Consider the following 50437-nt stretch of genomic DNA (forward strand, 5'->3'; position numbering starts at 1 on the left):
ATTAAATTTATCCTTGAGGATTTGTACTCGTAGTGTCACAGTAGTATTTATGATGTTTGCTTGCTCGTCTTTTTGAAAGTATTTCATGAACGAGCTTCGCTTTTCCTACCTAAATTTTTTTTGGACAACTCGAACATCTTTGCACTGTCTAGAGTTAGGCACAGTGTAGTTTACCGCCGCAGGCATCCCAACAAGGCGGGCAGTTACGCCGGGAGCAAACTTCATTAGCGATCGCAACACTTCATCAAGAACAATCGCCTGCCTCGTCCCCACACTGTTTAATAGCTTTGAAATCTGTAGCGCTTATCCTGTATAGCTTAGAGCTTTTCTTAGTGCCATTCCGGCAACGATCGCTGAAGTATTGCGAGACTATGGATATAACACAGCGGCCTTTGGCAAATGGCACAATACCCCAGACTATGAAACCAGTGCGGCAGGCCCATTCGATCGCTGGCCGACAGGTTTAGGTTTTGAGTACTTTTATGGATTTCTGGGTGGTGATACCAATCAATGGAGTCCAGCCTTGGTGGAAAATACTCAACATATTCAGAAACCAAGCGTAGGCGCAGCCCGTCGTAGACATCGCCCTGATTATCACCTCACCCCCGATTTAGCAGACCATGCAATTAAGTGGATTCGTACCCAGCAAGCGATCGCTCCTGATAAACCCTTCTTTACCTACTTTGCCACTGGCGCAACCCATGCCCCACACCATGCGCCCAAAGAATGGATCGACAAGTACAAGGGTAAATTTGATCGAGGTTGGGATAAATTACGTGAAGACATCTTTGCTCGTCAGTTAGCTTTGGGTGTAATTCCCGCCGATACGAAGCTGACTCCTCGCCCAGCAGAACTCCCAGCTTGGGATTCCCTCACTCCCACCGAGCAGAAAGTTTATGCGCGTCAGGCGGAAGTATTTGCAGGTTTCCTCAGCCATACCGATGCACAAATTGGTAGAGTCATTGACGCGATCGATCAACTTGGTGAATTGGATAACACCTTAGTCTTTTTTATCGCCGGAGATAATGGTGCGAGTGCTGAAGGCGGCTTAACAGGTAGTATCAATGAATTAAAAGTTTTTAATGGCGTAGCAGAAAATCCTCAAGAAGTTCTCGCGGCTTTAGATGATTTAGGTGGGCCAAAAACCTTCAATCATTTTCATGCAGCTTGGGCTTGGGCAGTGGATAGCCCCTTCCAATGGACAAAACAAATTGCTTCTCACTTCGGCGGAACCCGCAATGGTTTAGTTGTAGCTTGGGGCGATCGCATCAAAAATCGTGGTGGACTGCGGAGCCAATTCCATCATGTAATTGATATTGCACCTACAATTCTGGAAGTTGTGGGGATTGAAGAACCAGAGGTAGTCAACGGTGTAAAACAACAACCCATCGAAGGCACTAGCCTTGTTTATAGCTTTGACGATCCTGCTGTACCATCCCATCACAAAACCCAGTATTTTGAGATGTTTGGCAATCGTGGCATTTACGATCGAGGTTGGGTAGCGGCCGCCCGTCATGGACGCTTACCTTGGGAGCGTGTTTCCAAAACTACCTTCGATGAAGATAATTGGGAACTATACAATATTACCAAAGACTTCAGTGAAGCCAACGATTTAGCCAAGCAGAACCCTGACAAGTTAGCGCAACTACAAAATCTATTTCTGAAGGAAGCAGAGAAATACAAAGTTCTGCCCTTGGACGATCGCTTACTTCAACGGTTTGATGTCAAAATCCGTTCCAACCTAATCACAGGACGCAATAGCTTTACTTATTACACCTCTGTTGCAGGGATTCCCGAAGGCAGCGCTCCCAATATCAAGAATCGCTCCTTTAGTATCACTGCCGATGTGGATGCTGCCAAAGATGGTACTGAAGGCGTTTTAGTTACCCAAGGCGGACGTTTTGCGGGTTGGAGTTTCTTCCTGCAAGAAGGTAAACCCACCTTTGCTTACAACTTGTTAAATAGCGATCGCACAATCATTCAATCTTCTCAACCAATTGCGATCGGTAAATCCCAAATCAAATTTGACTTTACTTATGATGGTGGCGCTCCGGGGGCAGGTGGTACTGGTAAGCTCTCAATCAACGATCAACAGGTTGCCGAAGGTCGCATTGATAAAACTGTAGGCTACCGATTTGGTTTAGATGAAACCTTTGATGTTGGTCAAGATACTGGCACACCTGCGGTAGATACTTACCAAACACCCTTTGCATTCACCGGTAACTTACAGCAAGTCACCCTGGAATTGAAGTAATAGGAATTGGGCATTGGGGAAAGGGGAAGGGTTAAAGGGTAATTTATTCCTCATTCCCCTCTGCCCCCCTGCTCCTCTGCTCCCCTGCTCCCCTGTTCCCCTGCTCCCCTCCGCCCTCCGCATGAGAAAAAAATCATGAACGAAATCTTGTCACTAATCGACAAACTCGCACTTTTCACATTTATCGCGTTCACCATGCTGGGTGCAGGGTTAAGTCTCACCGTACAACAGATTTGGGAACCACTCCGCAACCCTCGCTTAGTCATATCATCGCTGCTGACAAATTTTGTACTAGTGCCAGTTTTTGTATATTTACTATTGCAAGTAGTACATTTAAGCGAACCACTAAGAGATGGCTTACTGATTATGGCAGTAGCATCAGGGCCTCCAGCACTACCGAAACTTGCCCACATAGTCAAAGGCAATATCGCTTTCTCAGTGGGATTAATGATGTTGCTAATGCTGGGCACAATTTTTTATATGCCGATTGTACTGCCCTTAGTGGTAGAAGGTGTGCAAATTAACTCCTGGGACATTGCCAAACCCTTATTGTTAATGATGGTTAGCCCATTGATCATTGGGTTATTCATCAAAGCAAAATTGAGTGCGATCGCCCCCACTATCCAGCCGATTTTGTTCAAATTATCTAATGCTGGATTGCTTTTAGGTCTAGTAGTCAGGCTGATAGTTCACACTAACGATATCATTGGCTTATTACAAACAGGTGCAATTTTAGTTTGTGCTGTTTTCATAGTCTTCTCCTTTACCGTAGGTTATCTTTTGGGCGGCCCCGGTATCGATACCCAACGAGTGCTAGGAGTCGGAACAGCTCAACGCAATTTTGCCGCAGCATTATTAGTCGCTACAAGTAATTTTGAAGATCCCAGCGTCGTGAGCATCATCATGGTGACGAGTATTTTAATGATGATCGTAGTTCTGATCGCCGGGCCAAAGTTCATAGAACTAGACCAAGGAATGGGTGTAAAGATAGAGCAGGTAAACGGTTGAAACTCTCCTGACTGCAAAAATATCTCTGTTGCTCATTTTGACAAAAAGTCAGAAGCTTGTTTAGTACAGCTTTAGTAAATTGTTGATTATGTTATTCATTTGAGGGAAAAATTGAGGATATGACAAATATTGCATTGATTGTTGGGGCTGGTAGTGGACTTAGTGCTTCACTAGCCCGTTTATTGGCAAAAGAAGGCTTTACTATTGCTTTAGCAGCAAGGCAAATTGATAAGCTCAAAGCATTGTCTGATGAAATTGGATCTGTCACTTTTACGGCTGATGCTTCTCAACTAGATGAAGTTGAACAACTATTTACAGATGTCGAACAAAAACTAGGAGTACCAACATTGGTTGTGTATAATCCTAGCTGGCGGGTTCGGGGTTCATTTGTGGAACTTGACCCAGCCGATGTTGCTAAAACACTAGAAATTACTGCGTATGGTGGCTTTTTAGTAGCACAAGCGGCAGCAAAACGTCAGTTAGCTGTGGGTGGGGGAGCAATCTTTTTTACAGGTGCTTCCGCTAGTGTTAAGGGTTATCCTCAATCTGCACCGTTTGCAATGGGTAAATTTGCTTTACGGGGTTTGGCTCAAAGCATTGCCCGTGAATTGGCTCCTCAGAATATCCATGTGGCGCATTTTGTAATTGATGGAGGAATTCGTTCTGCTACCCGGATAGAACCAGACGATCGACCAGATAGTTTACTCGATCCAGATGCGATCGCTCAAACTTATCTGAGCATTCTCCGCCAACCTCGCAATGCTTGGACTTGGGAAGTGGAATTGCGTCCCTGGGTGGAAAAATTTTGATTTTCACTCTGCTCTAGATATACATAGCAAAGTAATCATTGTAAATTTCTGTATTAGTCATGACTGTGAGTTCTATTTGTTTCTGTTCTTCATCTGTTGCCGAACTTGTAGCCTGGTCTAAGCTTTCTTGAGGAATAAAATCACCACAGTATTCATTTGCAGGTACTGTTGCATTCATCTTTTGGGGATAACTCAATTTGAGATTATTCATGATGGTAATGAATTGACTACGACTGCGATCGCTAAATCTGGGATTAAGCCGCTTTTCTTCGCCAATGGTAGAAACTGTGCGTCCTTTATAGTCATGGGCAGGATATACCAAAGTATCATCTGGTAAGGTGAATAAGCGTTGTGTCACGACATCGTATAAAGTTCCAGGATCGCCTCCCTGAAAATCTGTGCGTCCACAACCACGAATAAACAAGGCATCACCAGTTAACAGATGGGTTTTGTTTACCAAATATGCTATATGACTGGCGCTGTGCCCTGGTGTGAAAATCGTTTCGATGATTACCGATCCCACCTCTAGGATTTCGCCACCCACAAGGGAGTGATCGGCTTTTGTCACAGCAGTATTCTGGGGAACGATCGCTTGAGCGCCTGTTTTTTGCCTGAGTTTGCCTGCCCCTGTAATATGATCGGCATGAAGGTGAGTTTCTAGACAGTAGCGTAGCTTTAATCCCAGTTCATCCAAAGATTCCAAATCGCGGTCAACTTGCTCTAATACAGGATCGACTAGAACAGCATCTCCTGTCTGCCGATCGCCAATTAAATAAGTGTAACTACTAGTTGCAGGGTCAAAAAATTGCCGGAATAGGAAAGTTGACTGCGGTATCTCTGCACTGCGTAGGCGTAGCCCGTCGTAGACATCGTTTAACAAAGGCATCGTCGGAATACTCCGCACACGCACTGGTAGCGACTGCAACAACGCCTTAGATAATTCCTGCGCCTGTCCCCGTAATTCTGGTACAGCGATAGTTTCCCACAAGTCGCCCTTGCGCGGAGTTCCCAAGGTATAAAACAGCGTCGAAACGTTACCGTCTGCTGCATATAAAGCACCGTGGGTATCTGTATCTAATCCTAAACCGATGGCATTGGGGCGAATTAATTTCTGCGATCGCAAATCAGTAATCAAAGGATGAGGCGATCGGCGATAATCTGCTGCTACCCCTGTACAATTCACCACCCGACGGACGTGCAAGATATAATTAGTTTGGGTTTTGCGCTGGCATACGGTTACAGCTACACCGTCCGGCAAAGCTTGATATTCTCGAATCCGCCCGGCGGCAATGGTAAGTTGACCAGAATCCAGCATTTCAGTGACAACATCTGCTACCCTTGGGGCAATGCGGTGACGATGCACATCCCAATAAGGTGTCAAATGACGCAAAAAACGTTGCTGTTCCTCGGTTGGTAGTTTTTGCCAGATTTTCTGATTTATGGAGCGCAGAGAATCAATTACTGCCCGCCAGTCATAGCCTTGGGCAGATGCAATTTCCACCTCGGTACGCAGCCGACGTAACCAGTCGCGCACACTTTTTGGTGAATTTTCTAGCGTTAAGAAGCAGGCATAAGGTTGAGCCGCTTGATGTTTGAGCGGAAATAAGCCTCGTCGGGACACAGCATAAATTTTACCCCGATGTTGGCGATCGTTCAGAGATAAAACCATATCTACCATCGTCAGTCCCGTACCAATTAGCAACACAGGTGCATCAGCATCAAGGTCTGCTAAGGCATCGGCTGACCAAGCATTACGCAGATAATCATCATTACTGTTTGGGTTTTGAATAGCGGGGGGTGCAGAAGGTGAGTTCCCCAATGCCAATACAACTCTGTCTGCGGCAAAACAGCGACCACTACGCAGAGAAATCATTACACTTTTTTCTTCAGGCTGTACCCCTACCACTTCATCGGTGAAGCGTTCTAGTCGCACATCACTGGGTGCTGTGGCTTCTGCTTCTGCTAAAACCGATTGAATGTATAAACCATAGACTTTACGAGGTATGAAGGTACTGGCATTTACTTTTTCTGAAAAAAATGCTGTCAACTCATCGCGGTTGTGCTGAAGCCAACGTAACAAATGCCCTGGATCGTGGGCAAATGCACTCATGTTACCTGCCGATACATTCAGCAAATGACAGTTGGTATCTGTACTGTAAGCGATTCCCTTGCCAATTTGATCGCTGCGCTCAATCAGCTTAATGGTGAGGGGTTGGGTGGCAGTTTTCAATAGGTGGGTAGCGACTAGAGAACCACTAAAACCTCCGCCAACAATAGCGATCGTGGTTGAAGTATGGGCAGTTAAAAAACTAGGGTTCATAGCGGTTTTAGTTACAATCAATAGTTATACTGATTTCATCAAGTCTCTTGACTGGCACTCAATGCTTTTCCAACCCAGATGAAAGAATTAAGATTTGATTGCTTATAGATTCTTATAATAGCTGCTTTCAGCTATTAAATACATTTAATTGATAAATTAACCGTTGTTTTGGGTTGCACAGTAGACTTCTTGCAGAAGTGGGGAAAAAGATAAGGGGTAAAAAATGAAGAGTGCTGAGTAAAAAGTGCAAATCCCAATGTAAGCGATCGCACTCTCTGCGATGGCATTGGTACTAAAAGCAATTAGAATGTTCCTTTCCCTGCGGGACGCTACGCGAACGACTTCGCTCAGGGAAATCAATTACTGTTATTGCGATGCCTGCGGCGGGCGTAGCCATCGCACTTTCGGAGCGATCGCTTTCTAAGAGGATGTTTAAAAAGTCCTGTTGTTGGTAGCAAAAAGTTTTAGATCCCCCTAAATCCCCCTTAAAAAGGGGGACTTTAAGAAGTTTTCCCCCCTTTTTAAGGGGGGCTAGGGGGGATCAATGAGTGCCTAAAATCACACTTAAGCACTTGTCAAACAACCTTTAATATCAATTGGCGTCCGATCTTGCAGCAACTTCCGCTTTGCTTGCAGCAACTTCCGCTTTAACGTTTCCGTGTTTCGCGCAAGCTGTAGCAACTTCCGCTTTGCTTGCAGCAACTTTCGCTTTAACGTTTCCGTGTTTTGCGCAAGCTGTAGCAGCTTCCGCTTTGCTTGCAGCAATTTCTGCTTTAACGTTTCCGTGTTTCGCGCAAGCTGTAGCAGTTTCCGTTTTGACATTATATCAATTCATAATTTGTAATTCATAGTTCGTAATTACGAATTGGTATAAAGCAAATAAATTTTAGGCTTTTTTAGAAAAATCAACAATTCCACGTATGACAACCTTTTCAACAATTGTCCACTATAGAGTTATGAGAAATTGAGAAAATGAGTATTAATTATGGGAAGGCGAAAACGCAATTCACGTACTCTTGGCAAAGCTGAACTACGTCTAGCAAGCGTTAAATCTATTAGTCAAACTCTCGATGTCGGAGAGGGGTTAACAGTCAAAGATTATACTGAAAAAATCGAAAGCGTGCGGCAATCTCTAGAAGAATACAATACCACCCTCTCTACTATTGATGTCTTACTAACCCAGCTTGTCGAAAACGAACAGGAATTAGCAGACTATTCTGAGAAAATTTTGCGTGGTATTGCTTATAAATATGGTAACAATAGCCATGAATATCAGATGGCTGGAGGTACTCGTAAAAGCGATCGCAAGCGTGCTATGCGTCAAAGCGTAGTTTTGCCGAAATAATACCATTGTGGATTCAGAATTGCTTTCTGCATCTAGGTTTGCTAATCCATCTGGGTTTTATTTGGGAAGCGATATCTACGACGGGCTGCGCCTACGCATCGCATCCCTCGCAGACTCAAACTGTTGATTCAGTTTTGCGTTTGGGATGCGATCGCCTATGCAATATCTTAAGGTGTAGCGTCTGTTACTAACATCGTTATTTTTTGATCGGGTTGGGGAACTCTATAAATACGGTTTAGTAATTGCCCAGCGCTAGATATGGGCTGTTCTGAACCGTGTTGTAACAATATCTGGAGTTTTAAGGATCGGCTGATGGATAAATCAATTATTCAGTTGGTTGACGAGTTACCGACTGACAATATTACTGTCAAAGTTTTAAAAGCTCTTGATTATGTAGCACCAGGTGAATGGAGCAATTTAACGGGGTTTGACAATAGTATCCGCACCATTACTGGAGAAACTGATGCTAAGGTAATTCAGAAAATCCGCGATCGCGCTGCTACTTTATACGTAGATCCTCAACAAGGCTACCAGTTTGCAATCAAACTTTATCAAACAATTGATAAAGCAGACACAGCGATGGCAGCGGCGGCTTTAGCGAATAAAGTTAGTGAGAAAATCGGCTTTCTCTCCTTTTTAGGCAAAATTACTCCCAAAGCTGATGTCACTCAATCCATTGACTTAGTATTGAAAATCGCCGTCGAAATTATTGCCTTTTGCAAACTAAACGGTATTCCTCAACCTAATCCCCAAGAGTTTGCTAATTCCCTGACTAACAACTATCAAAATGCATCTCTAATGCGGATGGTAGCTTTAGTTTGTCTAGATGGAATTCTGCCATTGGGGCCTGACTTTCTCAGCAAAATTCACGGAGTTATTAGTGGTACTGATTCTAGTGCAATAACTCAAAATCCGGTTTTCTTAGCCGTTAATAACTTTCTTCCAGGCAGTAATCCTTCTGATAAACTTGGTTTTATCAATCAGGGTTTCAACTCCGTGCAAGGCTGGATGAATAATTTAGTATCCAAAACAGGCGTAACCCCGCAATCAATTTCTAGTCATTTGGGTAATTTTATTCAGATTGCTGATGATAATTTAGATTTAGTTGCAGCATTCCTAGATCAAACTACCAATTACTACGAGCATACAGGAATTCAAACTGTCGTTCGCAGTTTGATTGTGCAAGCATACACTTTAGTAAAAGAGGAAATCAAACAAGAGGAACAAAAGCCGATTCAAGATGTCTCATCTGCCGTTAAATCAGATAAATCAGATAAGAATCAGTATGAAATCAGCAAAACAGTAGAAGTCTGGGATAATGATGACGAGGATTGGTATCAAGGAACTATTGAGAAAATCGAAGATGACCAGTTCTTTGTTCATTACCTTGGTTACGGTTCATCTTATGACGAGTGGGTAGGTGAAGATGACATTCGGACTCGCGATCTTCGCTCCACTGATGAAAATGGATATGCAGTAGGTCAAAAGGTAAAATGTTGGGATGATGACCAAGAGGCTTGGTATTCCGCAACGATTGAGCAAATCCAAGGTCAACAATACTTTCTTCACTACGTTGGTTATGACTCATCTTATGATGAGTGGGTTGATAGCGATGAGATTTCCTAACTGTTGAATTAGCACGGGGTTGACGAAAATTGCAACCCGCAGATTCCCGACTTTTTTGAAAAGTTGGGAATCTTGTTTTTCACGAATGGATTCAGGATTGCTCTAGTACTTTTAAAAAATCATAATTGACATCTCGTTAATCAATTACGAATTACGAATTACGAATTACGAATTACAAATTATCTTGACACTTGCGCTACGATATCCCCTATTGCTTTCGTGCAAAGTACGTGAGGAGTAGTAGAGATGAAACAGATGATAGAAGAATTTAATACACAGGATACCCGAAATCTGGTGGCGATCGCTAACCAATTCGCCCAACTGGGAAAGGTTACAGGCGTTAAAGCATTTGGCAGTGGTAATATCAATGACACCTTTTTAGCAACTTTAGATTCCTCAAAGGAACAACATTTTGTCCTGCAACGCATTAACACACAGGTGTTTCGTCAGCCACAACTGATTATGCAGAATATGCGTACCTTAACTGAACACGTTCAAAAAAGGTTGCAGGATACACCCCTTAATCGTCGCTGGGAAGTGCCACGCGTATTGTTGACCAAAAACGCTCAAGACCACTGGAAGGATGCAGACGGCTCATTTTGGCGGGCAATCAGCTTTATTCAAGGCTCCCAGTCTTTTGATAGTATGCGCGATCGCTCACACGCGAAAGAAATCGGTTATGCCTTGGGGATGTTCCACAATTTAATCAGCGATTTGCCAGCAGAAAAACTTGCTGACACCCTCGAAGGCTTTCATATTACACCGTTTTATCTCCAGCATTACGAGGAAGTTTTGCCGAAAACTAGTGTACGTCAATCTTCGGAAGTTAATTATTGCTTACAGTTTGTTAGCGATCGCCAAACCTTTGCACATATCCTAGAAAATGCCAAGGCTGAAGGCAAGCTACCCCTGCGTCTGATGCACGGCGATCCCAAAATCAATAACGTGATGTTTGACATTGTTACCCAGCAAGCCGTCAGCGTCATCGACCTCGACACAGTTAAACCCGGTTTGGTACATTACGATATTGGTGATTGCCTGCGATCGGGTTGCAATCCGGCTGGTGAAGAAACCGAGAATTGGGAAAGTATTTATTTCGATACCGATCTGTGTCAGGAAATCCTCCAGGGTTATCTTGCTGTGGCTAAGGCATTTCTGACCGAGAATGATTATGCATACATATATGATGCAATTCGTCTAATTACTTTTGAACTAGGACTGAGATTTTTTGCTGATTATTTAGCAGGGAATGTCTACTTCAAAGTTAAGCACCCAGAACATAATTTAGCAAGAGCGATCGTCCAGTTTAAGCTGACTGAAAGTATTGAATCTCAAGAAATGCAGATTCGCAAAATTATCCAAGATATGAAATGAACAAGCAGACATTTTCCCTGCAACCCTTCCCTTGCACCGAGCCTTTTCCTCATTTGAAAATTACAGGCAATATCTCCCGAAATGCTAATCAACTTACCATCTGCTACAACCTTGGAGGTGATTTAAAAGAAATTGCAATTGTTCCACCATCAAATGCACCATCACGCAAGTATGAATTATGGGAAGACACTTGTTTTGAGTTCTTTCTTGGCATCAAAGATTCTCTACGGTATTGGGAATTTAACCTCTCCCCCGCCGGACACTGGAATGTCTATCGCTTTGATGGATACCGTCAAGGGATGCAAGAGGAAACAGCTTTTAAAAAGCTACCGTTTAGTGTTCATAATCAAGTTGACAGTTTAGCACTTGCGTTAGATGTCGATTTGGATAAAATCGTCTTGGCAAACCAAGACATTGAGATTGGCATTACTACAGTTATCAAACATAGAGATGGCGAGATTACTTACTGGGCGTTAACTCATCAAGGCGTAGAAGCTGACTTTCATCTGCGAGACAGTTTTATCATTGAGTTGTGATATATGTATTTATGGAGATATGGAAGCTGGTTCATTTAAGTAATTAAGCTAGATCAGGTTGAATATTCCTAGCCATTGTGTTACATTGACTACAAAGCATACAGAACCATACTTGTATTAGTAAATTAACTTTTTTTATGCTAAATATATTTAATAAATTTAATAAAAATTTAATATTGCTTAAAGCTAGGACATAATTTGTTCGACGTTATACTAACCTAAAAGTATTAGAATAATTGCAAATGGCAAAGAACAGTCATGGTCGCATCCGCGTTTTTTTCGCTGAATTTGACGGCGATAGTGAAACAATTCGAGAAAGTATACAAGCAATTACCGCAGCAGTTGGTAAAACATTTCAATCAAATCCAAAAACTATAAAAATTTTATCCGCATCTGAAGTTTCTCAAGATGCTGATGATGTTATGGAAGATATTGCTTTTGAGGATGAAGAAGAGTTGGATAGTGTTACAACAAGTTCTAAGTCAAAACGTAGTTCTTACAAGCCTCCAACTATGGTAATTGTTAAGGATTTAAATCTACGGCCAGATGGCAAGTCTTCATGGCGTGATTTGTATGCTGAGAAAAAACCTGTTACTCAAGAGCAAAGCATTACTCTTGCAGTGTATTACTTAAAGTTAGTCTTAGAGTTAGATAAAATTACACCAGAGCACGTTTTTACATGTTTCAAAGATGTCCAGCTTCGGACACCTAAGAATCTGCCTCAAAGCATTCGAGATACTGCAAAACGTAAAGGTTGGCTTGATACATCAGAACGAGGCAATATCAAAATCACAAACCACGGTGAGAACTTAGTAGATCATGACTTACCTGTACTCAAAGGAACAAACAATTTGTAATTCGTAAATGAAACTTGAAGAATTTTGTATTCGGCTTAATAAGATTGAACTATCGAATGCACATCGTGCTCTAGCTATCCTATGGTTTCATGATTGCCAAAATCCAGGTATTCAACTTAAGTCCAGTGTACTTGCACGCACTATCTACAAAACTGGACTTGGCAATCCTAATTCAACAAAATTGGAAGAAGCTATTACAAATACCAAACTTGCATTGAAGAGTAAGTCTGGATTTTATCTCAAACCAACTTCACGCACTACAATTAGAGATTGGCTTGTTTTAGTTATTGAAAAACCAACTGCTAATGTTGATTTAGAACAAGGTTATCTATCTGAAGCAATATGGAAAAATACAAGAGGATATATTGAGAAAATAGCTTTTCAGGTAAATGGATCTTTTCAATACGGATTCTATGACGGTGCATCTGTACTTTTACGTCGGCTTGTTGAAACTCTATTAATAGAATGTTATGAATACCACAATATCCAAAGTCGTATAGCAGACAAAGATGGTAATTACTTAATGTTGTCAGGCATTATTGCAGACGCAGTTGATAAGAATGGACTTTCTCTTGGTCGCGAAACAAAAAATATTTTGCGTGAGTTGAAAGCAATCGGTGATCGTTCCGCGCATACCAGACGATATAACGCTGTATCTGCTGATTTAGAAAAAATTCGCTTGGGTGTGAGGCTAGTGGTAGACGAATTGATTCAATTAGCACAGCTAAGACGCTAACATGTATTTCATCCTGAGTGCTGTCTGAATATTCTTAAGCAGTTCAATATCATACTATTCAATTGTTTTAAACTTAAATTAGCGTCGTAAATTTGTGTGTAGCGCTCGATCATGACACAAAAGACATTAAAACCAAAATTTGCCCAAGTTTTAGCTGCAATTAATAAAGAAATTGTCTTTCACCAAGACAGGATGCTGCTGGCAGGAGCGCAGACAGAAGATGTATCTGTCCAATTGTTTGAGGACGCGGTTTCTCGGAGGGCTAAATGAACTCACAATATAACTTTCAATACTTTCAAGGGAGTTCTCTTTCCGATCTGTTTGCTCAAGATATCACAGATGCATCTTATGGGTTTATCCTCAATTACCCTGCAACTGCCAGTTGGGCTGCTTATCCTAACCTGGAAAAATATTTTATTCAAGATGGCAGTAGTGAAGCCACCAAAACCTCCTTTGACAAGATTTGCCAAAAGGAACCTTGGAAAATTCTGGCTGTGTTAGGCGATCGCATTCCAGGAATTATGATTAATCCGCCGCCAAAGTCGCTGCTTGCATACTGGCAAGAACACTTTGGCTTCAGCTACTCCAATAGGTCTCTGATGGATCGCTTGACTTATCTGGACGATCTCAGCCACAGCGAACGCTTTGATAAACTCATCACTCTATTTCCCTTCGATCGTCTAAAACCTGAAAAACACGCTATTGATTCAGACACTCATTACCGCTTACTCAGCAAAGTAACGCTAGACCAACTGGGGGTGCAATGTCCAAAATACGAAAGCTACAATTTGCATGAAGTCAATCTCGAAGACATTCATTTACCACAATTTCCCTACTTAATTAAAACGTCCCACGGACTCTCAGGGGAAGGCACTTATATCATCAAAAGCCTCAGCGATCTGAACTACTGCTTTGAGGAAATCAGGAAATACCTCAATATTAAGTTGCTCGATAAGATTATTGTCTCGGAGTTCGTCAAGAATGAGGTGCAGAATTACTGCGTACAGTTTTATGTCAACAAAACGGGAGAGATAACCCTCATCGGCACTACCAGCCAACTCGTCACTCCAGAAGGTAATTATTTAGGGGGACTGATTGACTACCGCAACACTGACATGAGCAAGTTCTTTGAGATGATTGCCGCTATTGGTGAGTATGCTCACAAACAGGGTTATTTCGGCGTAATTGGGTTCGATGTACTCGAAGATCGAGACGGACAATTTTATGCGATCGATGCCAATTTCCGAGTTAATGGATCGACTCCGTTGTGTTTGCAACGTCACACCCTACTGGGACTGGGAAAGGAAGTTGCTAAATATTCTAGTAGCTACCGCATGGAAGGAACGTTAGATTCAATTTTAGTCACCTTAAAACCAGAACTAGATCGCAAAGACTTGATCGTTCTGTCGGCTTTAGAGAGGGTCAAATACGGAAAAATCTACACTGAAATTTATGCGATCGTGACTGGAGAAACTATCCAGGAAATGCAGCATATCGAGCAGAAATTACAGAATAAGGGATTACAATGGCTCGCTTAAACAGATTGGGGAGCAGGGGAGCGGGGGAGCAGGGGAGCAGAGGAGCGGGGGGGCAGAGGAGCAGGGGAAACAAAACAGAAAAGGGATTAACCCCACTGTTGAGCTAGCTTCCTGTAGGGTACGAGAACCACTTATTAAGAAGTGGATGGACTCAGCCCCATGTTCCGCTCTGATTCACGGCAGCAGATAAGAGGTCTTTTCCCCCTGCCCCCTGCCCTCTGCCCCTCTGCCCCTCTGCCCCTCCGCTCCATCAAACGCCTGAAGCTTGTGAGAAATGCGGGAGTCTTGAAAGTCTAGAAAATGCTTACATCTACTTCCTGTGGCGCTTTCAGATTCCCCAATAGACAGAGAAATGCAACCGTAATAATAATTAACATATATATGTACTAGGGAGTTATTAAGAAATATTTTTAATAACAACTGATACTAACAAAGCGACTGAATTACCTATTGAAGCTAAAGTCTCTAACGTTCTTGAAGCCAATTCCCAATCCCTAATTTATTTTAAAAAGTAACACTTATGCAATTAAAGCCAATCAATCAGCAAGTCGTTTCGGTCGTCGGAGCCTCCAGCGGGATCGGACGTGTCACAGCTCTTGAGTTTGCTAGACGCGGCGCAAAAGTCCTAGTCTCGGCTCGGAGTGAGTCGAAGCTAAAGTCTTTAGTGGAGGAGATTCGCGGCTTTGGCGGTGAGGCAACTTTTTACGTAGCTGATGTGGAAGTATCTGAGCAAGTTAAAGCGATCGCAGATAAAACTGTGGAAGTTTACGGGCGACTCGATACATGGGTACACGTCTCTGCTATCGGCATCTTTGCCACTTTCGACAACATAACACCAGAAGAGTTTAAGCATGTCATTGATGTCGATCTCATGGGACAAGTGTATGGTGCAATGGCAGCCCTACCCCATCTGAAGCGTGAGGGACGGGGGGCACTGATCCACGTCTCTTCAATGGAAGGTAAGCGATCGCTCCCCTACCAAAGTGCTTACTCGGCAGCCAAGCACGGCGTTGAGGGCTTTATCGAAGCCATGCGCCTTGAGTTGCTACATGAAAAATGGCCGATCAGCGTCACGAGTGTGAAACCAGCGGTGATTAATACCCCCTTTTGGAATAATGGTCTGACGAAATTAGGCGTAAAGCCTTCCGGGATACCACCTTACTACGATCCTAAACTTGTAGCTGATGCTATCCTCTACGTAGCCGAACATCCAACTCGTGACTACTTGGTTGGAGATGTAGCTAAAATATTAGATGTGGTACAGCGCATCTCACCATCATTAGTAGATTCATTGTTACTACTCGTCGGCTTCGATTTACTACGTTCTTCTGAGGCGAAGTCTGAAGATGCACCAAATAATTTTTACCAATCTGTTTCTGAAGACGAAAGAGTTAAGGGGGACTATAGTAACTTAGTTATACCTAGCATTTCCGACTGGCTAGAGAAAAATCCGCTTCTTCAGTGGGGTGCGATCGCTGGTACAGCAGCATTAGCGTTTATAGCAGGTCAAGCATTCAAAAAGGAAGGATAAGGCGATTGATTAATTGATTAAATCTCAGCAGTCAAATTGTCCGATCCAGGAGCATTCCAGCCAATGACAGACTATCAACGCACCTTACCGCCTCTGTGGATAGGTTCGGCGATCGCTTTCTATGCCTTTATTGCCATTGGCATTGCTGAAGCAGGATTAGGAGTTCTTCTGCCCTCGATTCTGTCTACCTATAACCTGACTCCAGCAACCATCACCCTGCTGTTTCTCAGTCAAATTAGCGGCTACATTCTGGCGGCATTCACCAGCAGTCTGGTGAGTAGTCGGTTGGGATTAGCCCGAATGCTGTTGATTGCTGCGGGTGCGCTGACGATGGCACTGACAATCTATGCCATCTCACCCTCCTGGTTTCTCATGGTTGCGGCTGGATCGGCGTTGGGATTGGGCATTGGATTGATTGATGCAGGTATTAACACCTACATTGTGCAAGATTCCCGCAGTGCCAGTTTGATTGGTTTGCTCCATGCTTTCTATGGTATTGGCGCACTTTCAGGCCCGGCGATCGCTACTACTTTGTTAGCAGTTGGGATGAACTGGCGACAGGTTTATGGGGTATTAGCCGGAATTGTCAGCCTATTAATTGTCAGCGTGCTGGGCGTAATCATCTTCAACTACACACCAATGACAGTACGGGTATTGCCATCAAAGACAACTGCCTTAGAAAATCTGGGCAGAGCGCTGCAAACTCCGATAGTACTGCTAACTGGATTACTTTTGCTGGTTTATGTTGGCACTGAAGCCTGCATCGGTAACTGGGCATACACTGTGCAGTCTGTCGCTCGTCACACTCCCACGCTGATTGCTGGTTACAGCGTTAGTGCCTACTGGGTGGGATTAACATTGGGACGTTTCATCTTAGGTTATTTCTTGCAACGGCTTGGGGCAGTCCGCACAATCAGTATGTCGCTCAGTCTTGTAATCATTGGATTGCTTGCTTGGTGGCAACTGCCAGATCAATGGATTAGCTTACCGTTGATTGGCTTTGGGTTGGCAGCGATCTTTCCTGCAACCATTTGGTTAATTCCTCAACGATTACCAGACCCCCATGTTCCTGCGGCTGTTAGCATTGCCACTAGTGCTGCCAGTTTGGGGGCTGCGATTATACCCACTGGAGCCGGTTGGGTTGCAAGTTGGACAAGTTTAGAAATCATCCCAATGTTGATGCTGCCATTAGCACTGTTAATGGTAGGCTTACATTGCTGGCTGGTGCAACATTCGGTAAAAGGCAAGTAATACCAATTAATAAATCGTTTGTAATAAGGACTTTAGTCCTAGATTTTTAAGCACTAAAGTGCTTACTACAAACCTATCAAAACTTTTGTGATAAAGGACTAGGCATTACAGAACGAATTGCACTAATAAAATTTTGCGCATAATTCTGCGTTGAGAAATCGAGGGCGCGTTCTCGTGCAGCTATTCCCGCACTTTGGGCAAATTCTTGCTCGTCAAGATAGCGGAGAATTGCGATCGTTAATTGCTCCGCATCGCCGTAAGGTGTTAATAATCCATTCATCCCATCGGTAATAATCTCTGTCGGGCCGCCTGCACTGCCGGCAATTACAGGTTTACCCAGCGCCATCGCCTCAATAATCACAATCCCAAATGGCTCATTATCCGATGCATGAACAAATACATCCATCGCCTGCACCCATTCCGGGATATTACGCTGTAGCCCAGCCATAATTACTTGGTCTTTCAAGCCTAAAGCGGTGATTTCGGCTTTTAAGAAGTCCTGATAATCCGGTTCTAAATCGTGCTTACCACCAACTACCACACAATGGGCGTCGGGATACTTCTGTAAAATTTTGGGCATCGCTTGCACCAATACGTGCATTCCCTTCCATCGTTGCAATCGTCCCACAATTCCAATCAATGGCCCGTGTGAAGGCAAGCCTAGTTTTCGCCGTGCTTCTTCTGGAGTTGGTAAAGCATTTGGCTCAAATCGGTCTAATGCCACACCAGGATAAACCAAAGGTGTTGGTCTGTGCGGCCAAATCTCTGCCTGTGCTTGCTTACCATCTTGCGAAAGAGTGATAATTGCTCGCGCCGGAATTAAAGTAGCAAGCCGCACCAACCAAGTTTTATCGCTAGGTACTTCTAGTTGATACCACACAGCAGGCAAGCCCGCCAACATTGCCGCTAAACCTCCCGATATATGCGTAATCCACATCCAATTGACAATTATATCTGCGCGTTCGCGGCGGGCGATCGCAGCTATCCGCAAAACAGCGCCAATAAAACGGTGGATTTGGCGTAAACGCCCACTTTCCACAACTCGCGCATCAATACCGAGAGACTTTACTTGTGCGACCATCGGGCCGTCTTCTAAAAATATCACTAGCCACTCAACACCAGCATTACGTCCCTGCTGCACCAAATCCCAAAGCATCATTTCACCACCGCCTCGTTGCTCGGCTAGTGGCATGACAATAATTACTTTCATAATCTATAAAAGTCCTATTTAAGTTATAAGAAAAATGGGTTTAAAACCCCGTGTTTCCAGAACGGCTTTAAAGTAATGAGTAAGGAGTAATGAGTAATGAGTGGATGAAAAATGGGTATTTACTCATTACTTATTACTTATTACTCATTACTCCTTCTTAAGAGTGCGTTCACGGCGGTGAGGATGTCAAAAGATTTATGAGATTCTCGATTTATTAGAGAAGTTAGGAATATTGGAAAACATCTGAGGATTGCTATAGTACTTATGTCCTGCCATAGCCATAGCTAAAAATCCCCAAAGAATCATCCCTGATACGCTCAACATCCCGCTACCGATAACTAACTGTGAAGCGGAACTGATCCCAATGGCGCGGGCAGCACTGACAAAACTATCGAAACGACCTTCACCATAGCTGCTAACACTAATAATCAAAAAGATTAATCCACCCATATAAAATATGCCTCCAAACCAACCAAGGGTGAAAAACATATCTAGAATGCCACTATCGATTACCACTACTTCAATTTGACCAGTTTTTTCGTTGACCTTCCAAATATTTCCTAAACCGTTACCTAGACCATTAGAAAGGGCTAAACCAAGATTTCTATCGTAAGTTCCCGATCTATCTTTAAAGCTGCCATCTTCTTGAATATTAGAAAAAGTTTCAAAACGTGCTGCTACTACTCCAGCAATTGGTTCAATAGTTGTCAATGGCACAACACAAATAGCCATAACCGCAATTATGGTAATTAAGCGCATTTGAATTTTGGCTTTGACTGAACCCATAATCATAATTATTCCAAATAACCAGCCTCCCCAATTAGTACGTGCTTGTGTTAATAAAAAAGACAAGTAACCAACAGCTGAAGCCGGAAAAATTAAGCTTCCTGAACCGGTCAATAATAACAGTAACCCAGCCTGCATAACAGAACCAAAGGGGCCAACTGAGTGTAATGTACTCCAGACGCGCATCCCGAAAGGTACAGGGTTTCCAGAACTCATGAATAATTTTGATTGTATGAGCCAGTATCTATCCCACTCAGGAGCTACCACAAATTGATATACGCCATAAGTTCCTAAAATCAACACACACCAGAGAAATGTTCGCTGAATGTTCTGGCGATAGCTGGGATAATCTCGCCAGTTGATAAATAAGTGAAAAGCGAAAATAATCGGACTGAGCCAATCCATCAATCCGCGTGCTACAGGGATAGGTGGGTTGTAAATTAGACCGATGAGAAAGCCATAGAACACTCCAATAAAAGCCAAAACAAACGGCAAACCCCCTTGACGAGAAGCGCGGGGAAAGTGTCGTAAGAATGTTGCTATAGTAATAAACACCACCAAGTAGGGTGCTATGAGCATTTGACGGCTAGCATCCCAGCCTACCCGATAGTCAACTAAGCGAGTCGCTAAGGGTGTGAGAAACCAAATCCACCAAGTAAAGCCAATGTAGAGAATGGGATGCCGCAAGTATAAAAATAAGGCTACTACTAAAGCTGTCGCCGGATAAATTAGGCGCAATCCGGCAGTAACACCACCAAAATAGCAAACTACAGTTAGTAATATAAAGCCTGCGATCGCCATCCAACCCTGTAGCGATCGCTCTTCGGGAGAATAGTTTTCTTGTAAAAAACTATTGAAAAGTATCTGCTTAGAATTCATTCAATTTTAGATGTACATATAAATAAATTTGGCAGCTTCCAATAAATTCAAATTTCCTTAATTTTGAATTTTGAATTTTGAATTTTGAATTCTTGATATCCCTGCCAACGTCCACGCCAAGATGCTAATAACTTTTTCCCTGCCAACTGCCCTTGGCTAGGTAAAAATCTCAGACATTGTACTAAGCCTAAACTATCGCATGTACCCACAAATATTGCCCAGAACAAAAATGCAATCCGGCGGATAAATGGTAAATGCTCTAGTAAAACTAAGGTTTCATTATGGACTAAATTAATAAAGGCAATTTCATTAAAGTTATTTCGCTGATCTTCGTCAAAACGTTGTGCTGGATAATGATCTACAGCAACGTGAGGATCGTAAATTATCTTCCAACCAGCTCGCTTTAATGCCAGGGTGAATGCCATTTCAAAGTGTACTTGCGCTCCAGTACCACGCATCCGCTCGTCAAAGCGTAGTTGTCCGATAGCTTGGGTACGAAAACTCATGTTCACGCCCTTGAGAATATCGACTTCGCGGGGTTTTCCCACTCCCAGATGATGGTTGCCAATGACTCGCCCAAACCACTGCAACTGTCCCACTACTGGGCGGGATTCGTCTTCTAATTTGCTGCCGTGGTATATCCAATCACGCCCTCCCAGTCCGCCGAGGTGACGATCGCAGGTAAAGTAAGCTGCAATCCGCTCTAACCAATCGGGGTGGGGTGCGGCATCATCATCAGTAATGGAAACAATATCGCCCTCCACTGCTGCTAGTCCGGCGTTGAGAGCTGCTACTACCCCGGGTTGTGTCACTTTCACGGTATGCAATGGCAAGTTGTGCGCCGTGTATTGGGCAAGAAATTGCCAAGTTTCTGCATCCGTATCGCGGACAACCACTATCACCTGATCGACTGGTTTAGTTTGCTCCTGTAGCGCCAAAAGGCAGCGTGAGAGGTCTTGTGGACGGCGATAAGTCGGTATCAGAACGGTGTTCCGCATTCTTGCTTAACTCCTCGAATAAATCCACATAAGTTTGTGCCATAGTAGTCCAGCTGTGTTGTTCTGCCACAGAACGAGCAGCTTGACTCATTTGCTGCATGAGCATATCTACACTTACCAAGGACATCATCGCCACAGCCAAAGCATCGATATCATTTGAGTCGGTTAAGACGATGCCACATTCTGGTGTCACCAACTCTGCACCCCCGGTAGCTGTGGCAGTAATTACTGGTAGTCCTGAAGAAAGTGCTTCTAACAATACGAGGCTACAAGCTTCATATCGGGAAGGAAAAATAAATAAATCTACTGATCGCATAATTTCGGGGATATCACGGCGAAATCCGACAAAATGCACGCGATCGCTTAACCCCAAGGATGCCGCTAGTTGTGGGAAGGGACTACCTTCGATATGACCTACTACCGCCAAATGTAAATCGGGAACTTTCACCAAGGCGTGTAGGACTGTATCTAAATTCTTTCTGGGTGTGCGGATGTCTCCAGCGAACAGGGCTAGGGTGACATTCTCCGGTAAACCTAATTTTTGGCGATTGCTTTCACCAGGGGTAAACTCTTCTAAGTCAACGCCATTGACAATTACCCGAATCCGAGAACGTGGTACACCAATGTTGACTAATTCTTGGGCTACCTTTTCGGATACAGCCACAACAACCTGCGCTTTTTGGAAAGCTTGTTTTTCCCAACGGGCATTAAAAGCCGTAAATAACCACTGGTAAAAACCATATAAATCGCGGCGGTTGCGAGAAATATGAACAGGCGATCGCAACCATGAACTGTGGACAAAATGTACAGCATTCACATCAGCCGCGGCCAGATTAATTGCTCCATTGACTTTAACTAAATCAATCTCAGAGCGATGTTTACGCAACCAATCTGCACTTTTTTGGGCAAAGATAAAATTACGTAAAAATTCTGTAGGATAGCCTTTGACTGAAATTTTAATCCAATTAACTTGGCTATTGTCTTCTAGTTCTGGTGCAACTTCACTAGCTAATAATGTCAAGTCATGACCGCGACGTATTGCTTCCTTAGCAACCTCATAGTTTACCCGCCCCTGACCATCACCTTTTTTTATTTTATGAGTAACAATACAAAGTTTCATACACTATTTCCTTAAGGATAAAATCCTTGAATCACCCCTCCCCATATGTATTGGGGAGGGGGCAAGATTTCAAGTTTCCCCCTTTATAAGGGGGGATTAAGGGGGGGTCTATTCGACTTAGGACTTACGCAAAAATTGCTAAAAAGCTTAATTTATCGAACCGCCATCGCGCTTCGCGTCTCGCAGAGAAGACGCCAAGAGCGCCGAGAATTCGTAGAGTGTGCGTAAGTCCTACGACTTATTCAAGAGGTCTCTTTAACAAATAAATTCCTCAACTCAGAGATATTGAGATATTATTTCGATATTCCTATTAACTTACTTGCTAAAAATTGCGGAGTAAAACTAAGACTAAGTGCTGCCATAGTTCGCACATTAAATTTTTGTTGATTCAGCGCTTGCCAAAAATAAGGACGTGCTGCGGCTATCTGTTCGCTTCGTAACAAACCAATTCCCAAAGTAGTATTAGCTTCTAACCATTTCTGCTGAAAATGAGTTCTAAATTCCTGTAGCCGAGGGTCTTCCATAAATACTTGATAGCAAAACATTTCGCTTTTTGCTTTGCGAATTTTTGCTTGTACATCTCGACTACCACTGAGCATAGTATCAGTTTGCTCATGGGCGCGATATCGCGTCAATTTTTCAGGACAATAGTAAGCGCCATAACCAGATATACAGAATAGATAGGTTAGATATAAATCCCACATCCCAGCAACTTCTGAGGGAATACTATACCAATCCACCAAGTTATTGCGAATCACACAAGATGCAGCAGTAGGTATACTTTTATCTACTAACCCAATTTTGGAAAAAGATTTATAAATTCCTTTTGCTAGTTTATCTCGCTTGTAAGCGCGTGTATTTTCTTCGGTACCAGCGTGATTAATTATGCCATTAGCATCTATAATGTATTGGTCACAAAAAGCGAGAATCAAATCAGAATTAGCTTCTAGTGGTGGTACAAGCTTTGCTAAAAAGTCTTCATGCCAAATATCATCGTCATGCAGACTAGCAACATATTTACCTTGTGCCATTTTAAAGCCATACTGCTGATTAGCTAACATCCCCACATTTTGCGGATGCTGCCAAAATTTGATGCGTGAATCACCAAAAGATGCGACAATTGCTTGAGGATTTTCGGAACTACAATTATCAGAAATAATAATTTCAATATTTTGATAAGTTTGTTTTATTGCACTTGCGATCGCTTGCTTGAGATAGTCTGGTCGATTATAGGTGGGGATAACAACGCTGACTAAAGGTTGTTGACATTCTTGATGTAATGACATATTTTTCTTTCTTGATATTTTCTAAGTAAAAGACACACTATTTAATTCAGCTTATTTAGCTGGAGAGATACTATATAGTTTGTTGGCTTGTGAAGAAAATTCAGCTATTGTTTTTGTATAAATCGTTCGGAGATTATTTACATGAGCAGCCATTGTAAATTCCTTCATCAATAAAGTATGACCTTGCTCGCCCATGTATCGGCTTTTTTGATAATCTCTAGACAATTCATTAATAGCATCAGCCAGCTTTTGGATATTATTGCTTGGAACAAGAATACCCGTTTCTCCATCTCGTAAATGTTCTGGAATCCCTCCGACTGCACTACCAATTACAGGTCGATAATGAGAGTATGCTTCCAGAGTTACAAGACCAGCAGGTTCAGGCCAAACACTGGGAAAGATGACTGCAAAACACTGTTGATAAAGTTTATCTAATTTATCCGAATCGCACCAACCATGCCAAGTGATTCGCTTATTCAATCCGAGTGTGGTTGCTAACTTTTCTAACCGCGGTCGTTCCCAACCTTCACCTGCAATATCAAGTTGAATTTTGGGGTCTGTATGTATTAAGGTTTTGAGTAACCATTCCAGACCTTTATCAGAAACAATTCGTCCAGCAAACAAAATTCTCTGATTTTCATATACTTCCAAACTTAGGGGTGAACTTGCTGTTTCTGGTATAGAAATTCCACAATGTAGCGTTATAACTTGTTCGGGGGATACACCGTTTTGAATTAACTCTTGCCGCACATATTCGCTATTAGCAATAAAAGTAATTTTTAGCCTTTTCAAGACATCTAAAAACTGATGAGTGGTTTGAAGTTCTTTAAGAGTTCTTAAAGGTCTACGGCTACCACATTTATCTACTAATTTACCCCAGGTACATCCTAAGTAAGAGAAGTTGCGATCGCAGATTGTCCGTTGCTCTGCTAAATACTTTGTGCCGCTAGGGCAGTAGAATGAGTGATTATGAACGCTGAAGATAGCAGGACATTCGCCTGTAAGCTGCAATAGCAAATCTGGACTGTGGATGTGCAGCAGTTTGAACTGTCTTTGATCGATATTTTTAAGTGATTTTATCACGCGATCGCTAACATCATGTGGTCGATGTTCAAACAGAGAAGCTAAATAAGTTTCAACACCTCCGCTCCCACCAACACCAAAACTTGAGCATTGATAAATTAGGTCTTTTTCAAAGATTCCCTGGGACATATTTTCTATGAATTTTAAGTATATAGGACTAATATTAATAACTTATTTATAGAGACAATAAGTATTTAAAATCTTCTTGTTTTACTATTTTGCAAAATTACTGATACATATTTAGGAGGTTTACGGCTGTAGACATATACAGCCGATAAATATGTTTTAATTACTTTGATAATTGGATGTTATTTCTAATCTGGCTGCCTTAGTTCATACTGCATTTGATGATATTTCCAAAGCTTGCCTTTTTGTTCCAATAGTTCTTGATACTTACCTTGCTCTACTATCCGTCCCTGTTCTAAAACTACAACTTTATCTGCTTTAGAAATAGTAGAAAGACGGTGAGCGATCGCAATTACTGTTTTACCAACAGATAGCTTTTCTAATGAATCTTGAATTAAGCGCTCAGATAGCGAATCTAACGCGCTAGTTGCTTCATCCAAAATCAAAATTTCTGGGTTCCGTAGTAAAGCTCGTGCAATAGCAATTCGCTGTCTTTGCCCTCCAGATAATCTAACACCCCGATCTCCTAATTGGGTATCAAAACCTTCGGGCATTTCCAAAATAAATTCTAGTGCGTTTGCTAGTTTAGCGGCTTCTTGAATTTCCTCATTCGTCGCCTCTGGAGTGCCGTAAGAAATATTTTGCCAAACATTAGTATTGAAGATGAAGGTATCTTGACTGACGACAGCTATTTTGCGGCGTAGAGAGTTAATTTCAAACTGTTGGATATCGATTTCATCAATGAAAAGATATCCATCTGTAGCATTATAAAATCGGGGAATCAAATCAGCAAGGGTTGTTTTACCAGCGCCAGACGATCCGACTAATGCTGTCATTTTTCCCTTTTCAATCGTTAGGGTAATATTATGCAATACTAGATTTTCATCATCATAGCCAAAATCAACAGATACTAAATCTATTGACCTGTTTAATCCCTTAAACTCAACTCTGCCATTTTGAAAGTAATATTTTTCATCACTTGTCAACAGATTTTTAATATTGTCTGCTGAACCATGTAAAGTGCTAAGATATGCTCTCGTGCCATTAATATCTTGAACAAATGGGATAAAGCGAAAGAGTACAAAGAAAAAGGTTAGCAAAGAAGCAACTTGTAGCGTTCCATTAGTGACAAGACTAGTGAATGCCAAAATAATCATTCCAATCAATACGGTAGTCGCTACCGCTTCGGCAATTGGCTTCACAAGTGTCCAGGTAAATACAACTTTTGTTGTGCTACTTATTACCTTATCGCTAGCTTTATAGTAACGCTGACGCTCAAATTCTTGAGTACCACAAGAATGAACAGTGCGAATGCCATTAATAAATTCTATGGCTGTTGATGTAAAATTAGCATTAGCAGTTGTCATGCCAAAACTCGATTCTCTGACTCTAGCATTCAGATTTGACAACCCCACACCTAAAAGTGTAAATAGTAATGCTGATATGATCGTCAATTGCCATGAGATTAAAAACATCGATATTAAGTAGACAAAGGTTGTTAGTCCTCTAGTTACTAAAAAAGCTCCGCCACTAAAACCTTGTCTGATTCTTTCAATCTCTGTAGTAATTGTGTTAATTAGTTCGCCAGAGCGAGTTTGACTAAAGTAATTTAGCGATAATGATTGTAACTGTTCAAAAATTTGCTTGCGTAAGCGATCGGCAAGATGTAGTTGAGATAATTCAGTATAAACTTGAGAAAAATAATTAAAGGTGGCACGTAACCAAGTACTCAATAAAATCAGCAAAGATACGCGATATAAACGATTAATTGCTGATGTCTTGGCTCCCAAAATCCAAAGATCGAACCATTCTATTCCTGTTTGCACAGGTTGAGCGTTGGGACTAGTTAAGCTTTGCAAGAAGGAAAGTAAAAAACCAATACTTACACCTTCAAAGGTTGCCGCCAAAATTGAGAATGTCAGGGCTAAAATTGCAATTTTACGAAAGTGTTTAAATTCTCGCAATATCAAATAGTTATCCTGCCAAAAGCTGCTAGCTTTAAGCAGATTACTGAGTGGTTGAGGAAGCTGGAAATTCATTAATTTTATCATAATAGTTTGGCAAGGTAGATAGACCTCTATAAATCGATACAGAGTTCAGAATGAGCAACAAAACCCTGATGTAGAGATGCGATTTATCGCGTTTGAAAAACTAATTATCTAGAACCGGATGTTACATAAATAATTTTTTTTGAGCCTCAGTGCGATAAATGAAATCATCAATTACCGCACCGATAAATTACAGAGTTTGGCTATCCAGATGTAACAGATGAGATTGTGCTTCTACTTCCCAGGAAGCTGTAATTTCTGGTAATTTATTTAGCTGTACTGCATCTTCCAAAGTCCAACAACGAGATCCGGTTAAACTCATGTCACCTCGTAGCACGTTAAATAACTGTGGCAGATTGTCGAGATTGTATTTACCCATCCAACGCGCTAGCGGTGTGGTATTGTGGGTGCAAAAGCTCATCGCTTGAAAGAATTTACCCCGTTCCCCAACACGCCATTCATGACAAAAAAGTGGCCCTGGCGAGTAAACCTGCATTAATACAATCAATCCCAACATGACTGGACTTACTAATAGCAGCAATACGAAAGCAGCAATCCAATCAATTACTCGCTGTAATTGTCTCAAGGGTTGGTTAGGAAGTTTTTTGCCAGCGGGTAAGCTTAGGAATATTGGTTTTTGAGCTGCTTCACATGCATCTGCCCAAAATTTGAGCAAAGTCTCACCCAATTTTGGATCTATGCTGACCAAACTTACTGGAGAATGTTGTAAGCATTCAACTAGCGATCGCTTACTATCTAATGAAGCCAGATATGGTTGTTTCACTCCTCTAAGTGGCTTCACCAACAGCTTACCCCGTCGCCACTGGAGTGTGCAGTACCCACGATTATCTTGCTGTGACTGGGTTACATCATATAAATTCTCTAGAGTTGGAATTATTGAAGTTGTCATAATGTCTTTGGGTTTATACAGGAGTGAATTACTGAGGCGTTATCAAAGGCTATTAATGCCAAAGACCCAAATCCGAATCTTGTTGTAAGTCCAAAAATATGCTATAGTATTTGCCACTCAGCCAAGCATGTATTGCGTAAAATTCTGCTGGTGTAGAGATTTACAAATTAGACAGATACTAATTACATAGGTAGCAATCACCGCTACTATTAACATTCATGGGCAAATCTTGATTTTCCGGAAACTACTGACAGTAGAGAAGTGTAGAGAGAAATTACCCATGAATCTATATCTACGTTTAATTACGCTGAAGTGTTCATTGTCTCGATAGATTTGAAAAACCAGTCTGCTCTTGTCTTCTAGCCTTTATGAAGGTGCTTTAATCTCTAGAATATAAGACTCTGTAGAAATAGCGATCGCTCAAATAACTTCTTTATTTATTCTTTAAAGAGTCAGTGATTTCTCTGAAAAATCATAAAGATAGCATAAATATACTGAATTCTTCCCGATAGCAACAAAATTCAATTTGGTTCATCAAAACGTAGAGGTAATTGATAAATCATTGCTGTCAATTTAAGGTAAAAGCCAGTCTAAAACCAGCTTTTAGCAGATTTTCTCGTTCCCAGTCTCAGACTGGGAATGCTCATCCTTGAGGCTCCGCCTCCTTTACTCGCGGCAGCAGCTCAATAAACAGCATTTCTAACCAGAGGCTAAAAACGAGAAAAAACGCAAAATCCCCAACTTCTCTAAGAAGTCGGGGATTTATCATCTAGCCGTACTAGCTACTTTTCTACAGCTTGACGTAGAGCTAATTGCTGTTGTTTAACATTGGGGACATAATTACTACTAGAGTTTGATACCCCATTAGCTACAACCCCAATCAGATTTAACTTACTCAACATGGCTGTCGCTTGATTAAGCTGACTTCGCGTCACAATACCAATGCTTGCCACCATAATCACACTACGACAAGATGATGCGGTAAGCATAGCATCCACCAAACCGAGAACTGGGGGCGCATCTATCAGAACCAAATCATAGTTTTCCTCAAATGCTGCCATTAATTGCATCATCCGCGGGGAACTCAACAGATTAGCTGGGTCTGTAGGTTTGGGGCCAGCGGTCAAAATATCGATGTAGGCGGAACCTGAGTATTGAAGACTAATTTGGTTGGGTAGAGTTGTATCACTCGCCAATAAAGTTGAAAGCCCCTGCTCATTAGGAAGATTCAGCTGATGGTGCAAATTGGGATCGCGTAAGTTGGCATCAATCAGCAGTACCCTTTTGTGTAAACGAGCAGCACTCATTGCCAAACCCAACGCCAAAGCCGATTTACCCTCATCGGCTAAAGCCGAGGTAATCATCAAAGATTTTAAATTAGTAACAGTATTTAAAAGTTCAATGTTTTTGTAAATCAGATCCAGCGATTCCCAACGCGGTGGAGATTGCAATACCTGAATCGTCCAAGGAGCAAGAACTTCTGGCTTGCCAAAAGGCAACTTGATCATTGATTCTCTGGGTTTGGCTGGCGGTAACTTGGGAGTTGTTCCCAACAACGGCATGGCCATTTGCTTCTCTAATTCAGCAGTGGTGTGAACTGCGTCATCAGCCGATTCGCGAATAAAGGCAGCAATGCCTCCTAACATTAAGCCAACCACAGCACCTAACAGCAAATTCTGTTGGAGATTGGGGCCTAATTGTGCCCCTTTTTGGGGATCTTCTACCACTTCCCAATTAAATCCACCCTTGGAAAGTTCTTGGCGTAATTGTTGTTCTGCTCTTAAAAGCTGCTCTAATCTTTCACGACTAAATTGCAGCTGCGGTAGCATTCGATTGTAATAAGCCAACAGAGGCGGGAAGCGTTTGATTTCCAAACGTAGCTCGTTTTCTTTCTGAGCCAAAGTTTGATCGCGAGCAGTTAAAGCAACTATAGTTGTCTGCGTTTCTACTAACTGACCAGCAAGGCTGAGATCGATTTGGCCCAGTTGTCCTTTTTCGAGAAGAGAGTCTCCAGAAGTGAATGCACCAGCAGATTTTCCGCCTAAAGTTCTTCCTACTTCTTGTTGCAATAATTCCTTCTGGCCCTGAAGCTGTTCTTTCAGCTTTTGCACGCTCGGAGTTTGATCTGTAAAGCGTAAGCGTTCTTGTGCTAATGCCAATTCACTTTTTTGGATTTCGTTTAGTAAGCCTTGATAGCGAGTAGACTGACTCAAACGAGAAGCAACTAGGGCATTTTGGGGAGAACGGTTAAGTTGTTCTTCTAAAGATTTTTGGCGTGCTAAAGCTTCCCCATACTGAGCGCGAGTTGTCTGTCTTTCTTGGGAAAGATTATTTAAAGCTGTTTCAATCGCTTTCGCCTGTGACTCTGGATCGATTAAGTTCTGATTTCTGCGAAATCTTTGTAAATTTGTCTCAGATGCGTTTACTTCTTCACTGGCTTTACTTAACTGTTCCCTGATGATTTGCAAACCTTTTTGTAAACGCGAAGTCTGTTGTTGTTTGTTATATTCCAGATAAACTTGTCGAATTGCATCCAGAACTTTTTGGGTTTTTTCAGGATCTCCAGCGGTATACTCAACTTGAAATATTTTAGTAGCGACATTATCTTCTTTGCTCCTAATTTGAGTTAAGACCAAAGAAGCTTTAATTTCAGCTGAAGTTATATCTGGATAATTAGACTGAAGTTTATCAACTGCTTTCTGGATGAGTCCCGAACCTTGCATCAAGTTAAGCTGAGTGGCAGTATCTATGACCACGTTAGAGTCAGTAAACTGATTGTCTACCCCCGCACCACCTTCTGTTTTACCTTGATAGTTAGGTTCTACTAGCAGTTGCATAGAACTTTTATAAGTAGGCTTTGTTTTTACAGTTACTATGCTGGCAATAGCAATAGAACTAATTAATACTGCTAAGAACCAAGGAAATCGCCGCACAAATACAGCAAACATTTGCCCGTAACTTGGTTCACTTTCAGAAGCTGGAGCTAGATGAGGATTTAGACTAGTTTGAACCACTTTTATATCCTTGTCTTCAAGACTTACGCTAAGAGATTCTCCGAAAAATACCTATTTTTTTACGAACCGCCAATGAGGAGAGAGCAAATAAATAGGTAATCTGATAGTGGAAAGAGATTCAGAAATCAAATGAATAATTGCTGCACGCCACAAGCTTGGTTAATAATTTGCTCAACCTTGCCAAAAAATGCATTCTCTGAAAAATTTGCTACTGCATGATTGCGGATGCGATCGTAATCCCAAGAAATACCATTGGCTTCTTGTAATGCAATTTGTAGAGATTCGGGTGTTTGTCTTTTGAAAAAGACTCCTGTTTCACCTGGAATTTGAGTATCTAATACTCCACCTGCTCCATAAGCGATGACTGGTGTACCGCTAGCATTAGCTTCTACTGGAACTAACCCGTAGTCTTCTAAGGCTGCGACAATAATAGACTTGGCTTTGGAAAACAAGTCTTTGCGGGTTCTATCACTTACGTGTCCCAAGAACACAATATTTTGTAATGCTTTGGATTTTAACCGTGCTAGTTCTGGCCCGTCACCAGATATTAATAGCCGCCACCCCAACCAATTAAAAGCTTCGACTATTATATCAAGTCGCTTATAACTGATCATCCGGGCGGAGGCCAGATAATATTCATCTTTTATATCTGAAAAAACAAATTTACTAGTATCAATTGGATAGTTCACCATCATTGCCTTTTTGCCATAAATTTTTTCAATTCGGCGGGCAACAACACTAGAATTAGCAATGTAAAGGTCAGGCTCCTGTGCATATTTCAGGTCTACCTTTCTCATGACTTGAAATACTTGTTCGATTAAAGGAGCAAAATATCTATAGTCCCCGTACTCTCTTAAATAAGTTGCTGTATCCCATAAGAAACGGGTAACGTTATGGCAAAAACAAATGTGGTGAGCATTGGGATTTTTTCGTACTGCTTTGGCAAAACTGGTGCTACTACTAATAATTAAATCGTAGTCTTGCAGATCCAAGGCACGAAAGGCAGGAAAATATAGAGGAGCCATTGACCTGAAATATTTTGCTGCACCAGGAATCTTTTGTAAGAAGGTTGTATTAACTATGCGATCGCCTAGATCGATAGTTTTTTGGGGATCGTACAAAGATGTGAAAATATCTGCTTCGGGATAACGCTTACAAAGCAGTTCAAACACACGCTCTGCCCCACCTCGCTGGGTTAAATAATCATGGACGAGAGCAATTTTCATGAAATTTGACCTAAAGTTTCGATCGGGTTTGTTGAAACGCTCCCCAGCAAGTTACTATCAACAACTTTAGTGTCCCGCAGTATAGCTTTCTATCCTCTTGATGAAATTATTGTTACAAATATGTTGGTAGGGGCGTCGGAGATCCCCCCAACCCCCCTTAAAAAGGGGGGCTTGTTCTTCTTTTTACCCCCTTTTTAAGGGGGTCGCCGCAGGCGGGGGGATCTTATCCGAAACGTATTAGGGGCGTACAGCTGTACACCCCTACAGCCAATTCATTTGTGGCAAATTTTTTGAGAACCGATATTATCCAACTGCTACTAAGATTTTTTCTGGAGCGAAATAGGTGTTTTGCTCAGTTCGTAGTTGGTCGCAGAGTCTGCCTTCAGGTAATTCTATATCCTCATAAGTGAGGACTCGATCTTTAGAAATATCTCGTTTGAGGCGGCACCCTTCAGCTAAACCCATTGGTAGAAGATTTTGCTGTTGGACGATATCGGAATTTTCACATTGTCCGTAGGTCATGTAGTAGCCAATGCCATCTAAGGTTTCTCCTGCTTTCAGGTCAATTTTGGCGGTGGTGACAACATCTACTAACGGGCCTGCTAGTGGAGACATAACGGCATCACCAAATAAAACAGCACGCGCTACGGACAAGGGAACTTCAAAATGACAGAGGTGATAAGGAGTATAGAAGCTGTAAAGTGGGCCTTCGCCTAATTTATATAAGTTGAGATAGTGGCGTTGCTTGGGGTCGTCGTGAGTGGCAAATACATATACGCCTGGGCCTGGTTTGGCTCCAACTACATAATCGACAATACCGCCTAGTTCTTTGAGTTGTTCAACATCATATAACTGGGTCATTTCATCGACATGACCGCTGAAGTCATATCCCAACATTCCCCGTTTGGCGACTTTCATGCCTGTGGCATTGGCAACGATCGCCTGCTCGAAGGAAATTTTGGTTCCGTCGGCGAAGCTAGCCACCATGTGGGGCTTTTGACCCCAACGTTTAGCAAATCCTTCCTGGGTGGTGGGATTGCGATAGGGGTCTTGGAGTCCTTTAATGTTACCGCACAATAAGGGAGTTAAACCAATGCTTTTTACAAAGCGATAAAGGTTCATTTGTACCCCTGGCTGATCGCCATCACAAGCGCTGAGAATCACACCTGCTTTGTCGGCATACACTTTCAGAATGGGGCCAATGGTGCCGTCGAGTTCGGCATTCATCATGATCACATGTTTGCAATGGGCGATCGCTTCCATAACGATCCCAGCGCCAAATTCCACTGCACCTGTGACTTCGATTAATGCATCGATGCCTTCAGCCCGACACAGTAACTTAGCGTCTTCTGTGACTGCATACTTACCGTTAGCGATCGCATCTTCTAATTCGCTGATAGTTGCAACAACTTGGATATCTTCAATTCCTGCTTCCGAATAAGCTTGTTTAGCTGCACCAATCTGACGATTAGAGATAGCAACTAACTCCATTCCTGGCACTGAATTGACAATTTGGTTGGCAATTCCTCGACCCATAAAACCAGCACCGATCATTCCCACTTTGATAGGATTTCCTGCTGCTGCACGGGCTTGTAAGGCGCGATCGATAATAATCATGAACTAAACTCCTTTTTGGAACTGTTTGTTGTGTTACAAATTCTCGATAATTTTGCACTTAATAATTTTTTACAGCTAAACATTAAGTACATTTTCATGCAAATTATCATTAATGATAGCTACTAACTGGTTGCTTGCTAGATGCTATAACAGCAGTCTGTTTTTCTAGCTATGATTTTTGATAATTTGCTCCACAGCATTTCTGTAGGCTTGGGCAAACTTTTCTTTGGTATGATTTGCTCTTGCATATTCCCTCCCCCTGCCTCTATAGCGATGGTATATTTTTTAGAAGTACCTTACCTCATACAGAGGAGCCAGTGTGTTGTGTGGAAAACACCTGGCACAGAGAAATAGTCTATACGCCAACAGTCATCATTCTCAACAAAGGCCAATTTAAATCTTTCTCAGAGATTTCAGTCACATCTAGAGGCCAATCAATGTTAAAGAATGGGTCGTCATAGCGTAAACCTCTTTCATATCCTGGGGTGTAAAATTCACCAACTTGATATACAACTTCAGTTTCATCGGTGAGCGCTTGATAACCATGAGCAAACATTTCTGGAACATACAAAGCGCGGCGATTTTCTGGAGTTAGCTCTACACCAATGTGTGATAAAAAGCTAGGAGATTCAGGACGCATATCAATAATTACGTCGTAGATTGCGCCTTTAGTACAGCGAATTAATTTTGTTTCTGCTGCTGGCAGAACTTGATAGTGCATTCCCCGGATAGTGCCTTTTTTGTAATTAAAAGACAAGTTACATTGGGCAACTGTTGGCTTTAATCCGTGTGCTTCAAATTCTTGAGCGCAGAAAGACCGAGCGAAAAAACCACGGTGGTCTGGCTTTTCTTCTAAATCAATGATGAATGCGTCTTTGAGTGCAGTTGGAGTGAAGAGCATGAATGAATAACCTCGATAGGAATATTGACGACAACAAAACTTGGCAAATTTGAAAACTTAACTTGTTATAAACCTCATCAACAATAGTCTTGAGCGGGTTTTAGATTAACAAGCAGCTTGCTTTAACTGAACTATATGGCGCTATTACTGACTGGTTCAATTAACTTTGGTTGGGGAAAAGTATTGTCTCGATATTGAGTACAAACTTCTGGGCGATCGGGAGAAGTAGATGTATAGCACGAGAATAGAGTTAGCCTATCTTCTGTGCGTGATGTCCCGTGATGTATGGCTTTTTTGGGATCGACAATAATGACTGTTCCTGCCAATCCTGTACAAGATTTCCAAGCCTCTTTCGGGATAATTTCATTTAGTTCTTCATCTGTGATGCCTAAATGACCAGATTGCCAAAGCTTGTAGTAAGTACGGTAATAGTTTAATCTAAATAAAGAGGTTAAAGAGCCTGGAATATATTCAAAGGGACCGTGCTTTTCTTCAACATCATTTAAGTAAATAATGATTTTGATCATGCGGCGGTCTTCTGCATCTTTATGCCATAGTTGCGTACCAAACTGACTTTTATTAGGAAAATCCTTGCGGAGATGTACACCATGAAAAATGATTGGCAGACCAATGTAGTTTTCAATGATGTTTAGGAGCCTTTTTTCGCTTCCCCAAGTAGCAAATTCAGGTAAATATGTAACTGTGTAAACTTGGGGAAATTTTTCTTTTAAATCGTCATGATTGTTAGATTCCATTTGCGACGAATAACCATAAGCTGCCTTGAGCAATTCTGGGGTTGAATCGAATCCCAATTCAGCAAGTGTGGTAATATGAATACCATCACATTTAAGGTCATCAAGAATTTTGCGATCGCCTGCTTCTAGTGTAGGCAAATTAGCAGCGTGTTTCAAAAGTGCTAATCTGTAAACGAACTCAGATCCCAGTGAAGATATTTTGCGTTTAATTTTGATTAGCATTGCATGACTACCTTTAGTACACTATCGGCTATTTTCGACTTGCTGCCTTAGCTCTGCTCTGGGATAAGTATCATCCCAGTATTGGGTGCAGAGTTCTGGCTTTTCAGGAGGGTTGGCGGTGTAACAAAAGAATAGTGTTAAGCGTTCTTCTGTGCGGATTGTGCCGTGATGCAAAGTATTTTTCGCATCTACAATCAAGACAGTACCTGCTGGGCCTGGGCAGGATTTCCAAGCTGATTTGGGGATGACTGTTTTCACTTCCTCATCATCGATGCCCCTATAGCCTGACTTCCAAAGTTTGTAGAACAGCCGAATATAATTCCAACTAAATAAGGAAGTTAAAGAGCGGGGAATGTATTCAAAAGGCCCAGTTTTTTCTTCAACATCATTCAAGTAAATAAAGATTTTGATAATGCGACGGTCTTCGGAATCGCCATGCCATAGTAGTGTGCCAAACTGATGTTTGCTAGGGAAATCTTTACGTAAATGCACACCGTGAAAAGCAATAGGCAGACCAATATAATTTTCGATGAGATTGAGAAGTCTTTTCTCCATTCCCCAGGCATAAAATTCTGGTAAACCTGTAACTGTGTAAATTTGTGGTAACTTTTCATCTAGATGGTCGTTGTTGATATTTTCCATCTGAGACAATTGCTGATAGGCAGCTTTGAGCAGTTCGGAGCTAGAGTTGAAGCCTAAATCTGCCAGTGTTGTGACATAAACACCGTCTTTTTTGAGAGCTTTGAGAATGTTGCGATCGCGCCCTTCCAATGCTGGCAGATTTCTGCTATGCTTCCAACGAGCTACATAATATTCAAAGTCAGCAGATAGTGTAGATAATTTGCGTTTAATTAGATTAAACATCTGGTAAACTCTTTCTAGTTTCAATGTCGATTTATCAGTAATTTAGTAACTTATGGCTTATAGTTCCGTATTTCTTGAGCAGGTATTTCACTTGACTCTGCTAGACTAAATTCTTTAGAAATCATTACGTCAAAAGCACATAAACCAACTAAAGCCAAAAATGGGACTACTGTCTGAATGGCAGACATAGGCCATCTTCTTAAAGCACCTAAGAAAACTTTCAAGTTGACTTCTTTACCGTTTTGCAAAAGCATCCGCCGACAAAACTGCTTAGAATATCCACTCTGCTCCAATTTCAAAATTACTTCGGGTATGTGTTTGTATTGCATTAAAAGTGCAGATTTTGGTTCTTTCTGCCAATAACTCACACCCACAACACATTCCAAATAAGTCTCTTTCGTGACAATTACACGACCATTAGAAGCACAATACCCGGCTAAATATGCTAAAGATACCCAGTTATTCTCAGCATCTTGCCAATTTTGTAGAGCGCGTTTCACTAAATCAGTGCGGTAGATTGTAGCAGTCAGAAAAATGACTGCACCGACACTTTTTGAGAAACAATGCTCAAATATAGCTTTACCATCACCATCACCATCTTCACTATCTATATCAAACCAGCGATTACCAACAATTGTTGGTGGATGAACTGGTTCACCAGTAATTTGGTTCCGACCGGAAAAGTTGAGAAACAATAATGATAAATCTTCATATTGCTTAAGTTTGCTAATCACATAAGCAATAGCTCTATCTTGAATTGGGTCATCGTCACCAATCGTCCAGACATATTTTGTTGTAGTAGAATTTAGGCAATACATAATATTTTTGACAACGCCTAAATTTTGAGGATTTTTATTTGATTTAAATGGGATATTGCTAAGAATTATTTGCCATTTTTTGATCGTATCCTGAGTATTGTCTGTTGAACAATTATCAGAAACTAAAATTTCACAATCATCTTCAAAACCTTTGATAGCTTGAGCTAACCATGCTAACTGTTTATCCAGTAATTCAGCACGATTATAAGTCGGTATAGCAATGGTCAGTAATTTCTGCATAGTAAAAAATAGTAATTAATAAATTGATATATGAATGGTTACAGGTTACTCTCTAGCTGTTTGGATGGAAAAAGAATTGCCCAAGCTGATATGCTTAACAAACGTAGGTAAGAAATAAATATCTTGATTGTCAATAAAGGCCAACGTTTTAAAGCACCTAATAGGATTTTCAAGTCAGTTTTTTGATGGAAATTCTGCCAAATCATTTCCTGACAAAATTTATGAGGATATCCTACCTTGAGTAGTTTTATATAAACTTCAGGTATGTACGCATATCGCATTTTAAAGTTCCATGTTGGATCGAGATCCAAAAGACTAGCGCCCATAGTACATTCTAAATAAGTGTCTTTAGTGACGATGACACTTCCATGAGCAGCGCAAAATGCAGTCCAATATGCTTGAGATGCCCAATTATTAGTAGCAGACGGCCATTTTTCTAAAGCACGTTGCACTAAATTTGTGCGATAAATTGCTGCTGATATAAAAAGTACACCACCAAAATTTTCATTTAGATAACTTTGAAATACAGTTTTACCATCAACTTTTAGTTCGTCGTTATCGCTATTCAACCAGCGCTCGACAACGAGTTGACCTGTTTGTTTCTGACGACCAGAGAAGTTTAAAAACATTAGTGCTAAATCTGAATGTTTTTTTAGTGTTGTTAACACATAATCTAGGGTTCTCTCTTGAATTGGATCGTCATCACCAATTGTCCAAACATATTTACTAGTTGGGGCTTTTAAGCAACAGGCAATGTTACCCATAACCCCGATATTTTCATTATTCCTATTTAATGTAAATGTGACATTGCTAAGAATTGTCTGCCACTTTTTAATAACCTCTTGGGTATTATCTGTAGAACAGTTATCAGAAATCAAGATTTCACAGTCAGACTCAAACCCTTTAATAGATTTGGCTAACCAAGTAAGTTGTTTATCTAAAATCTGGGCGCGATTGAATGTAGGAATTGCAATAGTCAGCAATTTATTCATATAGCGATTGATTTACCTTCTGCTTTAGCTTTAAAGAGAAAATTTAATAGGTTATGCTTTGTTTATTTGGCTGTTGCTCAAAATGTAGCGATTCAATCCAGCGGCAACTTATTTAGTTTTCAGATGGCTAACTTGTTTCCTAATGCTGAGAGGAAAGCTATAAAAGTTAAGTCACTGATTGTAAATAGTTTAATGGATGGAATAAGCCCGAATCAACGCTATTTGATTCGGAACCTTAAATTATTTGTCCGTTGCTGCTAGACGACTTTAGCTACTTTTTATTCCAGAAGAAATCTTTGTCAATCTGCTCTGTCCGAATTAGATACTCTAGCTGTTTTAAGCGAGTAAATCCTCTAAACAAGAAAGTATCTTCAGCCATGTGTATTTGACTGAATAAATCAAATAGCTGCTGGGCACCAAGTCGGGCATTCCAATCACATTTAAATCCAGGTAGGATTGTGTTGATTTTCTCGAAGGATACGCGATAGCTGCGGTTATCTGCGCCGTTGTCACCAAAGGACAATTTACAATCTGGGAAAATATCAGCAATAATTTCTGCGATTTCTTTAACGCGATAGTTATTTGCTGTATCTCCCACGTTGAAGATTTGGTTATGTACAATGTCTCGTGGTGCTTCTAAGGTGCAGACTATTGCTTTGCAAATATCCAATGCGTGGACTAATGGCCGCCAAGGTGTGCCATCACTAATCATTTTGATTTCTTTGCTAGTCCATGCCAGCCCTGCTAAGTTGTTTAAAACAATATCAAAGCGCATTCTGGGAGAAGCACCAAAGGCTGTCGCATTCCGCATAAAGGTGGGAGAGAAGTCATCGTCAGCGAGTGGTCTGACATCTCTTTCTACAAGAGTTTTGCATTCTGCGTAGGCTGTTTGGGGATTAACTGCGGATTCTTCTGTGACATCACCTGCGGTAGCAACACCGTAGACACTGCACGAAGACATATATACGAAGCGACGCACACCCATAACCTTAGCCAGACTAGCTAAACGAACTGAACCTACATGATTAATTTCGTAAGTAATATTTGGTGCCAATTGTCCGGCTGGGTCGTTGGAGAGTTCCGCCATGTGAACTATGGCTTCAATACCTTCCAAGTCATCAGGGGTGATGTTGCGGATATCTTTGTTGAGGGTTTTGGGTGTGACTCCACTAGGGTTGTACAGCCAACCAACTTTATAGAAGCCGGTATCTAGACCGATAACTTCATGTCCTCGTTCGATTAACAAAGGCGGTAATAACGAACCTAGATAGCCTTCTGTTCCAGTTACTAATATTTTCATTGTGGTTAATTCCTTTGTATTGATGAGTTAAATTTTTCGTTTAGTAGGGACGCACAAATATTCGCCCTATAGGGTGTTGCATCTAAGAGGGAACCGCTATATTTTTCGTTTGTATGCAAGCAAATAACCTCTCTCCAAACCTCTCTCCTAAAAGGAGAGAGGCTTTGAATCTTGCTCCCCTTCCCTTATAGGGAAGGGGTTGGGGGTTAGGTCATTGGACTCAACCCAGAAGCGCTATTATATATATCGGCTAACATTCATTACATAGTTTGCCGACTAACCCATTGGATAGCAGCACTCTATAGCGGTTCTTAATTGATGCATGACACTTTTTTGTTGTGGGATGGGTATCTTACCCGTCCCTTGTATTTCGAGGCAGGCAAAGAAAGATGCCCACTATACAAGATTCATCCCTTACTTCAGCAGTCCCGGAAATAATAACTATGATATCTATGCAGTGACTACACTTTCTAGATGCGAAAGTTGGGGAATTTCTGCTACAAGCGCTTTGCCGATTTCTAGAGAGGATGTGGCAGCAGGAGAAGGAGCATTGCAAACATGAATGGAGTTTTGACCGGAAACAATCAAAAAGTCGTCTACAAGCTTGCCATCGTTCATTAAGGCTTGAGCGCGAACTCCTGCATGGGTGGGAACTAAATCTTCTGCTTGCACTTCGGGAATTAGTTTTTGCAAACTTCTGGTGAAGGCTGCTTTGCTAAAAGAACGAATGATTTCTTGAATGCCTTCATCAGCGTGTTTAGCTGCTAACTTCCAGAAACCGGGATAGGTGATGACTTCTAGGAAATCCCGTAAGTCAAAGTCGGTTTTTTTGTAACCTTCGCGTTTGAGGGATAGAACTGCGTTTGGCCCTGCATGGACGCTACCATCAATCATCCGGGTAAAGTGGACACCCAGGAAGGGGAAATCTGGATTGGGAACTGGATAGATTAGTGTCTTGACTAGATAGCGTTTTTCTGGGGTGAGTTCGTAGTATTCTCCCCGAAATGGCACAATTTTGGCTTGGGGTTCAACTTGACCTAGTTTGGCGGTGCGATCGCTATGCAATCCAGTACAATTAATTACAAAGCGGGTTTCAAAGTTACCTTTGTTTGTTTGCAGTACCTGATTTTTACCACTTGGAGAGATTTTCAGGACTTTTGTATTCAGGTGCAAATCTCCACCCTGCTGTTGAATTAGCTGGGCATATTTTAAACAAACTTGCTTGTAATTAACAATACCAGTTGAAGATACCCGAATTCCACCTACACATCTTACGTGAGGTTCAATTTCCTTGACTTCTTCGGGGCTAATTCTCTGGACTTCTATACCATTGTCTAAGCCGCGTTGGTAGAGATTTTCTAAGCGTGGTAGTTCTTGTTCTTCAGTTGCAACAATTACTTTACCACAAACTTCATGGTCAATTCCATGCTCTTGGCAGAATTCTACCATTGAACGAGAACCATCACGACAAAATTTAGCTTTGAAACTCCCTGGCTTGTAATAAATACCAGAATGAATTACTCCGCTATTATTGCCAGTTTGGTGAAATGCCCATTGACTCTCTTTTTCTAGTACTAAAATCCGGGCATTGGGATAGCGTTTTCCTAAAGCCAACGCTGTCGAGAGTCCAACTATTCCCCCACCTATAATCGCAAAATCATACATTAGTATTATCGCACTTCAAATTACAGTAAATCTATAAAGTTATTGGGCATGGGGCATTGGGCATTGGGCATTGGTTATTAATTATTCTCCTCTGCTCTTCTGCTCCCCTGCTCCCCCAACTCTCCTTACCATACCTTCCAAGGAGCTTGGTTGTTTTTCCACAGCCCTTCGAGATAGTTTTTATCGCGTAAAGTATCCATTGGTTGCCAAAACCCATCATGTCTGAAAGCAGATAGTTGTTCCATATCGGCTAGCTTTTCTAATGGCTCTTGTTCCCATACCGTAGAATCATCAGCAATTAAGTTGATTACTTCTGGTTCTAACACAAAATAACCGCCATTAATCCAAGCTCCATCACCTTCCGGTTTTTCCCGAAAGCTGGTGATTTTGGTTTGCTCATATCCTAAAGAAATAGCACCAAAACGTCCGGCTGGTTGAACGGCTGTGAGTGTTCCTAAGCTACTTTGTTCTTTGTGAAACTTAACTAGCTCAGTGATATTAATATTACTGACACCATCGCCATAAGTAAAGCAAAAAGTCTCATTACCAAGATGTTCGCTGATTCGCTTTAAGCGTCCGCCTGTCATTGTATTATCACCCGTATTTACTAAGGTGACGCGCCAGGGTTCTGCATAACCAGAATGCACGTTCATCTGGTTAAAGCGCATATCAAAGGTAACATCTGACATGTGTAAGAAGTAGTTAGCAAAATACTCTTTAATGATGTAACCTTTATAACCGCAACAAATGATGAAGTCATTAATGCCGTGGGCAGAATATGTTTTCATTATGTGCCAGAGAATTGGCTTACCACCAATCTCAACCATCGGCTTGGGTCTAATACTGGTTTCTTCACTGAGGCGTGTACCAAGACCTCCAGCCAAAATCACCGCTTTCATGCAATTACCTCGGAGATTTGTAGGGATATGATTATTTGACTTTTGCGAGATGAAGAGGATGCACTTCAAGGGAGAAAAATGTATTTCTGATTTCTGTTTCTCCGTCAATAATCTAACTGTAATTTCCGATGAAATTATAAAGGTAAGATAAATTAAAATCTTTTCTATATAAAAGCTCTATGAATATCTATAAATACAGAAATAAATTACTCAATTAAATAAAAATATCACCTATAAAATAACTAGGATTAGCGGCAGCTAACCCTAGTTAGGCTTGATTTGTTCAATCAAAAACAATAATATGCTAGTAACAAAACTTACTTGTTTCTAGTTAGTTTTTTCCATATTACTAGAGCCTTGGAATAAAGGGTCACATTTGTTTTCGATGACTACGCACATATTGCTGAGTGCTTGCTGATAATTATCCATGTCATCTTGCTCAAGAAATATTTTGGCAGATGCCTGTATATCTTCGACAGCTTTCGCCTGGTTTTTGTTAGATTCACTACCGCCATATTGTGCCAGTTCATAGCGAACCATACCTCGTTTGAGATATGCTTTTGCTAGTTTGGGGCTAATAGTTAATGCATGGTTAAAGTCAGCGATCGCTTGATTATATTCTTGCTGATAATTGCTGCTATATTGAGCAATTTGATAATAGACAACACCCCGCTGGAAGTAAGCTTCGGCTTTTGAGACATTAAGTTGTATGGCTTGAGTAAAATCTGCGATCGCTTTTTTGTAAGCTTGTTGAGATTCACCGCTGTATTTAGCCATTTGGGCGCGGACAATCCCGCGTCTGACATAAGCTTCAATTTCATTATTATCCAGACCGATAGCTCGATTATAGTCTGCGATCGCTAGATTATATTCTCGATCGGGATCGTTGCTATATTCGGCGAGCATATAGCGGGCATTGCCCCGATTTACCAAAGCTTTGGTTTGATTGGGATTGATTTTCAGAGCTTGGCTATAATCTGTAACTGCTCCTTCGTAGTCTTTCAGGTTATAGCGGGCATTGCCACGATTTACAATTGCTCTAGCGTGTGTCGGTTCTTGTTCAATTGCTTGGCTAAAGTTGGCAATTGCCTTGTCATAGTCTCGCTCTTTATAAGCAATATAACCTTGCTGATAAGAATCAGCGAAGCTGAGTTTATTATTTGGCTGGGTAGACTTGATTGTTTGTTGGGTGTAAGCATTTTGGGAAACCAACGGCTGAGTAAATTTAATCATTACGTCTGCATATCCCAATAAACCAAAACCCAGCAAACAACAAATAATCGGGTACAACTTTGACTTTTTGGAAGGTTTATATGAACCGCTGGGAGTCATTACTGGCTGCCAGTAATTAGCTAGCTGCGGTGACATGGCTCGCTGGGGAAAATGCGGTGTCTGAGTGTAGCGCTTTCTCGCTTTGACTCGCGGTTGCAGATGTTCTCTAGCTTCTATAGCCCGATGTGATGGGAAGGGGTCGCGTCCACCTAATCGCACTGTACGTTCGCACCACGGACAGCTACGCATGTGGTTGTTGTAGCGATGCTGAGGATTTGTCGTACAGGTAATCAGAGACTCTTCGGCTTCAGCGATGGCTGAGAGCCAAGTCTGGGCACTGGGGCGTAGTTGTGGGTTGTTATGACCCTCTTCAAAACAACGGACAAATAATTCCTGTAAGCTGGGATGGAGAATTTCCCAAGGGGGGGCAATGGGTGTCGGCAGGTAGGGTACGTAACGCTTTTCGCTGTAAGTAAAATGACCCGATGCAATGCGTGCTTCGTAAGGTGGTGGCTCAATCGCACCTTGAAAAATCCCCGAAAATGGGTGGGTGCCTTCCATTAAGAGTTGGAATACTAGCACCCCTAACCCAAATAAATCGTGAGAGATTTCGCGATCGTGCTGGGCAAAAGTTTTATTCTGTAGTTCTGGTGGAGTAAACTCTGGTTTACCTACTGGGCAGCGATAAACAACATTGCTGTTTGGGTCGGTTACTTGGAAAGAGTCTGTGTCTATCAAAGTCACCAGTGCTGTATCACTGACGAGGATATTAGACTCGTTCACATCACCAATGCAATATCCACTAGCGTGTAAAGCGGCAAAAGCTGCCGCCAAGTTTCGAGCCGTGCGGAGCAGGTACTGATAGTTGAATAGAGGGCAGTGTTGCCGACGGGTTCTGGGGTTGTAAAAGTCGATGATTGGACGCATCCCCTGAATACGTGGCATCAAAAAGCCCAGGATGCTATTTTTGCCATCTGCCGCCCGTAATAAATCCTCTGGCCAAGCGATAGAGATATGCCCTAAACTCGCCGTAGGGTTTTCTGGCGGGTTAGCAAGCATCGCCTGGAGTTTCTCTGCATGGGCAGTGGTTGGCTTGTGATAAATCTTCGCCACCAAATCGTTATCGGATGGCACTGCATAAACACAAGCTTCACCGCCACGTCCCAAACTGACATTGAGACTGAGGATTTCTTTTCTGGGGGAACAACGTAGTACCTGCATAATGAAATTACCGCTAACGGAAGTTATTGTAAGATGTAGAAACCTGTAGATTTGTTGCTCATGAGTCGTTGAATGCGGCTATAATGAGTGTTAAATCATCATCAGTGCGTTGCGTAATCCGCTCTGAGCGTAGAAATTTTACCAATTGCTCCTTCGCTTCTGTCTTATCCTCGGTATTGGCGACAAATTCAAACAGCGGAAAAAAGAATGGTTTGTGAGGTTCGCCAACAACCATATTCAAAGCCAGCATTTGTAATCCGTCGGTGATGATACCAACGTTTACTATGTCTGTGCGCCATAATCTCATTTGTGCTGTATCTAAGGCATTGGGCGAAGTTAAAAAAGTGGTTTCGTTAATGTATTCACCACTGTCAGGCATCGTCAGTGCCAGCAGGTTGCCCAGACGATCTTTTGCCACTGCCAAACCATCACCTATCTGAACTACAGCTACAACTTCTGGTGTGGCAACCAGCATAATTAAGGTAGTTGCTAAATCTTGAGGCTGTTTGTCACAAGTAGCCGCCTCATCTTCCACAGCTTTTTTGGCAGCGAATATGGCATCATTTAAGAGCGATCGCACCAACGTATCATCAGTCAAACTTTTTCGAGTCAGCCCTTTGGTAGAAATGTTTTCGATTGCTGTCTCCACAGCAACCATCGCTCCCACTTTCCCAAGGCTAGCAGAACCCGCGCCATCTGCTGCGGCCGCCACTAAAACATTATCTGACAATATCTGCCAATGATGAGCATCCTGACATAATTGATTGTTTTTTAAGTGACTTGTACCACATACAGACGCAGCCACAATCCGCCATTGAGCAATCTGTTTTGATATGTTCATAAATTTTTTTTCAAGCAGCTAGCTGTGTAAACATCAAGCTGCGATTTTTCATTAAACAGTTCCCCAACCAATCGGCGGTAGTGCTACCTGTTCGTCTACTTGTGAATGAGAAACAGCCGACATACTAGTTGACAGCCAGACAAACATCTCGATAAAATTTAATCCTTTAAGCTTTAAGGGAGTACGTACAGTTATTTGATTTAAACGCGTCATATTCGCATTTTCTACACCAACCGTAAAGAATGCTACCCGCTTGTTTGCTTCGTCTCCCTGTAGACGCTGGGATGCTTGCTCTACCACTTGCTCTAATTCACCTTGGGGTTCTCCATCGGTAATCATAAATACCCAAGGACGATAGTAAGCAATCCCGTTGGCACGATACTGAGATTTACGCTCTTGAATTATGTCCAAAGCTTTATGAATTCCCGCACCCATTGTAGTCAAACCTTGGGCTGTCAAAATCGGCGGATTGAATTGATCGGCAGTCACAAAGTCTTGTACTACATTAATATTACTGTCAAAAGTGACGATCGCCACTTCTACCCGTCTGGCAGCTAAGGAATTTTTGACTAATTCATCCTTTAAGCTTAGTAAACCTTGATTTAAAGCCTCAATCGGCTCTCCTTGCATCGACCCAGATGTGTCTAACAAAAGTACACAAGGACAACGGGGTTCTGGGTTCTCAGCAAATTCTACTACTTCATCAAGTCTTAATGTATCATGCATAACTTTTTGTGTTATGTTAAAGTTCAAAGCTTTATTTCCCTTTGCTCAGAGTATATAGTTTCAATCGCCGAGGCGACTACAGAATATAGTATCTATTGGTAGATGCTCTAATCTTTATTAAACAAATTATTTTCATGAAGTTCTCTATATATTTAAGATGAACTTGAGTACAGCTTAGTTTAGCAAAAAAGAGTTTATCAAAACCCAGCATTACCTGTTGTAATGTATCTACCAAAAAGTTATATCCATTAAACCTACAGTACAATAAATACGTAAACTTTTTTAGATAAGTTTTTAAAGATTTTATGTAGAAGAATCGTTTCTTTAAGGAAAAGTAATTAATCATAATTAAGTTTGTTAACTCTAGAAGTATACCAGTGTAACTACGCGAACTTGGAATCAAATTTGCTTCTTGAAGTGAGTGGGCATAAATAAACGTCATTATTAAGGTCTTCACTCAAGAGTTGTCAGTAGTTAGTAAAATCCAGAATTAACCAACATCTACTGATAATCTCGCTATGATAGATGCTTACCTTTATTCATACCTACTTGCTTTTTGAGATGGATTAAGTAAAATGTGCTAAATGTAACAAGAGACTTAGAAGCCTTACAATTTTTAATATATGTACATATTTTCAAATAAATAGTTTGTGGGTAGAAAAATATTACAAAGAAGAGAATACTTTATAGCTCATATTTTCAATCTACAAATGTTCGCTTGTTGATTCCGCAAAAAACTTGAAAAATATGAATAACTCAGGTACATTCACCAAACTACGTCCTCTAAGTTTGTTAAGACAATTATCCAATTGTTCCGACAGTACTTGTTTACAAGTATTGAGTAACTCAGTTTCTTGGTCGATTTACTTAGAACAGGGCAAAATAACTTACGCTACCCATTCCGTGGAACCTTTCGATCGACTAGAACGCCATTTGCGACGCCTCAGCCAGCAAATTCCACTCCTGACTAATGAGGTTCGCTCTCAAGTACGGCTGATGTTTGAACCTGACTCACACAGTCAGTTAATCAAAGATGACACTAATTCGAGAAGCCACCCTGCTGAGTACCAGGCTATATCCTGGCTTGTTAGTCAACAACATCTACATTCTACACAAGCAGCAGTGCTGGTTCAAGAATTAGTTAAAGAGGTAATTGAATCATTTTTGCTGATCAAAGAAGGTACTTATGAATTAACAGAACCACTTGAGAGAATGCCAAAGATTTGCCGACTAGGTGTCGAAAAAATTCTAGAATATTGCCAATTAAGATTACAGAGTTGGCAGGCTTTTATACCTAAAATTTCTTCTCCATATCAACGTCCATATCTATTGATTAACAGCAAGTTTGATGACCAAGATTTACCAAATCTACAGCCAGATTTAATTAACTGGATGAAGGGTTTTAGCCTGTGTCATCTGGCTGTAATTTTGAATCAAGATGAAATTCAACTAGCCCGCAATTTATACCCTTACATCCTTAAGGGTGCGATTATCCTTCATGAACCCGATCCACCTTATGATAAGTTACCAAAGATTTTTGAGGAGCAATCGCTTTTCTCAAAATTGATTTCAGGGTTAGTTGACACGAAACAAGAACTAAGTACCACTGTCAATTCTTACCAAAATGTTCCTGAAGAGAAAATAGTTCCTGTTCAGCGATTACCACAGATTTCTACTCCTTCCAAAGAAAACTTTCAGGAACCAACAATATCAAATAACATAAATTCTGCTTCCCAAAGAGTAACAGCTGCTACGGTAACAGTAAAAAAAGTCCACAAAATCGTTTCTGTAGATGATAGCCCTACAATTCTTAAAGAAATCAGTTATTTCTTAGAAAATGAAAATTTTTCTGTAGTGACTATTAACGATCCAGTGAAAGCCGTTTTGTCAATTATAAGGCACAAACCGGATTTAATTTTGTTGGATTTAAACATGCTAGGAATCGATGGTTATGAGTTGTGCCGGATTATACGAAACAATTCACTATTTCAAAACACTCCTATTATCTTTGTCACTGGGAATAAAGGAATTGTAGACAAAGTAAAAGCGAAATTAGTTGGGGCTTCTGGATATCTGACGAAACCGTTTACTCGCGCCGAATTACTAAAAATAGTCTTTATGCATTTGACTTAAATTAACCACTACAATGAGTTTTTTTATGCACATTACTTTGTACAATAATCTACACATGACAGTTAGCAAAAAGGGCCAGGCTTACCGATGCAAAAACTGGCTCCTGTCTGCTACAAAGTTTTAGGCTATGGTAGAGAAATCATAATTTGGGTTGTTGTAGCCTGGATTTGACATGGCGGATGTTATAAGGTCAGAACTGCTGAGTAAACTGCTGACATCAGTTCCTATATTTTGGCTAGGCTTAGTACTACCTAGTGATATCAGTTCGCCACTAACAGAGAAATTCCAGCCTTCATTACCAATGAGTGTTTTGTCGTCACCACTGGCTTCAATCCGGTTTCCAAGGAGATTGCTGTTAGTTACATTGGCAGTGTTGCCACTACCAAGGATATCGTTTTTACTACCAGGTAGTGTATTGGCATTACCAAAGATGTCGTTGTTATTGCCTAAGTTCCAGTTACCGTTACCGTTGGTTGTGCTATCGCTACCAAAGCCCCAGTTGCCATTACCTTCGGTTTTGCTGCCATCACCGTAGTTCCAGTTACCGTTACCGTTGGTTGTGTTACCGCTACCAAAATTCCAGTTACCATTACCGTCGGTTGTGTTGTTACTACCATATAGCCAGTTACCGTTACCTTGGCCACTGTTATCGGTAGCATCTGCACCATCTAATTTTTGAATATCAGATATCCAGTTGTCGCTCTTATAAGGTACAGGTTGACCGTTGCCAGTTTCAGGTAGGTTGCTACCACTTTCCTTGGAGGGCGGAGTGCTGCCAAATGGTAAGTTACCAGGGAGATTACTACCGCCACCAGATGCGCGATCAAAGGGGTTGCTACCGCCACCAGATGTGTTACCGCTAGATGCACCACCAGATGCGTTACCACCAGATGTGCCACCAAAGGGGTTGCTACCACCACCTAATGCACTAATATCACCGCCAACAACTCCAATAAGTTGATTGAACGGATTATTGGTATCAGTTAAAGCCCGCTCGTCAAGTGGTCGCTCGTAATTATATTTGTACTTTCCATCTTCACTGGTTGTGGATGAGTTGCCACCACCGATGAAGGAAGCGAAAGTATTACTACCGCTAGCAGCGCCACTAAAACTACTGCCACTATCTAAACTGCTGCCATCGGTAGACTGCCATTTGCCATCACTGAAAGAAAAATTGCCATTACCAGTTGAACTGTTGCTAGTACTTTGTGAGCCAACAGTTTGATTGCTATTGTCAGAAGTTGCCATTAGAATTAAACTCCTATTACTCAAACTGAAATACCTCTATCAAGAGGAATATAAACGACATAAATGAAAGTAAAAAAATACTTTCATTTTCAAGAAAAGATACTAATAAAAACAGTAAGCACCACCTTTAGCAAAAGTATATAAAATCAGATTTACATTTAAAATGAACAAAATTTCGATTGGATTGCCTATTCTTTAGATTGGATTGTCTATTCTTTCGATATTGTTGAGCTAAATTTCAGCAAATTGTCCGATAATCCTTATAGTGAATGCTTTAGAGGCAGCTTGTACAGTGACTTTTTCGGCTCAAATAGGAGCAAATTTATCTTTTTGGAGTTCTACAACACAATGCAATATAATTACACTACAAAAAAGAGGAAAGTGTAATTTCTGTAGTCTATTGAGTGAGAAAATATTACTTGTGAGGTTTTATCGAGTTTTAAAGATTCAACTTCTGCGATCGCCAGAGCAAACGCATCTAAATTACTCGCGATCGCAACCAATGTTAAGAACCAACGAAAAAATCAGCATTTCTCATTTGATTTATTTTCCAAGTCTCAAAGACATATCTCCGATGGGCTACGCTTTGTGAAATCGTGGTCATTGCTCATCTCAACAAGCTGGGCTTGTTGAGAACAGAGAAAAAATTATGTCCCTTTTACATAATGTAATAATTGCTAAACTCTGGACTAATAATGCTAGAAAGTAAAACTAGAGTGAATCCTCGTGCGATTCGTTGTAAGTGAATCACGGTACCCAGTCCGTAAATAACCTTACCAACTCGCAAGAGTTGAACTCTCAATCAGATGTAGGTGAAAGTCCTACCCGCCAGGTTCAGGCGTGACTCCTTAT

40 protein-coding genes are annotated in these 50437 nt (G+C 41.5%); 15 read left to right on the forward strand and 25 right to left on the reverse strand.

The window, feature by feature from the left end; genetic code table 11:
- Positions 1-105: 105 nt before the first annotated feature.
- Complete coding sequence (locus AC1F2U_RS28690; protein ID WP_480264230.1) at positions 106-273, reverse strand: hypothetical protein; 168 nt, start codon at positions 271-273, stop codon at positions 106-108.
- A 76-nt stretch (positions 274-349) separates the two neighbouring features.
- On the opposite strand from AC1F2U_RS28690, the gene AC1F2U_RS28695 reads away from it, so the two are divergent.
- The 3 genes from AC1F2U_RS28695 to AC1F2U_RS28705 all read left to right on the forward strand — a co-directional run bounded on the left by AC1F2U_RS28695 (position 350) and on the right by AC1F2U_RS28705 (position 4071).
- The gene (locus AC1F2U_RS28695; RefSeq protein WP_480264262.1) at positions 350-2254 is read left to right on the forward strand and encodes an arylsulfatase; all 1905 of its coding nucleotides are present in this window, start codon (positions 350-352) and stop codon (positions 2252-2254) included.
- A 135-nt stretch (positions 2255-2389) separates the two neighbouring features.
- The gene (locus AC1F2U_RS28700; RefSeq protein ID WP_480264231.1) at positions 2390-3262 is read left to right on the forward strand and encodes a bile acid:sodium symporter family protein; all 873 of its coding nucleotides are present in this window, start codon (positions 2390-2392) and stop codon (positions 3260-3262) included.
- Between the two features lie 119 nt (positions 3263-3381).
- Positions 3382-4071, forward strand: a complete 690-nt coding sequence (locus AC1F2U_RS28705) for an SDR family NAD(P)-dependent oxidoreductase (protein ID WP_480264232.1) — start codon at positions 3382-3384, stop codon at positions 4069-4071.
- A 13-nt stretch (positions 4072-4084) separates the two neighbouring features.
- Here AC1F2U_RS28705 and AC1F2U_RS28710 read toward each other — a convergent pair whose 3' ends face one another.
- Positions 4085-6391 (reverse strand): FAD/NAD(P)-binding protein, encoded by a 2307-nt coding sequence (locus AC1F2U_RS28710; RefSeq protein WP_480264233.1) that lies wholly within the window; start codon positions 6389-6391, stop codon positions 4085-4087.
- A gap of 985 nt (positions 6392-7376) precedes the next feature.
- Here AC1F2U_RS28710 and AC1F2U_RS28715 point away from each other — a divergent pair.
- From AC1F2U_RS28715 to AC1F2U_RS28760, 10 genes are all read left to right on the forward strand, one after another.
- Positions 7377-7736, forward strand: a complete 360-nt coding sequence (locus tag AC1F2U_RS28715; protein ID WP_480264234.1) for a hypothetical protein — start codon at positions 7377-7379, stop codon at positions 7734-7736.
- Between the two features lie 312 nt (positions 7737-8048).
- Positions 8049-9362 carry a Tudor-knot domain-containing protein gene (locus tag AC1F2U_RS28720; protein WP_480264235.1) on the forward strand — a complete coding sequence of 438 codons (1314 nt, stop codon included), beginning with the start codon at positions 8049-8051 and terminating at the stop codon, positions 9360-9362.
- A 255-nt stretch (positions 9363-9617) separates the two neighbouring features.
- On the forward strand, positions 9618-10736 hold the full coding sequence (locus AC1F2U_RS28725) for a phosphotransferase enzyme family protein (RefSeq protein ID WP_480264263.1): 1119 nt from the start codon (positions 9618-9620) through the stop codon (positions 10734-10736).
- Entirely contained in the window at positions 10733-11272 is a 540-nt protein-coding gene (locus tag AC1F2U_RS28730) for a DOMON-like domain-containing protein (protein ID WP_480264236.1), read from the forward strand. Before AC1F2U_RS28725 ends, AC1F2U_RS28730 begins: the two co-directional genes overlap by 4 nt.
- Before the next feature lie 242 nt (positions 11273-11514).
- Complete coding sequence (locus AC1F2U_RS28735; RefSeq protein WP_480264237.1) at positions 11515-12129, forward strand: hypothetical protein; 615 nt, start codon at positions 11515-11517, stop codon at positions 12127-12129.
- 7 nt (positions 12130-12136) lie between these two features.
- A complete protein-coding gene (locus AC1F2U_RS28740) occupies positions 12137-12865 on the forward strand; it encodes a hypothetical protein (RefSeq protein WP_480264238.1) in 729 nt (242 codons plus the stop codon).
- A 111-nt stretch (positions 12866-12976) separates the two neighbouring features.
- On the forward strand, positions 12977-13135 hold the full coding sequence (locus tag AC1F2U_RS28745) for a hypothetical protein (RefSeq protein WP_480264239.1): 159 nt from the start codon (positions 12977-12979) through the stop codon (positions 13133-13135).
- Positions 13132-14403 (forward strand): ATP-grasp domain-containing protein, encoded by a 1272-nt coding sequence (locus tag AC1F2U_RS28750; protein ID WP_480264240.1) that lies wholly within the window; start codon positions 13132-13134, stop codon positions 14401-14403. Before AC1F2U_RS28745 ends, AC1F2U_RS28750 begins: the two co-directional genes overlap by 4 nt.
- Before the next feature lie 520 nt (positions 14404-14923).
- The gene (locus tag AC1F2U_RS28755; protein ID WP_480264241.1) at positions 14924-15934 is read left to right on the forward strand and encodes an SDR family oxidoreductase; all 1011 of its coding nucleotides are present in this window, start codon (positions 14924-14926) and stop codon (positions 15932-15934) included.
- A gap of 63 nt (positions 15935-15997) precedes the next feature.
- Positions 15998-17185 (forward strand): MFS transporter, encoded by a 1188-nt coding sequence (locus AC1F2U_RS28760; RefSeq protein ID WP_480264242.1) that lies wholly within the window; start codon positions 15998-16000, stop codon positions 17183-17185.
- Between the two features lie 76 nt (positions 17186-17261).
- On the opposite strand, the gene AC1F2U_RS28765 is transcribed toward AC1F2U_RS28760, so the two are convergent.
- The 22 genes from AC1F2U_RS28765 to AC1F2U_RS28870 form a co-directional block, all read right to left on the reverse strand.
- Entirely contained in the window at positions 17262-18395 is a 1134-nt protein-coding gene (locus AC1F2U_RS28765; RefSeq protein ID WP_480264243.1) for a glycosyltransferase family 4 protein, read from the reverse strand.
- A 195-nt stretch (positions 18396-18590) separates the two neighbouring features.
- On the reverse strand, positions 18591-20060 hold the full coding sequence (locus AC1F2U_RS28770) for an O-antigen ligase domain-containing protein (RefSeq protein ID WP_480264244.1): 1470 nt from the start codon (positions 20058-20060) through the stop codon (positions 18591-18593).
- 47 nt (positions 20061-20107) lie between these two features.
- Positions 20108-21058 carry a glycosyltransferase family 2 protein gene (locus AC1F2U_RS28775; RefSeq protein WP_480264245.1) on the reverse strand — a complete coding sequence of 317 codons (951 nt, stop codon included), beginning with the start codon at positions 21056-21058 and terminating at the stop codon, positions 20108-20110.
- Positions 20976-22178, reverse strand: a complete 1203-nt coding sequence (locus AC1F2U_RS28780) for a glycosyltransferase family 4 protein (protein ID WP_480264246.1) — start codon at positions 22176-22178, stop codon at positions 20976-20978. The genes AC1F2U_RS28775 and AC1F2U_RS28780 overlap by 83 nt, the downstream gene beginning before the upstream one ends.
- A gap of 293 nt (positions 22179-22471) precedes the next feature.
- Positions 22472-23464 carry a glycosyltransferase family 2 protein gene (locus AC1F2U_RS28785; protein WP_334895634.1) on the reverse strand — a complete coding sequence of 331 codons (993 nt, stop codon included), beginning with the start codon at positions 23462-23464 and terminating at the stop codon, positions 22472-22474.
- A 51-nt stretch (positions 23465-23515) separates the two neighbouring features.
- The gene (locus AC1F2U_RS28790) at positions 23516-24676 is read right to left on the reverse strand and encodes a glycosyltransferase family 4 protein (RefSeq protein WP_480264247.1); all 1161 of its coding nucleotides are present in this window, start codon (positions 24674-24676) and stop codon (positions 23516-23518) included.
- Between the two features lie 185 nt (positions 24677-24861).
- Entirely contained in the window at positions 24862-26712 is a 1851-nt protein-coding gene (gene hepA, locus AC1F2U_RS28795) for a heterocyst formation ABC transporter subunit HepA (protein WP_480264248.1), read from the reverse strand.
- Between the two features lie 199 nt (positions 26713-26911).
- Positions 26912-27631: a heterocyst development glycosyltransferase HepC gene (gene hepC / locus AC1F2U_RS28800; protein ID WP_480264249.1), complete on the reverse strand. Its 720-nt coding sequence runs from the start codon at positions 27629-27631 to the stop codon at positions 26912-26914.
- Between the two features lie 782 nt (positions 27632-28413).
- The gene (locus tag AC1F2U_RS28805; protein ID WP_480264250.1) at positions 28414-30645 is read right to left on the reverse strand and encodes a GumC family protein; all 2232 of its coding nucleotides are present in this window, start codon (positions 30643-30645) and stop codon (positions 28414-28416) included.
- Positions 30646-30770: 125 nt separating this feature from the next.
- Entirely contained in the window at positions 30771-31871 is a 1101-nt protein-coding gene (locus AC1F2U_RS28810; protein ID WP_292813754.1) for a glycosyltransferase, read from the reverse strand.
- A gap of 303 nt (positions 31872-32174) precedes the next feature.
- Positions 32175-33488 carry an NAD(P)H-dependent oxidoreductase gene (locus AC1F2U_RS28815; protein WP_480264251.1) on the reverse strand — a complete coding sequence of 438 codons (1314 nt, stop codon included), beginning with the start codon at positions 33486-33488 and terminating at the stop codon, positions 32175-32177.
- Between the two features lie 355 nt (positions 33489-33843).
- Positions 33844-34389: a dTDP-4-dehydrorhamnose 3,5-epimerase gene (gene rfbC, locus AC1F2U_RS28820; RefSeq protein WP_334837033.1), complete on the reverse strand. Its 546-nt coding sequence runs from the start codon at positions 34387-34389 to the stop codon at positions 33844-33846.
- A gap of 131 nt (positions 34390-34520) precedes the next feature.
- Positions 34521-35366: a phytanoyl-CoA dioxygenase family protein gene (locus AC1F2U_RS28825; protein WP_480264252.1), complete on the reverse strand. Its 846-nt coding sequence runs from the start codon at positions 35364-35366 to the stop codon at positions 34521-34523.
- 21 nt (positions 35367-35387) lie between these two features.
- A complete protein-coding gene (locus AC1F2U_RS28830) occupies positions 35388-36230 on the reverse strand; it encodes a phytanoyl-CoA dioxygenase family protein (RefSeq protein ID WP_480264253.1) in 843 nt (280 codons plus the stop codon).
- A gap of 50 nt (positions 36231-36280) precedes the next feature.
- Positions 36281-37288, reverse strand: coding sequence for a glycosyltransferase family 2 protein (locus AC1F2U_RS28835; RefSeq protein ID WP_480264254.1), 1008 nt, complete (start codon positions 37286-37288; stop codon positions 36281-36283).
- A 38-nt stretch (positions 37289-37326) separates the two neighbouring features.
- Positions 37327-38280, reverse strand: a complete 954-nt coding sequence (locus AC1F2U_RS28840; RefSeq protein ID WP_480264255.1) for a glycosyltransferase family 2 protein — start codon at positions 38278-38280, stop codon at positions 37327-37329.
- Positions 38281-38551: 271 nt separating this feature from the next.
- Complete coding sequence (locus AC1F2U_RS28845) at positions 38552-39580, reverse strand: NAD-dependent epimerase/dehydratase family protein (RefSeq protein WP_480264256.1); 1029 nt, start codon at positions 39578-39580, stop codon at positions 38552-38554.
- Positions 39581-40030: 450 nt separating this feature from the next.
- Positions 40031-41245, reverse strand: a complete 1215-nt coding sequence (lhgO, locus tag AC1F2U_RS28850; protein WP_335182185.1) for an L-2-hydroxyglutarate oxidase — start codon at positions 41243-41245, stop codon at positions 40031-40033.
- A 125-nt stretch (positions 41246-41370) separates the two neighbouring features.
- Complete coding sequence (gene rfbF, locus AC1F2U_RS28855) at positions 41371-42144, reverse strand: glucose-1-phosphate cytidylyltransferase (RefSeq protein ID WP_335003281.1); 774 nt, start codon at positions 42142-42144, stop codon at positions 41371-41373.
- Positions 42145-42471: 327 nt separating this feature from the next.
- Positions 42472-44637 carry a tetratricopeptide repeat protein gene (locus AC1F2U_RS28860; RefSeq protein WP_480264257.1) on the reverse strand — a complete coding sequence of 722 codons (2166 nt, stop codon included), beginning with the start codon at positions 44635-44637 and terminating at the stop codon, positions 42472-42474.
- Between the two features lie 58 nt (positions 44638-44695).
- Positions 44696-45478 (reverse strand): PP2C family serine/threonine-protein phosphatase, encoded by a 783-nt coding sequence (locus AC1F2U_RS28865; protein WP_480264258.1) that lies wholly within the window; start codon positions 45476-45478, stop codon positions 44696-44698.
- A 51-nt stretch (positions 45479-45529) separates the two neighbouring features.
- Positions 45530-46204 carry a vWA domain-containing protein gene (locus AC1F2U_RS28870; protein WP_322660910.1) on the reverse strand — a complete coding sequence of 225 codons (675 nt, stop codon included), beginning with the start codon at positions 46202-46204 and terminating at the stop codon, positions 45530-45532.
- Positions 46205-46951: 747 nt separating this feature from the next.
- On the opposite strand from AC1F2U_RS28870, the gene AC1F2U_RS28875 reads away from it, so the two are divergent.
- Positions 46952-48337 (forward strand): response regulator, encoded by a 1386-nt coding sequence (locus AC1F2U_RS28875; protein ID WP_480264259.1) that lies wholly within the window; start codon positions 46952-46954, stop codon positions 48335-48337.
- Positions 48338-48457: 120 nt separating this feature from the next.
- Here the strand turns inward: AC1F2U_RS28875 and AC1F2U_RS28880 are convergent, their stop codons facing one another.
- On the reverse strand, positions 48458-49585 hold the full coding sequence (locus AC1F2U_RS28880) for a hypothetical protein (protein WP_480264260.1): 1128 nt from the start codon (positions 49583-49585) through the stop codon (positions 48458-48460).
- A gap of 421 nt (positions 49586-50006) precedes the next feature.
- Here AC1F2U_RS28880 and AC1F2U_RS28885 point away from each other — a divergent pair, with 421 nt between their 5' ends.
- On the forward strand, positions 50007-50177 hold the full coding sequence (locus AC1F2U_RS28885) for a hypothetical protein (RefSeq protein WP_480264261.1): 171 nt from the start codon (positions 50007-50009) through the stop codon (positions 50175-50177).
- The last annotated feature ends 260 nt before the right edge of the window (positions 50178-50437 follow it).

This window comes from Nostoc sp. LEGE 12454 (genome assembly GCF_056620565.1).

Coding starts and splice junctions, on each gene's coding strand:
- rfbF (WP_335003281.1), bottom strand. CDS start 42,144: ATGAAAGCGGTGATTTTGGCTGGAGGTCTTGGTACACGCCTCAGTGAA.
- AC1F2U_RS28780 (WP_480264246.1), bottom strand. CDS start 22,178: ATGAAACTTTGTATTGTTACTCATAAAATAAAAAAAGGTGATGGTCAG.
- AC1F2U_RS28840 (WP_480264255.1), bottom strand. CDS start 38,280: ATGAATAAATTGCTGACTATTGCAATTCCTACATTCAATCGCGCCCAG.
- AC1F2U_RS28740 (WP_480264238.1), top strand. CDS start 12,137: ATGAAACTTGAAGAATTTTGTATTCGGCTTAATAAGATTGAACTATCG.
- AC1F2U_RS28810 (WP_292813754.1), bottom strand. CDS start 31,871: ATGAAAATTGCTCTCGTCCATGATTATTTAACCCAGCGAGGTGGGGCA.
- hepC (WP_480264249.1), bottom strand. CDS start 27,631: ATGACAACTTCAATAATTCCAACTCTAGAGAATTTATATGATGTAACC.
- AC1F2U_RS28875 (WP_480264259.1), top strand. CDS start 46,952: ATGAATAACTCAGGTACATTCACCAAACTACGTCCTCTAAGTTTGTTA.
- AC1F2U_RS28745 (WP_480264239.1), top strand. CDS start 12,977: ATGACACAAAAGACATTAAAACCAAAATTTGCCCAAGTTTTAGCTGCA.
- AC1F2U_RS28830 (WP_480264253.1), bottom strand. CDS start 36,230: ATGTTTAATCTAATTAAACGCAAATTATCTACACTATCTGCTGACTTT.
- AC1F2U_RS28725 (WP_480264263.1), top strand. CDS start 9,618: ATGATAGAAGAATTTAATACACAGGATACCCGAAATCTGGTGGCGATC.
- hepA (WP_480264248.1), bottom strand. CDS start 26,712: ATGAATTTCCAGCTTCCTCAACCACTCAGTAATCTGCTTAAAGCTAGC.
- AC1F2U_RS28755 (WP_480264241.1), top strand. CDS start 14,924: ATGCAATTAAAGCCAATCAATCAGCAAGTCGTTTCGGTCGTCGGAGCC.
- AC1F2U_RS28865 (WP_480264258.1), bottom strand. CDS start 45,478: ATGAACATATCAAAACAGATTGCTCAATGGCGGATTGTGGCTGCGTCT.
- AC1F2U_RS28880 (WP_480264260.1), bottom strand. CDS start 49,585: ATGGCAACTTCTGACAATAGCAATCAAACTGTTGGCTCACAAAGTACT.
- lhgO (WP_335182185.1), bottom strand. CDS start 41,245: ATGTATGATTTTGCGATTATAGGTGGGGGAATAGTTGGACTCTCGACA.
- AC1F2U_RS28750 (WP_480264240.1), top strand. CDS start 13,132: ATGAACTCACAATATAACTTTCAATACTTTCAAGGGAGTTCTCTTTCC.
- AC1F2U_RS28775 (WP_480264245.1), bottom strand. CDS start 21,058: ATGCGGAACACCGTTCTGATACCGACTTATCGCCGTCCACAAGACCTC.
- AC1F2U_RS28700 (WP_480264231.1), top strand. CDS start 2,390: ATGAACGAAATCTTGTCACTAATCGACAAACTCGCACTTTTCACATTT.
- AC1F2U_RS28785 (WP_334895634.1), bottom strand. CDS start 23,464: ATGTCATTACATCAAGAATGTCAACAACCTTTAGTCAGCGTTGTTATC.
- AC1F2U_RS28835 (WP_480264254.1), bottom strand. CDS start 37,288: ATGCAGAAATTACTGACCATTGCTATACCGACTTATAATCGTGCTGAA.
- AC1F2U_RS28735 (WP_480264237.1), top strand. CDS start 11,515: ATGGCAAAGAACAGTCATGGTCGCATCCGCGTTTTTTTCGCTGAATTT.
- AC1F2U_RS28790 (WP_480264247.1), bottom strand. CDS start 24,676: ATGTCCCAGGGAATCTTTGAAAAAGACCTAATTTATCAATGCTCAAGT.
- AC1F2U_RS28815 (WP_480264251.1), bottom strand. CDS start 33,488: ATGATTATTATCGATCGCGCCTTACAAGCCCGTGCAGCAGCAGGAAAT.
- AC1F2U_RS28770 (WP_480264244.1), bottom strand. CDS start 20,060: ATGAATTCTAAGCAGATACTTTTCAATAGTTTTTTACAAGAAAACTAT.
- AC1F2U_RS28825 (WP_480264252.1), bottom strand. CDS start 35,366: ATGCTAATCAAAATTAAACGCAAAATATCTTCACTGGGATCTGAGTTC.
- AC1F2U_RS28720 (WP_480264235.1), top strand. CDS start 8,049: ATGGATAAATCAATTATTCAGTTGGTTGACGAGTTACCGACTGACAAT.
- AC1F2U_RS28710 (WP_480264233.1), bottom strand. CDS start 6,391: ATGAACCCTAGTTTTTTAACTGCCCATACTTCAACCACGATCGCTATT.
- AC1F2U_RS28845 (WP_480264256.1), bottom strand. CDS start 39,580: ATGAAAATATTAGTAACTGGAACAGAAGGCTATCTAGGTTCGTTATTA.
- AC1F2U_RS28760 (WP_480264242.1), top strand. CDS start 15,998: ATGACAGACTATCAACGCACCTTACCGCCTCTGTGGATAGGTTCGGCG.
- AC1F2U_RS28705 (WP_480264232.1), top strand. CDS start 3,382: ATGACAAATATTGCATTGATTGTTGGGGCTGGTAGTGGACTTAGTGCT.
- AC1F2U_RS28765 (WP_480264243.1), bottom strand. CDS start 18,395: ATGAAAGTAATTATTGTCATGCCACTAGCCGAGCAACGAGGCGGTGGT.
- AC1F2U_RS28730 (WP_480264236.1), top strand. CDS start 10,733: ATGAACAAGCAGACATTTTCCCTGCAACCCTTCCCTTGCACCGAGCCT.
- rfbC (WP_334837033.1), bottom strand. CDS start 34,389: ATGCTCTTCACTCCAACTGCACTCAAAGACGCATTCATCATTGATTTA.
- AC1F2U_RS28715 (WP_480264234.1), top strand. CDS start 7,377: ATGGGAAGGCGAAAACGCAATTCACGTACTCTTGGCAAAGCTGAACTA.
- AC1F2U_RS28860 (WP_480264257.1), bottom strand. CDS start 44,637: ATGCAGGTACTACGTTGTTCCCCCAGAAAAGAAATCCTCAGTCTCAAT.
- AC1F2U_RS28870 (WP_322660910.1), bottom strand. CDS start 46,204: ATGCATGATACATTAAGACTTGATGAAGTAGTAGAATTTGCTGAGAAC.